Origin of the sequence: Parathalassolituus penaei (assembly GCF_026626885.1) — a bacterium.
Lineage (GTDB): Bacteria > Pseudomonadota > Gammaproteobacteria > Pseudomonadales > Oceanobacteraceae > Oceanobacter > Oceanobacter penaei.
Genome location: NZ_JAPNOA010000007.1, coordinates 373 through 58,043, shown reverse-complemented (window position 1 = coordinate 58,043; position 57,671 = coordinate 373). Strand labels below are relative to the sequence as shown.

Here is a 57,671-nt window from a genome sequence, read left to right as displayed (position 1 = left end):
ATACCAATGGCAATGTAATGCCCCACCTTCTGGCGGATGGCGTTCACTTCCAGACCGGCCAACCATGGGTGGTTCAGCGCAATATGCGACAAGGCCACCAGCCAGCGCTCCAGCGTTACCAGTTCACGCTCGATGTTTTCGGAACGCTCCTGCAACACCTGATAGAAGTGACTACGTTTGATGAGTTTTTCGGCCAGATTGGCATTCAGCGGTGGTAACGCCACCTGACGGTCTACCAGCGTATCGGCGGTCGTGCCACCACCACCAAAGAACAGATACGGACCAATCTCGACGTCACGGCCGATACCAAACGAGAACTGCAGGTTATCCAGCGCACGGTGCATGGTCTGCACCGTGTAACCCAGCACCGGACTGTCCGGGAAGGTATTGGCGATGGCTTTTTCCAGACCTTCCGCCGCCGGCAGAAGCTCTTCGAGAGAACGAATATCACGCACAACCGAACGCAGACGTTCACGTGGATTGCTGCCATAAGCAAATGGATACAGGTAATCACGGTGATGAACCCGCAGCACCCAGGGTTTGGGCACTTCCGGTGCCGCTTCCAGCAATTCCGCCAGCGAGCTGCGATAACGGTTATCAGCAAACGCAAAACCGTAGGCACGCAGCAGTTTCCAGGCGTAGTTCGGCAGCAGGTAATCACCCGGCTCGTGATGCTCCAGAATCTCGCGATCGACATCCATGTAACCCGAGGAAATCGGAATTTCGATACTTTCCGGGGTTTCACCCAACAGGTCCTGGGTCATCTGGTGACGAACCATGAACATGTAGGACTTGATGGCGTTATCCGGCGTTTCGAAGGTCGGAATACCCTGCTCGTCGAAGTACTCACGAGAAGACTCCACCGAGTACTCACCAATCCAGCTGGTTAACACACTCTTGTTGTAACTCTTCGCCACCTTGGTCAGTGCCTGGGCATTAGCCAGTGCGTCGGTACCAAGACCCGGAATAAAAATCACCAGCAGCGCATCCACCTGACGGTCTGCCAGCAAGGTATTGGCGACCGCCGCCAGCTGCTGAGGCTGCAACTCAGGATTCAGCAACAACGGGTTGTCGGACTTCACATAGTCAGGCAGCAGGCCGCGCAGGTGGGTACGGGTTTCATCGGAGAGTTCAGCCAGCACACCACCGTCCATCAGCAGACGATCAAGCGCCATAATGGCTGGGCCACGACCGTTGGCGACTACGGCCAGACGCGGACCAAATGACTCACGCTGACGACGCAGGGCGTCGACGCAGTCGAACATCTCGTCGGTGGCGGATACACGCAGAACACCTGCACGCGCCAGGGTTTCATCAATCAGGGCATCACGCGAACTCAGTCCACGGGGTGTGGCGATACGATTCAGCGGATTCTCCTGAAAACGGTTACTTTTCACCGCCAGCACCAGCTTGTGACGTGAAGCGGCGCGCAGAGAACGAATCAGGGTTTTGCCGGAGCCAATTTCATCCAGTTGGATCAGCAGGGTTTTGACATGCGGCTCCTGGACAATAAAGTCGATCAGGTCGGACAGCGTCACGTCCTGATTGCGTCCAAGGGTCAGAACATGGGAAAAACCGACGTTACGGCTGTACGCCCAGTCGAGCACACCGGATGCCAACGTACCGGATTGGCCCAGATAGGCGATATTGCCAGGGCGAACCGGGACGTGAAGCAAACTTGCATTAAGCTTGCGCCAGGGCACTACCAATCCGAGGCAATCGGGGCCCAGAATACGGATACGGGTTTGCTCGATGATGTGAGTCAGACGGTCAGAGGATGGCCGATACTGCCAGGATCGGGTTCGGGCCATCCCGCCGGTCAACAACAACGCAGCGCCCACACCCTTGCCGTGCAGCTGCTTGAGAATCTTGGGTACGGTTTCGGCAGGCGTACAGATCACCGCCAGATCCGGCGTTTCGGTCAGCTGACTGATACGACTGATCGCCGGCACGCCGTACACCTGATCGTACCCTCGGGTGTTGATCGGAATAATGGTCCCGGGAAATTCACTATTCAGCAGGTTACGGACAATCGCGCCCCCCAGGCTACCCTGACGTTCGGATGCACCGATAACCGCGATGCTTTTGGGTCGAAAGAACAGCTCCAGCGAGCGAGTACCCATTAAAAGTGATCCTTTAGTTGAGTTGGCCAGAGTTTAACGTCTGGTTACACTGAGAAAAACTACAGAAATATGTCTTTATGAGCACAGGTTATTACGCATTTCATCAGCATTTCGGACACGACACAGGCGAAGATCACCCTGAGCACGCTACGCGTATCCTGGCCATAGAGCAGATCCTGAAAAAAACCGGCGTCTGGGACCACCTGACGGTTCACGAAGGACGGTCTGCACATTTGCCGGACATTCTACGCGCTCACAGCAAGGCATATGTTGATCAGTTGCATCTGATTCAACCGGAACATGGATCCATCATGATTGATGAAGACACCACCATGACCGCAGGCACCCTTGAAGCCGCCTTGTATTCCGTTGGCACCAGCACCCAGGCACTCGACGACGTACTAAACGAAGTCCATCGCAATGCCTTTGTCGCCATCCGTCCGCCGGGTCACCATGCTGAGCACAACAAAACCATGGGGTTCTGCTTCTTTAACAACGTAGCCATTGCCGCGTTGCGGGCCGCCGACATCCACCATATGCAGCGGATTGCTGTACTCGACTTCGATGCCCATCAGGGCAACGGCACCATCGACATTCTCAAGAACGATCCACGATTCCTGCTGCTGTCGAGCTTTCAGCATCCGTTTTACCCGTACAGCCATTACGAGCAGAACAAGTACAGCAACCTGATCAACGTACCGCTGGAAGCTGGCACCACCGGCGAAGTGTTCCGCGAAAAAATCACCAGTGTCTGGGAGCCTGCCCTGCGCCGTTTTGCACCGGAACTGATCATCGTGTCAGCCGGTTTTGATGGCCACAAGGACGATCCAATGGCCGAGTTGGCGCTCGATGAAAACGACTTCGCCTGGATCAGCAGCTGGATCAACACCTACAGCAAACGCCGCAACACCCCGTGGCTTGCCATTCTTGAAGGCGGTTACGACCTCAACGCGCTGGCCAAATCCGCCACCTGGTTTATCAACGGCATGTTGCCCGCAGCCAAGAGCGAATCCGAAGCCCCCGCCAGCAACGGCTGATCATCATGCAGGCCGCTCAGGCCTGCGGATCAAATCCCTGCACACCGCCCGGCACACCGACATATCCCACACACGCCGGGCAGACACAGGACACACGTCGCTGTTCTTCCGGAATTTTGGCCAGCAACTCTGGCGGGAATTCAGCATCCCGACACCAGCATTCCACATCAAAACTGTTCTTTAATGCCGCCGCACACTGATTGTGCTGGCCACATAACGGGCAACTCGTATTGTTTAAAGGCTGCATAAGTTTTGACCTCATGAGTATCGGGGCGCGGAGTATACTCACCCAGAATGACTGAACAAGCGTTGTTACACATCAGAAGTCAGCCACGACAGGAAATTGCCGCACACCCAATGAGCCAGCAAAGTCGCCCAACCCGCAGAACCTGCGCTGCATCAATGGCGCTGCAATCTTCATCGGCCAGACTCGTGTTTTTTACGGTGAAAACGAATTCTATGGCCAGCGAACGTCCTGCTCCACGCATCGCCATGCAGCAACTGATTACCGAAGTCCGAGATACCCTGCCATTCCACTTGCCACCATCAGAACTCTGTCAGCATAGCTGCAGCGGCTGCCCGAAAAAGCTGATGGAGTTTATGGAAACCGAACTGAGCGAACAGGAAATGTTACTCGACGCCGGTGACGAACCCACATTGGGCGACATCAACCGCCTCGCCCGTACCAGTCGTAAGGTTTATAACGTCATGCAGAAAAACGGATTGGTACAAAACGCCATGGAAATCACCAGCAGCTCACACCCAAACCAGCAGAAAACTTCGGCATGAAACGCTTCAAAGCCCGAACCAGCATCAGTCACCCATTACAAATCGCTGAAGTCGCCACCAATGCGGGGCTGATCGGCATTACCTTCTGCCCCGGCAAACACAACCATTTTGCCGTGAACGGTGCCTGGGAGCGCGATCTGCATCTGGATCTGGATGTTATTCAGCACTGGGGCGCACAACTGGTTCTGACGCTGGTGGAACATCAGGAAATGAAAGAACTGGGGGTATCCCAACTGGGATTGGAAGTCGAACAACGTGACATCGACTGGGTACATCTGCCGATTGCCAATCACTCCACTCCGTCTGAGCGTTTTGAAGCTGATTGGCTGGAAGAGGGTTATCGCCTGCGCCAGCGTCTGCGTAATGGCGAACGGGTGCTGATTCATTGTAAAGGCGGCCGAGGCCGCGCCGGTATGATTGCTGCCCGCCTGCTGGTGGAGCTGGGGGCCAATCCGGATTGTGCAATCGAACAGGTGCGCAGCGCCCGTACCGGCGCGATTGAAACGCCATCACAACTGGCGTTGGTGCATCGTACCCGACCGATGATCGATACCATCAGCGCCTGATTTGGCTGAGTCGTTTGCCCTCTCCGGGGACTGTATCCCGAAGACGAGCAGAGTCGCCGCCAGGCCCAGTCGGACGTCGGACGTAACAGCATCGCGAATAAATTCGCTCCCACAACCACCAGCACCGACTTCTCCCAGCGCAGCTGGCTACCAAATGCCCATCTGGGCGAGCCGGGATTCACCGCAACGGCCGACCCGGCCGGGGCATGGATGCCCCGCAAGGCCCGTTGGCACAGGGATGTGCCATCGGGCCGGGGTCGAAAAGCCGTTGTCGGGGAATTTCGGAGATACGAGCCCAGCCGGGCTAAGCAGGGGGAGGCCTACCCGGCCGGGGGACAAGGTCCCCCAGGAGGGCTAGCGGCCTGGCCAATTAACAAGCCGATCAGATAACACCATCAGTTACGACGCTGAAACTCCGGATAGGCCTCCATACCACACTCGTGCACATCCATACCCTCCATTTCTTCCTCTTCGCTGACACGCAACCCCATCGCTACCTTGATTACCAGCAGCGTCAGCCAGGTAGTCACAAACATCCAGGCGAACACACATACAGTACCAATCAGCTGCCCCATAAAGGTCGCTTCGTCGTTGCTCAGCAGCACCGCAAAAATCCCCCAGATACCCGCCGCGCCGTGCACGGATACCGCACCAACCGGATCATCCAGACGCAGTTTGTCGAGCCCCAGCACAGAACACACCACCACAATGCCACCCACAGCGCCAATCAGGGTAGCCATACCAGCACCCGGCAGCAGCGGTTCGGCTGTAATGGCCACCAGTCCCGCCAGCGCACCGTTAATGGTCATGGTGAGGTCGGTTTTACCAAACAGGAAACGGGCAAACAGCGCCGCCGCGACCATACCACCGGCGGCAGCGGCGTTGGTGTTCACAAAAATCTTGGCCACCGCGTTGGCTTCGGCGACGTTGGCAATTTTCAGTTCAGAACCACCGTTAAAACCGAACCAGCCCATCCACAGGATAAACATCCCCAGCGTCGCCATCGGCAAGTTAGCCCCCGGAATTGGCAACACCTCGCCTTTGGGGCCGTATTTCCCTTTGCGAGCACCCACCAGAATCACCGCCGCCAGCGCCGCTGCCGCCCCGGCCATATGCACCACCACCGAACCGGCAAAGTCCTTGAAACCCATCTGATCAAGGAAACCGCCGCCCCATTTCCAGTAGCCCTCCACCGGATAAATCACCGACACCATCACCACCGAAAACAGCAGAAACGGCCACAAGCGCATACGCTCCGCCACCGCTCCCGACACAATCGACATGGTCGCCGCCGCAAACACGGCCTGGAAAATAAAGTCGGCCATGGATGAGTAATACGGCGCATCATCCCCACCCGCCAACACCGCAGCGGCATCGTGGTCATCACCCAACAAGAAAGACAGCCCCGGAATCCAGCTGTTCACCGGGTCAGACGGATACATGATGTTGTAACCCACCAGCAGATACACCACACAGGCGATGCCATACAACAGCGCATTCTTGTTCAGAATTTCAACGGTGTTTTTGGCCCGCACCAGACCGGATTCGAGCATGGCGAAACCCGCGCCCATCCACATCACCAGCACCGTACACATCAGAAAATAAAAGGTATCGAGCGCATACGACAACTCGAGCGGCAAGGTATCCATAGGGATATCAACTCCTGTTCAATTTAATTTAGAGAATTAATATTTACCTTTAGGAATATGAAAAGAACGTGCCAGTTTTAGCGAAACCAGCACAAATACAGACGCCATAAGGGCTGACGAACAATCCTTATCTCTTACTGATAATATTTTGAATTTTTTATGCACCACAGGAATACATATTTACCCAGCCCGCACCAAAAACTGGCTATTTATTCAGCGCAGTGACGGCGGCCGCGTCGGGCGTCGGGCGTCGGGCGTCGGGCACGATTTTTGTGGGCATAAATGCCCACACTACAACCGAGCAACTATTAACTCGGCCTCACCCAGAGCAGCTGGCTGCCGTTAACTGCCCATCTGGGCGAGCCGGGATTCACCGCAACGGCCGACCCGGCCGGGGCATGGATGCCCCGCAAGGCCCGTTGGCACAGGGATGTGCCATCGGGCCGGGGTCGAAAAGCCGTTGTCGGTGAATACCGGAAAAACGAGCCCAGTCGGGCAAAAGCAGGGGGAGGCCCGCCCGGCCGGGGGACAAGGTCCCCCAGGAGGGCAAGCAGCCTGGCCAATTAACAAGCCGCAAAGCGCCAGACGCCAGACGCCAGACGTCGGACAAGCTGCAGAAAAACCAAACGAAAAAAGCCCTGCCAGTCCTGCAACTGACAGAGCCGAACAACGGCCAGCGTGTTTGCCGTGGTTATCCCACTCACCAAAACCACGGCGGCTGACACGAATGAAAGGTGAGTCAAATCATGAGGCTGGATGCGGGGCCAACACCCATGAATGACTCAAAGACGCAGTATTACCGAATGATCCGCACCATCACTGGCGCTTATTTGTGATTATCGAAAGCATCGTTTTCGTGCTTGATAATGGTGTACATAAATCCGGCAAAGGCCGTCACCGACAGTGCCAGTAACACCGCAATCATGGTCGGGTTATCAGCAAAGGTGAAACAGGTGGCGACGCCTTCCCAGCTGGTAAATGGACTTGAGTTCATAACGTTCTCCTCGGGTTTGAGTCATCGCGACCAACGGCCGCGATCATGTACGGTTAACCAGGACTGAGCGATTCAGGCGCTGCGCGGGGTAAGGGTTGCAACGGTTGATCCAGCGTCGGCAGGGCGAGTGCCTTCCACAATGTCCCGCGCTGGAACACGCTCCGGATACGGAATCGCCGGAATTTCCACCAGATCCAGGCCCGATGCTTCCACTTTTGGCGGCACACGCAACATGCCCATTTTTTTCAAAGCCCAGGCCGCGATGTAACCCGGCACCAGACCAATCACTACCATAATCAGGGCACTGATCAGCTGACCGCTGAAGCTGATGGCAGGTGCACCTTCAGCCACATTTGGATAACCGGAGGCAAAAACGCCTACCAGCACCAGACTGAGGAAACCACACCAGCCGTGCACAGCCACCGCACCCACGGCATCATCGATACCCATTTTTTCCACCAGTTTGCCCACCAGCGGCATACTGGCACCACCACCAATAGCCAGCAGGAACGCCAGACCCGGGTAATACAGATCCAGACCGGCCGCGACGGTAATGATCCCGGCCAGACCACCCGACATGGTCATAAACGGTTCGCGGGAAGTCATGTAAGCGCCAATCACACCACCGGCAAAACCCATCATGACGTTAAAGGCAAAGGCCGACAGGTTGGTTGGAGTACCGTAGATGGTGGTCCAGCCAGTGGCACCGGCGTTATAAATGATGCAGCCACCGAGGAAACCGAAGAAGCCGACAATAATCATCATCAGACCAATCAGAGACATCGGCAGGTTGTGCGGCACAATGGCCATGGCCTTGCCGTTCACGAACTTGCCAATACGCGGCCCCAGGTTCAGCAACACACCCAGCGAGAAGAAACCGGCAACGGCGTGTACCACACCGGCAGCACCCACATCGTGATACCCCAGATCAAGCAGCAACCAGCCGGACGGATGCCAGCCCCACGCTCCTGCCAGCACCCACAGCACCGACCCCACCAGCACGGTCAGAATCAGGTAGGCACTCAGGCGAATACGTTCAATCACCGCCCCGGACATAATCGAACCGGTGGTAGCACTGAACATGGCAAAGGCTGCCCAGAAGATACCGGTAGCCATATCCTGCACGTCAGGCCCCATGGTTCCTGCCCACGGCAAGGCATAAGACGCATCGGTCGGAATCAGACCAGACGGGAAAGCGTTGTAGATCCACCAGCCAAAAAAGTAGAAAGTCGGAATCACCACCGACAACGTCAGGATGTTTTTCATTCCCGACGCCAGCGCGTTTTTAACGCGTGATGCACCAATTTCGTATGCCAGGAAACCGGCATGGATCATGAACATGATGGCAATACACCACCAGTAAAACGCCTCAGCATTCATCGACTGCTGCATTTCAAACGCCGCTTTCAGCGCATCCATCTCTTCAGAAGTCATAACAGGCCCTCTATCGATTGATTTTTCTGTCGCTCAGTCTGATTACGGGGCTCATCGCGGTATTGGCACCGACTCGCAAGCCCTCCGGGTGTTGCTGGAAAACTGCCTGTCCGGCAGAAATTATTCCCACGACGAATAAAGCATTCAAAATGCCAGCCCTGACCATTCGCTGACCTGTTTGCGACAGCTACAACAATTGCCCGCATAAGCCGATTGAGAAGGAGTAAAAAGAGGTAGTTGGAGGTACGTAAAACCTGGGCCGCAAAACCACGAAGGAGTAACCCGCAAGGCGCTGTTTGTCAGCGCAAAACCAGGCACCGGAGACAACTGCAAACCAACGCACTCTTGTGCAGCCGCATGGCGAAAACGTGATCAATACTGGTGCCAAAACAACAGTCGATTGGTGCAAAACACATTCGCTTTAGTGCATTAACGCTGTATCCATAAGCACTATGCGAACATCAGACCAACCAGCCCCAGCCGCTGTTGTAGAGTGGGCATTTATGCCCACAAGAACGAAGGCTGACAGTGCATTGGTGTGTATTGCGGATTGGATGCTGGGCACGCTGCGCTGTGCACCAGCCTACGATTCAGACCGCATACCGCCAGACAGACGCCCTGTTGTAGAGTGGGCTTTATGCCCACAAGAACGAAGGCTGACAGTGCATTGGTGTGTATTGCGGATTGGATGCTGGGCACGCTGCGCTGTGCACCAGCCTACGATTCAGACCGCATACCGCCAGACAGACGCCCTGTTGTAGAGTGGGCATTTATGCCCACAAGAACGAAGGCTGACAGTGCATTGGTGTGTATTGCGGATTGGATGCTGGGCACGCTGCGCTGTGCACCAGCCTACGATTCAGACCGCATACCGCCAGACAGACGCCCTGTTGTAGAGTGGGCATTTATGCCCACAAGAACGAAGGCTGACAGTGCATTGGTGTGTATTGCGGATTGGATGCTGGGCACGCTGCGCTGTGCACCAGCCTACGATTCAGACCGCATACCGCCAGACAGACGCCCTGTTGTAGAGTGGGCGTTTATGCCCACAAGAACGAAGGCTGACAGTGCATTGGTGTGTATTGCGGATTGGATGCTGGGCACGCTGCGCTGTGCACCAACCTACGGTTCAGACTCAAGCCCCAGACACCGGGCCCTGAAACGAAAAAACCCGCAACCGTAAACGGTTGCGGGTGGCCAGAGGATGGACTGTATTCGAAGACAGGAGGCTTCGAGGGGCGGCCTAAAAGTCAGAAGATCAGTTCAGATCAGCTCACCGCATCGGTAACGGTATCGAACTGGGCCAGCCACTCCACCACCGCCGGATGAAAACGACTGAGACCCTTGTATTCCACCAGCGGTGCAGGCAAGCCCTTCATCACCCGATGTAAACGCCGCGCCCATTCCGGGTTCTGGCAAATATCCTCAAAACTGGCCAGATAGGTACGAATGCTGAACATCAGCGCATTTGAACGTGGCATCCGGTCCATCACCTGCAACTCAACCCGCAAATGTACCTTCTGGCCAACGTTATTCAGATTCACCGACGCCCGATCCATGCCCCAGGACGGATAGGTTTCCGGCGAGGTATCCATGCGTGCATTCACCGTCAGGGTCCAGTTCAGACGCCGCACCGGCCGCCCGACCTGAATCGCACACAGGTATTTCAGAGCGCGGTCGAATATGCCCATTTCATGCGCCATCGGCACCGGCCCGTGCCATTCGCGAAAACTCATACCGGCATCAAACGCCAGCGACCAATCAGCCGGACAGGTGACAATACCGGCGTCCATAAACAGATCACCTTCGCGCTGATCCAGCAACGCAATATCGCCCTGCACCTGACGCCCCATGTATTCCATCGGCGGCATTGGCAAGGTTGAGGAATCGCCGAAGGTAAACTGGTCATCAATGCCGAGCAGATGGTTCTGCCAGTGCCATTGATCACCGTTGCGGGTCAGGGCAAACCAGTCCGGATAGTCCGCCGCCATACTGGTCATGGCGCGTTCGATAAAGTCCCAGCAGGCCAGATCCATATGCGGCATGGCCAGGCAGCGACGCGGATTTTCTTCCAACACCAGCGAGCGTTCGCGCACTTCCGACAGATAGTGCTCATCAATATCGAACAGGTGTTCGTTCACGCTACCGACCGGCCCCGGCAAGGTATGCGGCTCGATATTCACCGAATACAGGTAGTCGTCCTGCGGGAACGGAAACGGAAAACGCTGGATCGCAAATTCGCTGTTGCGATAGGTAAAGTCGTCCCGGAAGGACTCAATCTTGTGAGGGGTTGTACGCATGATTCACCTCAGGGAAAGTCATTGCCACCAGCAGTGGCGGGTTATCGTCACAGCCAGATGGGCTTACAGGTCGAGCACCAGATGTTTGCCTTTGGCACGCGATACACAAGGCATCATGCAGTGCTCACGTTCACCGGCATCGAGGAAGCTGTCGCGGTGCTCAACCTGACCTTCCACCACACGGGTAACACACTGCCCACAGACACCACCGCGGCACAGATTCGGCACCTCAATACCCTTCTCTTCCAGTGCTTCCAGCAGGCTTTGTTCGGCTTCTACCCGAATGGTCAGATCACGCTGATTCAGCGTTACGCTGAACACGTCACCAGGCTGCGGTGCTGCGAACTCCTCAAAATGCACCAGACTTTGCGGATACCCCAGCAAGGCTGCATGCTGACGCACACCATCCAGCAGCAATTGCGGACCACACACATACACATGGGTGCCGCGCGGCTGAGCTGCCAGTAATGCACCGAGATCACACCGCTCACCGGCATCCGCATCGAAACATTGCAAACGATCACCCAACGCCGCGACCAGCTGTTCGCGGTAAGCGCCGGTCTGTTTGCCACGGAAGCAGTACACCAGCTCGAAGTTGGCACCACGGCGTTGCAGCTCAGGCAGGTACGACATAAACGGCGTAATGCCCACGCCACCGGCAATCAGCAGCTGTTTGTGGCCACGCCATAACGGTGCAAACAGATTGGCGGGCGGCGTGATTTCCAGCACATCCCCCGGCTGCACTTGCTGATGCATAAATACCGAACCACCACGCGACTGTTCCTGCAGACGCACAGCTATGCGGTATTCCGATGGATCACGCGGATCACTCAGCAGTGAATAGGCGTTTTTCCATTGCCGGGCTTTGCCACTGGCATCCTGCCCTTTCATGGTCACCACCACATGGGAACCCGCTGAAAACGGCGGCAATTCGCCGTTAAGCGCCCGCAAGCTGAATTCGCGAATAGTCGGCGCGACGTTACGTACCCGCTCGACCCGAACAGCAATAGCCTTGCTCATGCGACGTCCTCCGCAGCGGGCACCTGGGTGCGATCTTCAGCATTGATACAAACCCCGACATAAGCGCCTGCCAAGCGACTGAAATGGTCGCGCACCAGCAGCAGTTCACCACAACCATCACAGCGATGCGGCGACTGGGTGACGTTATCCATCAGGGTGTAACAGTGGGTGCAAAACAGGCGGCGCTTATGACTGACAGGGGCCAGCAGCTGAATCTGGTCCGGCGCAAAATCGAGGGCCAGCAGCCAGTTGTGAACATCCCACATAAAGGCTTCGGTTCCTGCCAGGTAAATCGCCGTCGACAGCGGCATCTGGCCAAGGGCACTGGCCAGTTGGGCTTGTGCCTGAGTCTGTGCTTGTTCTTGTGACAGCCCCCCCTCAAGCGAATGATGATCAAGCGTCAGCCACAGGGTGCGTTCAGCACCGACGATTTCCATGCTGTCCTGGAACATCTGCTTCAGAACCGGGCTATTGTCCGATTCCGCTATAAAAACCTGTTGCTGTCGTCCGGTATGGAGGATCACCGGTGGATACTCCGGACGACTTTTGATGCGAGGATCAATGTGATCAGGCAACTTCATAACCAACCTCCGCGGTAATCTTGAACAGGGAATGCCGGAGCATTCCCGTTAATCCGCTGGACACGATCCCAGCGCAAAACAACTGGCGAACGCGAACTCAGCCCTCGCCTTCGCGGCGCTGGCCACAGAAGAAACCAATGCCGTAACTCGGCGAGTTGAAGGTAATGGTGCTGCCTTTTTCGAAGTAGAAAACGTCACCAACCTTGGCGTGAACCTCCTGACCGGTTTCGTCGCTGATGATCATTTCGCCTTCCACAATCACTTTCATTTCGTGGTAGTGGTAGTAATACACCAGCGGCACTTCGGACTTTTCCATTCGGAAAAAACCGCTGACGATGGGTTTGTCGTCGTCATGGGAGGCCGACACATCCCCCAGCCAGGCATTGGCGCCAGGGCGGTTCATGGAAGGCTGCTGAGTCTTGATGGCCTCGGCGTAGTGGATCATGGGCATGGCAAATTCCTCGTAGTGAACATTGAACTGGCGGAGTTAACTGCGAACGCGGGTGCGTTCCGGGTCATAAAACGGAAGACTGGTTACGGTAGCGGGCAGGCGTTTTTGCAAGCCGTCGAGCTGGCCGATTTCCAGTTCGGTGCCGACCACAGCGGCATCCGGGGTCAGGCGGCACAAGGCAATCTGCTGGCGTAATACCGGAGAGAACGTGGCGCTGGTCACCACGCCTACCGGGAAACGCCCCTGGAATACCTGATCGCCGTGCGCCACCGGCTGGGTACTGTTGATGATTAACCCCATCAGCTTCTGGCGGCTTTCAGGGTTCTGGCGAGCCAGTGCGGTGCGACCTATAAAGTCGTCTTCTTTGGTCTTCATCGGTACGGTGAAGCCGATTCCGGCTTCAAAAGGATTGGTTTCCGGGCAGAACTCGTGTCCGGCAAACACCAGCCCGGCTTCGATGCGCAGCATGTCGAGCGCCTTCAGGCCCATCGGTGCAATCTCGAAACGCTGCCCGGCCTTCCAGACCGCGTCCCACAGCTCGTTGGCGTGTTGCGGATGGCACCAGACTTCAAAGCCCAGCTCACCTGTGTAACCGGTACGCGACACCATCACCGGCTGCCCTTGCGGCCCACCGAGACGGCCAATGGTGAAGTGGAACCAGGCCAGCTGGTTTAAATCTGGCTGATGTTCCGGCGTCCACAGCAGCTCAGATAACAGTTCACGGCTTTGCGGCCCCTGTACGGCGAGGTTGCACAGCTGCGAACTGGACTCCAGCACCTGCACCACAAACCGGTTTTCGTCGGCCAGACGTTTCAGCCACTGACCGACCCAAGGATCACCCGTCACCAGTCGGAAGTTCTGAGCCCCCAGACGGAACAGGGTGCCGTCATCGATCATGCCGCCGCTGACATTACAGAGCGCGGTATAGATGATTTCTCCGACCGCCAGTCGCCGCACGTTTCGGGTCAGCGCCAGCTGCAACAGTTTTTCGGCGTCCGGTCCCAGCACCTCGAACTTGCGCAAGGCGGTCAGATCAATCATGGCCACCCGCTCACGGCAGGCCAGGTATTCGGCGGTTGCGCCCCAGCCGGTGAACTCATCGGCCATCCAGTAACCCTTGTATTCACTGAAGTGACTGGTCAGCGCCGCCGTGCGCTCGTGAAATGCGGTTTTCAGGGTCATACGGGGCAACTCCTCTGCACTGGTACGCCAGGCGATGGCACGTGGAAATGTGTGTTCAGCGCCGTAAACGTGCACATGGATATCCGTTGGAAACCAGCCATTGGCGGCATCAATGTCATCCGGACAAGCCGAGCTGACACACAACAGGTCGCGACTGGCACGCAGCAGCACAAAGTCACCGGGGCGCGACCAGGGCTCATCCCCGATCACGGCACCGCAGTCACTGACGCTGGTGTTAAAAAAGAAATTGATGGCTGGCCAACCGGCACGAGGCGGAACCCCCCAGGCAGCCAGTTGCTGATTAAAATTGGCGGTACAGCTGATATGGCCGAAATACCCGGCATCGTCGTAATAACGCGGGGTGCAAGCCATCAGAAAACTGTCGTGGCGGCCGACGGTGTCTTGCACCACTTCCAGCATCGACTGCATGTTCTGGTCATAAAAACGGGAATGCAGACCCGGCTGCGGCAGCGCCCGCCCCATGAGGGTGCGAGTCGCCGCGGCATCCAGCACCGGAATTTCATACGGATTGAGCTGCCCGGCACGAGCGGCTTCAACCGCCGCCAGATCAAAAGCGATAAAGTCCGAGCACTGCTTGCCCGCCACATCGAGAATCTGGATCCACTGCCCGGCTTTGACGGTGTAGGCACGGGCGCTACTCGCCGGTACACGAATGTCGGCGACGGTCTCGGCCAGCGGCTCAGGCAAATACTCACCACCCGCTGCCAGCTGCACCCGAATCTCCACCTCGCCAGACGCCTGTTGCTCATCCACCGGCATCACCTGCGCTGGCACCATCAGCAACACCCGGCTGTTGTGCGTAACGTCCAGCACCACACCGGCCTGTAATTGGGCGTTATCGAGGCAACGGGCCGATGCCATTTGCCCCCGCAGTTCAGGTGACAACCGCTCTTGTCCGAGCAAACGCCCGTCACGAATCCAGCTCTCCAGAAACGCAGCACGTGTCATCGGCACCGACGGCACTGACGAATCGGCAAATGGCCACTGCAGGGTTGGCATTGACGTTGGTGTTGGCGTCAGCGGCAACAACAGGCAACCATCACCATCCAGTCGAGCGAACAACCGCAGCTGGTCACCGGCCTGAAGGGTCAGAATCCTGAAGCTGCCGGGAACCAGCCGGTCGCGATGTTGGCCGTCGGCCAGGTGATCGGCCGGTAGCAAGCGTTGCAGCGCAAATACCATATCTAATCTCCGTCGGTGGTGAGCGTTGTGCATCCGCTTTGGTGCACATCCGTTTCACTTTGAACCGCTCTGGTGCATGTGGGTCAGGGTGCCTGGTGCATCAGAGCAGTGTTCTTCACCGCTCGGCATCAATTTCCCCCGATGCAAAAATATTTACCCGAGAGATTTATTCGCTCAATACTCCCAAAGGGATACCTATTGGAACGAAAACCGACAATGTGGAACATTTGAGCCATCAATTTGGCCCTGACTGGCATGGCAGCTGCAGCAGCAATGCCGCAGTGAAACGGGACATCCGGTCGCGGCCGCACAGGCACACCGACCGATGGCGTGAATCAACACCCGGTTAGCAAGGAGGTTGCGTGAACACATTCAACACCACCGGCAGCAAACGTCACTGGGTCGCCAGCTGGCTTCAGGAGTTGGGGCGGCGCACGGTATTACCGGCCGAACCACGGCGTCGTGGCATGGCATTACCGGCGTTTATTGATGAACTGGCCTGCGATATCGCCAGCTGTGATGCGCCAGAACGGGAACTGCCGGGGCTGCTGGTGCCGCTCAACCACTGGCTCGCGCAGCAACCCGACACCGCCAGCCTGGTGATCAGCGGCCTCTTGTGGCCACAACCGGAAAGCCAGCATTGGCAAGCCATTTCCCTGCACACTCGCGCTCCGGAAGACCTGCTGAGCCAACTGGCGGCGCTGTTGCCGGATCCCGCCCCCGAGTTTGGCCTGCAGTGGTCGTGTGAGTTTTTTGAACATATGCTGTTGCCGCTGCCGATAGGTCAACAACAGGCCTGGCTGGTGGTTTCCAGCCATCAACAAGATCAGGATGCCGAACAGGTACGCGCCCAGCTGCGGCCAGTGCTGCGACCGCTGACCCGAGGCCTTTGTGGCCTGCATCGCCATCAGCTATCGAGCCATCAGCGCCTGCAGGAAGAACGACGTTTTCAGGCCGCCGAACTACACGACGGCGTGGCGCAGGTGCTGGGGTATGTGCGCCTGCAAAGTGCCCGTCTGGCCGGAAATTGCCGCGACGGCCGCCACGACAACCTCGCCAGCGAACTGGAAGACCTGTCGCACCAGTGCCAATACGCCTACCGCCAGACCCGCGAACTGATCAGCAGTGGCCATATGAGCCTTCCCGGACACGGGCTGGCCGAAGGGGTACAGCTGGCCATTGAAGAATTTGAGCAACGCTCATCGGTGATTTTTGAACTGGACAACCGCCTCGGCCAGCTCCAACTCGACAGCACCACCCTGCACCAGATTCTGTTTGTTGTGCGCGAAGCGCTCTGCAATCTGGTGCGCCACTCCCACGCCACCCATGGCCGGGTCAGCCTGCAGCAACGCGACGGGCAACTGACCATTACCGTTGAAGACAATGGCCGCGGCATCCAGATCAGTGGCGACCGCCACGGCAGTTTTGGCCTGCGCATCATGCAGGAACGCGCCCAACGCATTGGCGCGCAACTGGAAATCCGCAACCGCCGCCCTGCCGGAACCCGCCTGTTCCTGAGTGTCGACATCGGGAGAACACATCGTGGATAAAACTGCAGCCTGCCGGGTTCTGCTGGTGGACGACCACCCGCTGTTTCGTCGGGGTCTGGCCCAGCTATTGGAAGACAGCCCACACTTTACCGTGGTGCAGGAACTGGAAAACGGCAACCACCTGCTCGACGCTCTCCACTCCCAACAGCCACAACTGCTGTTGCTCGACCTCAACATGCCACAACAAAGCGGGCTGGAATTATTACAGCTGGTGCGTGAGCGCCAGTTTCCGGTGCGAATTGTGGTGATTACCGCTTCGGAAGACGACGACGATCTGTTCCGGGCGCTGGCGATGGGAGCCGACGGGTTTCTGATGAAAGACACCGCCCCCGCTGAAATGCTGGAATCCCTGCAACGCGCCATGACCGGTAAAATCGCCCTCAACCCCGACAGTGTTGACCGGCTGGCACAGTCGTTACGCGAAACCGCCACCACTAATAGCCAGAACCCTGCACTGAGCAGCACGGGCAATCACCCGACAAGCGCCCTATCACCACAACCATACACACCCGACCTGACCGCTCGCGAACGCCAAACTCTGCTGTTAATCGCCCAGGGCCTCAACAACAAACTGATCGCCCGCAAACTCGGCATCAGTGATGGCACCGTCAAGGTGTATGTCAAAAGCCTGCTGCGCAAACTCGATCTGCACTCACGGCTGGAACTGGCCGCCTGGGTACACAAACACCCCGATGCCACCAGCCTCGAACTTTAGGAACTCGCCATGATTTCGCTGTTTCGCCGGGTCACACCGGCCCCGGACTGGAGCGGCCTGCTCGACAGCCTCAGTGATGTGGTGGCCATGTTTTCCGCCGGTGGCCGCATCGAGTACCTGAATCGGGCCTGGCAACAGACACTGGGCCACCCGCTGGCCAGCAGCCTCGGCGACCCGTTCCACCGCTACCTCCACCCGGAAGACAGCAGCCGCTGGCAACAGGCCCTGATGCAATATCAGTCCGACCCCGAAGCCCCACCCCAAACCCTGTGGTTAAGACTGATTCGCCACGATCAGGAAGTCTGCTGGTGTGAAATGCGCCTGCAAGCCATGCCCGGCGAAGCACGCCTGAGCGCCACCCTCTGCGACATCACCGGCCAGGTACACAACAACCGCCAGCGTGACGCCAGCCACCGCAGCCTCAACAGCCTTATCGAACGCCTGCCGGTGATGATCTACCGCTCCCGCAACGACCGCGACTGGACCATGGAATACTTAAGCCAGGGCTGCCTCGCCCTCACCGGCTACAGCGCCGAAGAAATCCTGCAACGCAACCAGCACGTCTACGGCCACATGATCCACCCCGCCGACAGCGACCGCGTCTGGCAGGAAGTGCAAGACGCCCTCAAAAAACACCACAGCTTCGAACTGCAATACCGCCTCTTCCACCAGGACGGCAGCCTCCGCACCGTCATCGACAAAGGCTGCGGCGTCTACACCAGCTCCGGCGCCATCCTCGCCGTCGAAGGCGTTATTTTCGCACTGGAAAATCGCTAAAAGCGGATGTCGGATGTCGGATGTCGGATGTCGGGCGTCGGGCGTCGGGCGTCGGGCGTCGGGCGCGATTTTTGTGGGCATAAATGCCCACCCTACAACCGAGCACCTATTAACACCGACTTCACCAAGCGCAGCTGGCTGCCGTTAATTGCCCATCTGGGCGAGCCGGGATTCACCGCAACGGCCGACCCCGCCGGGGCATGGATGTAATGGTCTATAGTGGTCAACTATTTCCGGACAGTTTCTTAAGTTGTTTTTCCTTCATTACCGGAGTCAGACCACCGTTGTGCTGATGAGGGCGTTGCTCGTTGTAATAGCTCATCAGGTAGTAGCTGATTTCCTTGATCGCCTCATCCAGATTGGTATAGCCGACTTCCGGTACCCATTCTGTTTTGAGGCTGCGGAACACGCGCTCCATCGGCGCATTGTCCCAGCAGTTACCTCGGCGGCTCATGCTTTGTTCGATCTGGTAGACCCACAGGCGTTGTCGGTACTTCAGGCTGCTATATTGGCAACCCTGATCCGAGTGGAACATCAGGCCTTTCGGCTTGCCTCGCAGCCGCCAGGCCATATCCAGAGCCTTGAGCGTTAAATCGGTATCGGATGACTCCGACATTGCCCAGCCAACCACTCTGCGCGCGTACAAGTCGATCACGACCGCCAGGTATGCCCACTGATCGCCTGTCCATATATACGTGATATCGCCACACCAGACCCGGTTCGGTGCATCTACATCAAATTGTCGGTTCAGCTTGTTCGGGACCAGATCATGTTCATATTACCCAACCGCGCCCCGCGCGAGGTGGTGGCAACGCATGTGCGTCGGCATCATGGAGCGCGAGGCTGAAGGTGTCTGGCGCGTGCCAGGTGATGTGGCTGAACGGAGCCGCAAGTACGACGCTCAACGCCTTGGTGGTGGAGCTGAAATCACACTTACCAATTGGGCGGCAGACCCGCCTCATCGGCGCTACATGGATGGATAAGCAGCTGATCGGCGGTGGCAAGGGGCTGGCCGAGCGACAAAGTCAACGCGTGATTCTGACGCGCAACCTGTTGGCGACGCTGCGCGGGCGCGAACTGGCACCGACCTCGAAGGACATTGCCACTGAAACAGGTTTTGAGCATCGGCCCGCGGCCGACAAGCAGCGCGTGACCGGCATCTACCGGCGTTCCGTCATGCTTGCCAGCGGACGCTACGCCATGCTGGACGACGGCATGGGGTTCAGTCTGGTGCCGTGGAAGCCGGTGATCGAGCAGCGATTGGGGCAGCAGAGCCGCGACGGTAAGTGAAGGTGGCGTACCCTGGGGCTTCGGGTGATAGCGGGGAATGGGCCTTTGATTGCATGCTTCACGCAACTGGTATCGCTGGCAGATAGCGGCGTCATTCACCGCCGTCGATTAATGATGCCTTGGGCGGGAACCGTCCCCGGTTCGGGAGCTTCATCGAAGCGCTGATGTGCTTCGGCAATGGCGAGTTGGTTGTCGTTTGCCCAATTCACAAGCGCCATCACAGGCCCTAATAGCGTCCGACCCAGTTCCGTTAGGTCGTAATCGACTCGCGGCGGGATGGTCGGATAGATCGTCCGGGTAATCAGTCCATCGCGCTCCATTCCGCGCAACGTCAGCGTCAACATGCGTTGGGAGATGCCGTCAATCCCGCGCTTCAATTCGTTGAAGCGCCGCGTTCCATTGGCCAGCGAGGCAATGATGTAGAGGCTCCATTTGTCGCCGACGCGATCCAGTATTTCGCGGGTGGCTCGACAGCCTCCCGTATTGGCATCCGGCAGTTCTTCGGGCAAATCTGTGTGACTCAGTGACATGGATGTGCCTTCTTGTGGAATGTAGGTAGGAATCTTACCATCCTTCGTATGGATAGGTAACTAAAATAAATTAGATTACCTAGTTCTGTTTTGATACCAAAAATGGAGCCTCTATGAGCAAAATCCTGCTGATCACATTGCTGACAGATAAGAAGGTTTATCTGGTCACCGCCGCTGGCGGTGTATTCTCGGAGGGAGCCTATGCGCCCTTCGATTTTCAGACCAATTATCTCTTGCACGTGCTCGGCTTTATTGGGCTGACTGACGTCGAACTGGTGCGCATCGAAGGCACCGTATTCGGTCCAGACGCAGCCCAAGCCGCCACAGAGAAGGCTGACGCGATGGTGAAGTCCTTGTTGGCGAAGGCGGCGTGAAATCATGACATTGAGCAAAACAACCGCACTCTTCGGTGTTGGCACCGGCATCCACATTCTGACCATGACGACAAAAAGACCGGGGGAAATGTAATGAAGCTTGCCTTGTTCGGAGCCACCGGATCGACGGGACTACACATCATCGAAGAAGCCTTGAAGCAAGGCTACGTCCTTTCCGTCTATACGCGCGATGCGAAGAAGCTCACCGCACTTGCCGGGAAAGTCGAAGTCGTGGTGGGTGATCTGCAAGACCGGGAAGCCATTGCGAAGTGCATTCAGGGCGCGGATGCAGTCATCAGTGCCTTGGGCCCCAATAGTCTGAAGGTGCAAGGTGATCGGCCTGTCATGCATGGCCTGTCCAACATCATGGCCACTATGCGGCAACTGGGCGTGCGGCGCCTTCTCCAAGTATCTACGGCGAGCTATCGCGATCCCCAGGATGGCTTTGTCCTCAGCTCGTATGCGGGAGTGCTTTTCTTCAAGGTGTTTGTTCGCAAGGCTTACGACGACATCCGCGCAACGGGCGAACTAATCGCCAATTCGGATCTGGACTGGACGTTGGTGCGTATTCCATTCCTGAAAGATGGCCCGGCGACCGGAAAAATCGATGTGGGCTGGTATGGAAGAACCAAGCTGGGTTCGAAACTTTCGCGGGGCAATCTCGCGCAATTTCTGGTTCAGCAGATCACCGATAAGAAGTTCGTGCGGGCCGCACCGGGCATCGCTGATGGTTGACGAAGGAGAGAACCAACATGCTGCAAATTGACCTCTATACCGAGATCACCTGCCCCTGGTGCCTCATTGGCCAGCACCGCCTCGATAAGGTTCTGAAGGAGCGCTTTCCGGACCTTGCGGTTGACATTCGTCACCATCCCGTCCTGCTAATGCCAGCTACTCCCGCCGAGGGGCTGTACATCCCTGACTTGCTTTTGAAGCGGTACGGCGTGACCAACCCTAAGGCCTCGTTTGCTCGGGCCGAAGGCGAAGCCCGTGCGTCGGGGCTTGACCTCGATCTTGGCCGTCAACTCTATGCCTATCCCACCCAAGCAGCACACGCGATCATCATTGCGGCGAGCGCGCGAGGCACACAACACCGACTCGCGGTCGCGATCACGCAAGCTTACTTCCTGCAAGCAAAGAATATTGGCAAGGCCGAAGTGTTGGCTGACATTGCTGTAGCGTATGGGTTTGAACGCGACGAAGCCCTCGCCATTGCGCGTGACCCGGCATGGCACGCGAGGGTAACGCAAGCGGCGGCTGACTCCGCTGCAGCCAGTATTCGGTCAGTTCCACACTTCGTTTTCGGTGCGAATTTCGCAATCAATGGATGCCGCAGCGAAGACGAGATCGCCACGGCAATTGCTCAAGCAATACACGGCATTACTCATAACCAGCAGGCCAATGGGTGATATACAGTACGTGCCCATAAATCATGCGTTTGCCTATGGGAATGGGATGTGAAACGGAGCTTCTCACTGGTGGCTGCGGAGGCTTGATGAAATACGCAGGTCTGGCGTGCACCATAGGAATTCGCTTGAATAGACTTACGTCATCGAAGCTGCTTCCTAACCGTCGCTGGAGAATTTCACTTTGCGCGAGCGGCAGAGAGACTGCATATTGAGCAGTCGCCGTTGTCGTGAGCCATCGGATCTAGGTCGAAAGCTGTGGTGAAGACCGGATAAACGAGCCCAGTCGGGCAAAAGCAGGGGGGAGGCCCGCCCGGCCGGGGGACAAGGTCCCCAGGAGGGCAAGCGGCCGGGCAAGTTAACAAGCGTCATCGCAGCGGCTACCACGCGGAGCGTGGGAGCCAGTAACATAGACGCCAGATCCAATCGCGGCCCGGCCAGACGCCCGCCGAAAATACCCGATTACCCCTTTTTACCCACGTATTTATTACCCACCCATTACCCACCCACTACCCTGATCAGGGAATGTGCCCGCTGCACCGATCAGCATAAATTTTTCCTGATGATAATTTTTATACACCAGGAGAAATGACATGACCCAGCGTATTGCCATCATCGGCGCGGGCCCAAGCGGGCTGGCCCAACTTCGTGCGTTCCAGTCAGCTCAGGCCAAAGGTGCCGAAATCCCCGAACTGGTCTGTTTTGAAAAACAGGGCGACTGGGGTGGTCAATGGAACTACACCTGGCGCACCGGTCTGGACGAAAATGGCGAACCGGTACATGGCTCCATGTATCGTTACCTGTGGTCCAACGGCCCCAAAGAAGCGCTGGAATTTGCCGACTACAGCTTTGATGAACACTTCGGCAAACCGATTGCGTCTTACCCACCCCGCGAAGTGCTGTGGGACTACATCAAAGGCCGTGTCGAAAAAGCCGGGGTACGCCAATACATCCGTTTTAACTCCCCGGTCCGAAATATCGAATTCAACGCCGACAGCAACAACTTCACCGTCACCGTACACGACCACAACAAGGACGAGGTGTACTCCGAAGTCTTCGACTTTGTTGTGGTCGCCAGCGGCCACTTTTCCACCCCGAACGTGCCGCAATATCCGGGCTTTGAACACTTCGGCGGACGTATTCTCCACGCCCATGACTTCCGCGACGCGCTGGAATTCAAAGGCAAGGACATCCTCGTCGTCGGCTCCAGCTACTCCGCCGAAGACATCGGCTCCCAGTGCTACAAATACGGCGCACGCTCCATCACCTCCTGCTATCGCAGCAAACCGATGGGCTACAAATGGCCACACAACTGGGAAGAAAAACCGGCCATGACCCACGTTGACGTCAACACCGTGTTCTTCGCCGACGGCACCAGCAAAAAAATCGACGCCATCATCCTCTGCACCGGTTACCTGCACCACTTCCCTTTCCTGCCAGAAGAACTGCGCCTGAAAACCAACAACCGCCTGTGGCCACTCAACCTCTACAAAGGTGTGGTCTGGGAAAACAACACCCGCCTGTTTTATCTGGGCATGCAAGACCAGTGGTACAGCTTCAACATGTTTGATGCCCAGGCCTGGTATGTACGTGATGTGATTATGGGCCGCATCGAATTGCCAGCCCTCGACGCCATGCGCGCCCACAGCGCCGAATGGCGTGAACGCGAGCTGCAACTGAGCAGCGACAAGGAAAGTTACGAATACCAGGGCTCCTACATTCAGGATCTGATCGACGCCACCGACTACCCGAACTTCGACATCCCGGCCGTAAACGAAACCTTCCTGAAATGGAAGAAGCACAAGAAGCAAGACATCATGACCTTCAGGGACTACTCCTTCCCATCCATCATGACCGGCACCGCGTCACCGGCGCACCACACCCCGTGGCTGTATGCCCTCGACGACTCACTCGAAGCCTATCTGAGTGACACCCCAAAGGCCGACGAAATCAAACGGGCTTCCGGCCAATAAGTGTCGGGCGGCGGCCACTTCCCCAGCCGTCGCCTGTCAACCCGGACACCAGGGACTCTCCCAATCGCTCTGTACAGCGCCATGCTCAGGTGTCCGTTCTACCCGATCCACCGTTACCCAAGGAACCCGTCATGACGTTTTTCAAAATCCCGGCCCCAACCGTTGAACCCATCACCAGCGACCTCGCTGGCTGGACCAAAATCGGTGGCGAACCCACCATGACCACCTGGATTGAGTACAGCTCGGCCGATGGCAAGGTTATCGCCGGTTGGTGGCACGCCACCCCCGGTACTTACTACGCCGAATACGCCGGTTGGGAATTTGTGCACCTGATCGAAGGCAAAGCGATCATCACCCCGAAAGACGGCAAACCCGTCGAGGTTGGCCCCGGTGATGCGTTTGTGTTTGAAGCGGATTTCAAAGGTGAATGGGAAATTGTCGAACCAGTGAAAAAACACTTCACGATCCGGTTTCCATAAACAGGCGTTACAACGCCCGGTACCAACGCATTTACGCTGGCCGGGCATTTGCTGTGGTCTCAAGGATGAGATCAGAAACGCTGCTGCCACTATTATCCCGACCCGATCTTCGTCAGACCTGGGCTTTATGTTGGCTTTAAGAGAGCTTTATGTGGGCTTTATGGATACCAGCAGCGTTTACCAACCCAGTTACCTACACAGTAAACTTGGCCAGTTCGCCATCCAGAGCATCACTACTACGACTTAACTGGCGCATGGAATCGCTGCTATGACGGGCATCCGTATTGGACTGCTGCGCCAGCGAGGCGATGGTCTGCACCTTCGACGAGACTTCCGTAATGGTCACTGTCTGTTCTTCGGTTGCCGTTGAAATCTGTGTGATCAACATCGACAGCTCAGACATTTGCTGACGAATTTCATCCAGCGCCTCGCGGGCACCGGCCGATTTGGTCATGCCGTCGCTAACTTCTCCGACACAGCTTTCCATCAGGGTAAAACACTGATTGGTCTGATTCTGGATCGTTCTGATCACGTCCGTAATTTCAGTAGTGGAATTTGCCGTACGTTGCGCCAGTGTGCGAACTTCATCGGCCACCACCGCAAACCCTCGGCCTTGTTCTCCCGCCCTGGCGGCTTCAATCGCGGCATTAAGCGCCAACAGGTTGGTCTGTTCAGAAATACCGGCAATCACCGACACAATTTCACCGATTTTACCTGTCTGTGCTTTTAACGAGGCGATTGACTCGGAACTGGCCGATACCCGCCCGGTGATTGCCTGCATGCTGCTGACGGTATCCTGCACGCGCTGTTCACCCAGCACAGCCAGTTTGCTGGCTCGTTCGGCGCTGTCAGCAGCACCCACACAATTGGTGGCAATTTCCCGCGACACCTGCGACAACTGCTCACTGGCAACCGCCACTTCTTCCGCCTGACAGGCCGTTTTTTCTGAGCTGCTGTTAATCACCTCTGCACTGCTACTGGTGCGAGTGACCAGATTCCGAATGGTAACGCCGTTATTTTTAATGCCCGAAATCATGGTTTGCAGCTGCCCAATAAACTGGTCGACATAGCGCGACAAATCACCTATTTCATCATTGCGGTCAAAGCCGGTTCGTTTGGTCAGGTCACCATCACCCATGGCGATATTACGGATGCGCTCGGTGATCGCGATTAACGGCGACATCACCATTTTTCTGGTCATAAAGGCGAGAAAACCGGCAATCAGAAGTCCGGCCATAAAAGCGGTCGTCATCAGTACATTGATGGAATGTACAGTACTTTCACTCATGCTGACTTGCTCGTGAACCTTGTCATCAGCAATGACTTCAATGTTTTCCAACAGCCGCTGCAAATTAGCGGTTGATGCCTGATAACTGGCGTTTGACTGAATATAGTTTTTGTAATTCTGTATGACTTGCGCCAGCAAATTTTTGAATTGATCAATCTGACGGGTTAGCGCCTGCTCCTGGGATTGTCCTGGCACCGTAGTCGAAGGACTGGTAAAAGCCCCGGTTTGTAACATGCCACTGATGGCGTTCTCCATAAATGTCGAAGCCTGCTTCAATTGGTTTTCCATCGACACAGGATCTTCACCTTTCAGCAACCGCTCAAGCAGATACAGTTGCTGTAAAAGCCCTATCGTTGTTTCCATGCCACCATCGGCCGCTTCCCATTTAACACTCAGGCCGCTATTCCAGCTGATCATCTCGTCCGGATTTTTTTCCAACACTTCCACGGCGCTATCGCCCTGCTCTTCAAGTTCCCCCAGCAAGGTCACCAAATCGGCAGTCACTTGCGCCAAGCCCTTTCGGGAGGTCGCAAACCGGTTGTAGTCAGTAATCAGGTTGTCTTCTCTGGTCGCCCTTTCAGTTTCAGCTTCCCGTAACGGTGCGAGTACATCCGCTGGTACAAGACCACTCCGTTCAAGTCGGCGGCTTGCCTCTACCAGAGTTTCTTTGCTTTGCTGATGCGCCGCAGTATCCAATGGCTTGCCTGCCAGCATCATTTCGATCTGGAGAATCTGCTTTTGCAATTCGATGGTCGTTTCCATTGCACCATCGGCCGAGTCCCAGGCAGGACCTACCACATAGCTCAGCGAGCCACTGATGCGATGAATGCCATAATAGCCAACAGCAGCAATCAGAATGATCGTGACCGCCATTAATCCAAGGCCCAATGATGCCTTGCCAGACAGTGTCATAGTGTAACTCCTTAAAAGGCACTCAATTCGATACGAAGCGTCAGCACCCACGCATCGCGTATCTCGTTCGACCCAGAGGGATGCTGAATAAACTGAACATCCGGCTGCAACATAAGCTGCTCATGCACAACATATTGCCAATAGGCTTCTACCACCGATTCCCAGCCTATCGTTTCACCGTCCTGGGCTCGCAAGCGCACCATGGTCAATCCGACGCCAGCACTTTGATCTTCATGACCATACAATTCCGAAAGCCGGATACCGGTGCCGGCATGAAAATCGATTTCGCTATATTGGTGGTTGGTGTAACCCAACTGAATAAAATGGTCCGCCGGGTTCCCATCTAACCAGCCAGGATTGCCCAGATTGGTATCGAGCGTGGAGTAAACACCATGGCTGCTATCCGCCACTGGCATACCGGTTTCATCAAAAAACGGCGTGGTATCCCGCCAGATACCCGCCTTGAGCAGATCCCCGACGACCATGGCATAACGTAATTCCGCAATATAAAACTGCTCATCAAAGCGGGTTGCCGAGCCGGACGAATAAACACCTCCGACCAACTCAAACTGCTCCGACAGATAAAGCCCACCGTGTACGGTAAGCGCAGGGCTCGGATAGGTAGGCAGAAACGCAACGGTTGGGCTAAACCCCATCGATGCGTTGATAAAGCCATCGCCCGACAGCGTGTTGGCGAACTCTTCATTGGCGTCATGCAGACCCGTGCGCACAAAACCCTGTAAAAAGTGATAGCCGTAATACAGCTGGTAAAGTTTTTCGAAGTCGGCTTCGTCAATGTTGGAGTAAGCCTGGGCATCGCCGGTTTTTTCAGACCCATCATCACCCCGCTGTACTTGCAGGTTGGCAAACACACGGTGCGGACCACGACTGAACTCAAAACCACTATCGACCAGAAAACGCGACGTAAACCCCCGCTCCACCCCGCCGCTGACAACCTGGGAGTTATCAACAACGATGGCGGCGAAGGGATCAAAACCGTCTTCGGAAGAGTCGCCAAAACAGGAGAATGCCAGGACGGATAACGATGCTGCATAACCCACACGCAACAGCAGAATCATAGAGAGGGCCTGAAAAAGTTGAGCTGATGCTTAACGGTAGACATGGCCAGAAGGCGGCGCAAACAACAACAACCGGACTAATTGTCATTCCTGCTGGTATTGATCCCAACACCTGCGAGCGGAGGCCGCGCTGTCCGGTTTAACGTTACTCAAGGAGCCCGTCAGAACGGTTTTCGCAACACCGCACCAAGCGTTAAACCAAAGGCAGCAAATTCGTCGAAGTTGGCCTTGGTCATACGTTTGCGTTGGTGTTGGTGTTGGTGCTGATATTTGAAGCGCATGTAAAAAGAGAATGGGAAATAGCCGAACGGGCTTAACCGATAAAGACGTCACAGCGCCCGGCAGAAATGCCGGGCACCACACGATTCAAAGGCATTAGAGCAGGCACGGGCTGTTAATTGAGCAATACATGGGTTCAGCCTGACAACCGAATCCAGACGAGAGCGAGCGAGGGGAACGGCTTTAAACCGTTTGTCCGGCATTTTTCCTACGCCAGTATTCAAATGCAACCAACTCAATTAATCCCAGAGCAAGTATGACTGGAGGGAAGATAATGTATACCCAAATGTACTCCCTGCAGTAAGAGGCCTCGAATACAGATAGAGCACAACCTGCCATGCTCGCTGGTAATACAATGAAATGCAGGGCAAGCATAGGTGTCGCCAGGGAGAGCCTCAATATCCAGCCTTTAGCTCTGATAAGGAAGTAGCTGCCGAGGATTATCAGTCCAAGGTTTGAAATGTAGAATGCAATTTCTGGCAGTGAATCAAATTCGTCCATGAACACCTCAAGGCTCTATGTAGTACATTGCCTAACGAGACTGTAGAAAAACTATTTTCGGAGCGGATATTTTCTTCATATCAAAAAGCCATTGAAACTCAGCAGCCATAGCTTCGCTCAAAAAAAACCGAAACAACCGAAAATGGATAATTTACGATACAACTGCATATTTGACCTCCATTTTCTGATATTCCCTTTAATCACCTGATCTGAGGTATCAGTTTCTCAATATTGTGTACCATGGCATACAACTGCCATTGGGTTTGCACCTTCTTTTTACCCCGCAGACTGAACCGCTTCAAGCCTTTATTGTGTTCCAGGTTCGCGAACACGGGTTCAACCGTCGACATCCGGTGACTGTAGATTCTCTTGCCCTCGTCGCTGTCGATTCTGGCCTTCATCCAATCGGTGTATGTCGGCGTCACGCTGTAAACCCGGAACGAGACCTGCCTGCCAGAGCCTTTTCTGTGGTCGGCTGATTCAGGGTTGACCATACATTGCTCTTTCCGGGAGCACGTCCGGCAATCCAGCAGTTTGCCGGTAAAGAACGCATTTCGATTACCCTGCTCATCTTCCCGGATTTTATTGAACGTCAGCGCATTACCTTCCGGACAGACGCAGGTATTTTTCGTTGGGTCAAAGTCAAATTCACTGGCCGGGATTTGTTTGTGGCGGGTGCTTTTTCGGTTCTCTTCGTGGCGGTGACCGTACTTGTCTTTCTGATCATCAAAGCGTTCGTCCCGACTGCGAAAGCGGTTGTCCGGAATGTAGGCATTGATCTTGTTGCTGTACAAGTATTCGTTGTTGGCGATGCTGGCAAAACCCGTATCGGCGGTGATGATTACGCCATCCTTCAGGATATTCTCCCGGATACGCAGTCGCTGAAAACGCTCCCGAACCTCCGCCAGAATGGGCTTCAGTGTATGCTGTTCCTGACCGTGACCAAAGGCCTGAGCATCCACAATAATCTGGTGTTTTTTATCGACGGTGGCAATGCCATTGAAGCCCTGGATCGTTCCTTTCGAGGTTTTCATCTTCGCCGACTCGTTGTCGGTAATGTTGCTTTTAACTTCAGAGCCCAGCTTGTTAACGCCCGTACGTGGGCTTTGCGTCTTCAGGAACTGGTTGATTTTATCAAAGGCACGATTCAGAGTACTGACCGTTTTTTCGATCCGTTCCTGACGACGGTTGTCGTCAGAATCCTTATCTGTTTTATCGTGTTCGGACATCCAGTAACGGATTTGACGCTGTATTTTCTCGCGCTTCTCAGCAAGCTCTTTGAAGGTGCCCGACCATTCTTTGGAAGCGTTTGAGGGTAACTTGCAGCCATCGATGGCAAAGAGTTCTTTTCCCAACAAACCTTCTTGATCGCAGACCAGTAGCACCTGTTCAAACAGGTGTTCGATCTCCAGCGGATAGCTGCTAACGAAGGCGGCAATGGTTGTGAAATGAGGAACTGAATCGCATGACAGGGCCTTGAAGATAATGTTGTGTTCGCAACACCACTGGATCTCGCGGCTTGACGTAATACCTTTGGAATAAGCGAACAGAATAATCTTCAAGAGAATCGCCGGATCATAAGCTGGACGCCCACCGGCCTTGCCATCATTGCAGTACAAATCGTCGAATGGGGTTAAATCCAGCCGATCCGAGATCAAATGATGCAAAGCATATTCAAACGTACCTGGCTGAATCTGCTCTTCGAAGTTGATCACCACCATCGACGTCTGGTTGTAATCGTAGTGCTTATACCGTGGCATATCGCTTCCTCGCTGCTGCCAGGAATTTTACCGCAGAAAGGCGGTTGAGAGAGGTTTTTCTACAGCTTCAACGCCGCACTAAAGGGCCGAAATAGCGAAGCTATTGAGGTCCCAGGGAGCGCAGCGACCGATTTTCAGTGCCTTGTTAGGCATTTTTATTATTTTTCTATTTTTTCCATGATGCACGCAAATGTCTATCACCGCCTTTTGATAGATTTTTCCTTGCGATAATCTGGCTTTCAAAAGAAAAATCCTCGTTGATCTTTACTATTAATAGCTTATTAAAGTTTCCAGCGCTCTTAACCCTTACTTCTTCTACACTTTTCTCTGGGGAAATGGTTTTTATTTCAATGAAGTCATTACCAAGCTTACCATCAGAACCCTTTGTATGTGGCTTGTGGCGCTTTATACCATAATTAATTTCGCCAAATAGTTCCCCTAATTCTCCCCATATTTGCAAATATCGATTCGTTAATGAGTGAAACAATTTCGCATTTTCAACCAAGTTTTCAAATACCAACAATAGTTCAGAATTAATAGGTGAGCGTTTATTTGATAATTCCGGCTCTTCTAGTTCTTCCCACTCATCAGCGCTAAAACCAAGCTCTTCGAAATAGAATGGCTCATACGGATTATAACCACAGGCTGCGGCATCAGCGATTTGATCGGGGCTATAACCTTCATTATGCATGTCATGTAAGAAATCCCAATCGCTCATATATTCTCCATTGTGCTATTCGTGAGTAAATGACTGCCTAACAGTTTATTCATGCGCATGCGCGTTTTTCTGGTGGCGTGATTTGTTGCAAGCGGATGGTAGGTTTTTGAATCGATTGATAATTTCCATTTTCATCAAACTCTTCTCCCTGGAAATACACGCATGCGTGTTTTTCTGGTTTAACGTGCGCATTAATTCTGCGCCAAAAACGAAAAACCTTTGAACTTCATGGAGATACGCTAACAGCATCCGGAAAAACGCGCAACCGCTCTGGAAATACGCGCATGGATCATTAACAGGGCTTGATTACGCTGTTGATCATCGTTTGTTCAGGGCCGATTGTTCAGCCCTGAACACTCCCCTGCTCTTGCAGCAATTTATCCCGAACCGCCATCAGTACAACGCCATAGGTGTTGTGTCCGCGTCCGTCGCGGCCGCAGCCCCAGTAGTAGTCATACATGGAGTTTTCGACGATCTTGTCGGTGCCGGTTTTCAGCAGTGCGGCAGCAACCTCGGGATGGGTACGGCATTTGATATAAATCGCCCGGGTCATCATCACTTTACGAACATCGTCCCAGTCTTTGCGAACCGCTTTTTTATTGGCCTTGGCCAGTTTGACGGCCTGGGCTGCGTTTTCTGCGATGCGAATTGCGTCGCGGATAGGGCCTTTTTCGAATTTCATGCCCTGATAATAGTGTTCAACCGTTGGCCATTCGGCATCGTCCAGTTCGAACCCGAAACGGGAGTAAGCCGACAACGGGTCATTGGCGTCGTCGCGAACCACATAGTGTTTATTGCCAGGCTCAGGGAAGAACATCGATATCTCCGGATAAAAGAGGATGAGTCAGTTTAAAGAGGCGCCACTGAGAAGCAACAGAGACGGACAATCTCGCATCGACATCAGAAACCAAAGCTGGACGCTGGACGCTGGACGCTGGAAAGCAGCATCCATTCCACCTCAAACGTCCAGCACAATATTCCACGCGGGAGCGTAGGAACGAGAAATCCACCAGCACACCAATTTTGCCCAGCGAAGCTGGCTGCCCAATGCCCATCTGGGCGAGCCGGGATTCACCGCAACGGCCGACCCGGCCGGGGGACAAGGTCCCCCAGGCAGGGCAAGCAGCTTTGCCAATTAACAAGCCGAATAGACGCCAGATCCGATCGCGGCCCGGCCGACGCCAGACGCCAGACACCGATCAAGTAAAAACCGCTGCATTCTCACGCGGAGCATGGGAACGAGAAATCCACCAGCACACCAATTTTGCCCAGCGAAGCTGGCTGCCCAATGCCCATCTGGGCGAGCCGGGATTCACCGCAACGGCCGACCCGGCCGGGGCATGGATGCCCCGCAAGGCCAGTTGGTACAGGGATGTACCATCTGGCCGGGGTCGAAAAGCCGTTGTCGGTGAATACCGGGAATACGAGCCCAGCAGGGCTAAGCAGGGGGACGGCCGCCCGGCCGGGGGACAAGGTCCCCCAGGCAGGGCAAGCAGCCTGGCCAATTAACAAGCCGAATAGACGCCAGATCCGATCACGGCCCGGCCGACGCCAGACGCCAGACGCCAGACGCCAGACGCCAGACGCCAGACGCCAGACGCCAGACGCCAGACGCCAGACGCCAGACGCCAGACGCCAGACGCCAGACGCCAGACGCCAGACGCCAGACGCCAGACGCCAGACGCAGCGAACATCAAACCAGCAAAAAACAAAACCCCGATGAGCTTGCGCCAATCGGGGTTTGTTTTTCTGTGCATCCCGGATGATCTGCATCCGGGATAACAGCGGTGCTTACTGCGCTGCTTTGAACTTCAGGCGGTAGGCGTGCAGCAGTGGTTCGGTGTAACCGCTTGGCTGCTCTTTACCTTTGAAGATCAGGTCAGAGGCAGCTTTGAAGGCGATGCCGTCGAAGCCTGGCGCCATGTTGATGTAGGCAGCGTCACCGGCGTTCTGGCCATCTACAATAGCAGCCATACGCTTGAGGCTGTCTTCAACCTGTTCGCGGGTGCACACACCGTGTTCCAGCCAGTTGGCAACGTGCTGGGAAGAAATACGCAGGGTCGCGCGGTCTTCCATCAGGCCGACGTTATTGATGTCTGGCACCTTGGAGCAACCAACACCCTGATCAACCCAACGCACAACGTAACCCAGGATGCCCTGGCAGTTGTTGTCGATTTCACGCTGGATCTGTTCCGGAGTCAGCGCGGCGCGCTGTTCGGCAGTCATCAGCGGGATAGTCAGGATGCCGTCGAGGTTAGCGAAGGCACGTTGTTTCAGCTCTTCCTGAACCGCAAATACGTCTACCTGGTGGTAGTGCAGTGCGTGCAGGGTGGCGGCAGTTGGAGACGGAACCCATGCGGTGTTGGCGCCGGATTTTGGATGGGCAATTTTCTGCTCCATCATCTGGCCCATTTCGTCAGGGATAGCCCACATGCCTTTACCAATCTGGGAGCGACCTTGCAGACCGTATTTCAGGCCAGTGTCGACGTTCCAGTTTTCGTAGGTGTTGATCCACAGCTGTTGCTTCATGATGGACTTCGGCACAAACGCACCGGCCAGCATGGAGGTGTGGATTTCGTCACCGGTGCGGTCCAGGAAGCCGGTGTTGATAAACACCACACGGTTCTTGGCGGCTTCGATGCAACGACCCAGGTTCACAGTGGTGCGACGCTCTTCGTCCATGATGCCCATCTTCATGGTGAAGCGTGGCAGACCGAGTGCGTCTTCTACGCGGCTGAAGACTTCGCTGGCGAATGCCACTTCTTCAGGTCCGTGCATTTTTGGCTTAACGATGTTCACAGAACCAGTGGTGCTGTTCTGGAATGGCGCGTTGCCTTTCAGGTCATGCATGGCGCACAGGGTGGTTACCATGGCGTCCATGATGCCTTCCGGTACTTCGTTGCCGTCTTTATCGAGCATTGCCGGGTTGGTCATCAGGTGGCCAACGTTACGCACGAACAGCATGGAGCGACCTTTCAGTTTCAGGGTCTCGCCGTTCAGGCCGGTGTATTCACGGTCAGCGTTCATGCGACGGGTAAAGGTCTTGCCACCTTTGGTAACAGACTCTTCCAGATCGCCACGCATCAGGCCCAGCCAGTTGCTGTAAGTCAGCACCTTGTCTTCGGCGTCAACGGCGGCTACGGAGTCTTCACAGTCCATGATGGTGGTCAGGGCCGCTTCCATCAGGATGTCCTTGATGCCCGCCGCGTCGGCTGCGCCGATCTGGGTGGAGGCATCAATCTGGACTTCGAAGTGCAGACCGTTGTTCTTGAACAGGATAGCGGTTGGAGCAGCAGCATCACCGACGTAACCCTGCAGTTTGGACTCATCGGCCAGACCGGTTACGGAACCGTCTTTCAGGCTCACTTCCAGCTTGCCAGCGACAACACGGTAGGCAGTGCTGTCGGCGTGGTCGCCGGTAGCCAGTGGAATGGCTTCGTTGAGGAAGTCTCGAGCGTAGGCGATTACACGCGCACCACGAGTCGGGTTGTATTCCTTGGTACGTTCAGCGCCGTTGTCTTCGGCCAGAGCGTTGGTGCCGTACAGGGCATCGTACAGGGAGCCCCAACGAGCATTGGCTGCGTTCAGTGCGAAACGGGCGTTCATAACTGGTACTACCAGCTGTGGACCTGCCATCTGGCCAATTTCCGGCTCGACGTTGGCAGTTTCAGCCTGGAAGTCGTCCGCTTGTGGCAGCAGGTAACCGATTTCCTGCAGGAACGCCTTGTATTCAGCGGCGTTGTGCGGCTGACCTTTGCGTTCGGTGTGGTACAGGTCGATTTTGGCCTGCAGATCATCACGCTTGGCCAGCAGCGCGCGGTTTTTTGGCGCCAGATCGTTTACCAGTGCATCAAACCCAGCCCAGAAGGCATCGACGTCGACGCCAGTACCTGGAATTGCCTTTTGATTTACGAAATCGTACAGCGCCTGGGCAACTTGAATGCCACCTTTCTGAACGTATCCAGTCATTGTTGGGCCTCTATGGGTTAGTGGTGCCCCCGCCTTTGGCGTTATTCGGGATTATGGGGCGTCATTAGCTACGGCAGTTTTGGGGATTCTGCCTTTATTCTGTGTCCGAAGTATAAACCTGCCACTGACAACCTGATAACCGTTATGGCTGGCATACTTGCCATTCACGAGAAAAATACTGGTAAAAACACGGAGTTAGCTCATCGCCGAAATCATGGATTGGCAGCCTCATAATGGAGTATCACCTTGACTTTGGCTGATTATTTTTTATACATAATGTGCAGGGTCTGTGTTCTCTGGAACGGAGGTTCATGTATGACACAGCATCACGAACCGTCGCACGACGAAGTACGACGCAAGCTGCAAGACGACATCGCTGCATTTTTGGCGCACGGTGGGCATATCGACCATGTTGATGATGGTGCCAGTTCCTGCCACGCCTGGCATTCGGCTAACGAGCCACACAAGATGCCCAAGCCGGTCAAACTGCACAACGATGTCTACGGGTAACGTTTCAAACCATAGCCAGGTTTCCGTCTGACGTTACCCTGATTGGCGGAGTGATTCATCTCTCCCGGGCCACTCCGCCCTTTTTTCACATCACCGGACCAGCTGTATCGTCCGGTGCACTCGACTTTTAATCACGACCTTCCATTTTTCAGCTTGCCCTTTCTCAGCCTGCCCTTTCTCAGCCTGCCCTTTCTCAGCCTGCCCTTTCTCAGCCTGCCCTTTCTCAGCCTGGTAAGAGCGTGCTCGCACTGATGCCTGACGGTGTTTTTGCATCAGTCTGTTGCTTGCGGCTTTCGCTTACGACCAAGGTCGCCGGTCGATTTACGCACGAGGATTCTGTTAGGCTCGCTGCCTTGAATATTTGTTCCGGAATTCCCGCATGGATCAGATCGCCGCCACTATATTGTCGTCCGGTCGCGCTGCCGTTGAGCTGGCGCTGTTTGTTTTATTACCCATCATGATTGTGATGCTGAGCATCATGCGCTGGCTGGAATCGGTGGGCTGGCTGAACCGGATTGTTAATGTGGTCACGCCGCTGCTGCGCCCTTTTGGCCTGAGCGGCCTGGGGGTATTCGCCCTGATTCAGGTGATGCTGGTGAGTTTTGCCGCTCCGCTGGCTACCCTCGCGGTGATGGCCCGCACCGGCTCTGCTCCGCGCCATATTGCTGCAACGCTGGCGATGGTGCTGGCACTCAGTCAGGCCAACGTGGTGTTTCCGATGGCCGCCGCCGGGCTGGATATTCCGGTAACCATGGGCATCGCCCTGATCGGTGGTTTGTTAGCGGCGTCTGTTACCTGGTACGGTTTCGCCCGCAACCTGAGTTCAGACGATAAACCCGCGGCCAACGATGCTCTGCCCGATGCCGCCCCACCCAAAGGCCTGATGGCGGTGATTCGCCGCGCGGGCACCGATGCCTGGGATATTGCGATTGGCGCCCTGCCCTTGCTGGTGGTTGCTCTGGTTGCGGTCAACCTGATTCGCCTGACCGGTGCTATTGGTGTGCTGGAAACCTCCTTGGCTCCGGCGTTTGAAGCAATTGGTTACCCGACCCAGACCCTGCTGCTGGGCATTACCAAATACATCGCTGGCGGCACCGCCATGATGGGGATTGCCATGGAGCAGTTCAGCCAGCATTTGCTGACCCCACGTGACATCAACCTGCTGGCTGGTTTGTTGTTATGTCCACTGGACGTGGCCGGGGTTGCCATTCTGCTGGCCGCAGGCAAGCCGGTGGCGGAAGTCGCCCGCCCGGCGATTATGGGGGCGTTTGTTGGTATCGCCTTCCGAATCGCCGCCCATAGCTGGTTGTATCTCTGAAATCTGGCTGCCAGTCCCACGGGGCTGGCAGCCGGAGTTAACACCAACGTTTAACGTTCGCCGCTGGCGATCATTTCCCGCAGTCGTTTCTTGTTGATCTTGCCAACACTGGTTTTCGGAATTTCAGAGACGATGTCGATCACTTCGGGAATCGCCCATTTATTGATGCGCCCCTGATCCACAAAGGTTTGCAGATGCGCCTTGAGGCCTTCCACCGTAAGGTCGGAGCCTTTGGCCAACACCACTCGCGCCAGCGGCCGTTCGTCCCAGCGTTTGTCGGGCACACCGACCACCGCCACTTCGCGGACATCCGGATGCAAACTGATCAGGCTTTCGATTTCCAGTGACGACACCCACTCACCACCGGTTTTGATCACATCCTTGATGCGATCCTTGATCTGCAGAACATTACGTTCATCAATAGAACCCACATCGCCAGTATGTAACCAACCACCCTGCCAGAGTTCAGCGCCTTTTTGCGGCTCCCGCAGGTAGCCCTGAGTCAACCACGGCGCACGCACAACCACCTCGCCCATGGTTTCACCATCGTGAGGCAACGGGTTGCCATCAAGATCCACTATTCGCAGTTCCACCAGCGGCGCGGCAATACCGGTCTTGATGCGCTGCGGCATTTGTTCATCCATCGGCAAGGCACGCACTTCGGCACTAAGGTAAGCAGCGGTAATAATCGGGCAGGTTTCCGACATACCGTAGGCGGTGTAGAAACTGACACCTCGTTTTGCCATTTCACGGGCCAGACCCAGAGTTGGCGCACTGCCGCCAGTCAGCATCTTCCAGCCAGACAGATCCGCAGTTTTAGCCGCTTCACAGTTGAGGATCATTTGCAGAACCGTCGGCACACCATGAGAGAACGTGACTTTTTCGCGAGCAAACAGCTTCACCAGATAATCAGGGTCATACCGGCCCGGATACACCTGTTTGGCTCCGATCAGGGTCGCTACATACGGCACACCCCAGGCATGGACATGGAACATCGGCGTCATCGGCATGTAGACGTCGTCCGACCGCAAAATACCCAGACCATCCAGCGCCCCCAGCGTTACTGAAGTGTTGAGCGTGTGCAGTACCAGCTGGCGATGGCTGTAGTAGACACCCTTGGGGTTACCCGTAGTGCCGGTAGTGTAGAAGGTGGTCGCAATCGAGTTTTCGTCAAAATCCGGGAAGTCATAATCCGCTGAACTGGCTGCCAGCAGTGCTTCGTATTCCCCAATAAAGGTCAGCGGGCAATCAATGGCGGTGTTGTTATCGCTGATCCGGATCACACCCTTGAGAGAACTGACCTGCGGCACCAGCTGCGCAGCCACTGGCAGAAAATCATCATGCACCAGCAGCAGGTCGTCTTCTGCGTGATTCATGGTGTAGGCAATCTGATCCGGACTGAGACGGATGTTTACGTGATGCAGCACGGCACCCATCATAGGCACCGCAAAATAGGCTTCCAGATAACGATGGCTATCCCAGTCCATCACGGCAACCGTATCACCGGGGCCAACTCCCGCCGCCGCCAGCGTATTGGCAAGACGGCCAATACGTTCAACCAGAGTGGCATAACCATAACGGACCTGGTCACGGTAAACGATTTCACGATTGGGTTCGTAGCGGGGAGCTGACAGCAACAGGCTCTTGATCAGCAATGGATAGGCATGAGCGCCGTCGGCAGACTCAATCAGACGCGTATTGGTAATGCGGGACATATTCCCTCCAGTGGCACTCCGTGCCGTTTTTATTGTTATAAGCACGCAAAGCCTCACCGCAGCGAGGCAAAGAGCGATCGTTCAGATACCACAGGGGTGGCGCGACAGCCCCACCCGGCTGGATGCAAACGCAGCCGTCTAGGCCGATACACCAGCGTTTACCGTAGTAACCTCCGGTTTAGACCATTCAGAATTCAAAAGCATCACGTGAAGCACCGAGAACACAGTGTTCACGTGATATTGGCGTGATTAGGAGGTTCGCCTTATCGGAACGAACAGGACGACGCCATCGGGTCGTATACCTGCACACCGGTGGAAATGGTTTCGATGGCGAAAATATCGTCCGGATTACGGCGTTCCGATGCCTTTTTGATGCGCACCTGATACATGTCGTGAATCATGCGTCCATCGGGGCGTAACCGTGCCCGCCGGGCAAAAAAGTCGGAGGGACGGTTTTTCTTCATGCTACTCATCACCACCGGAGTGTTGTCAGTGCCGGTTTCGGCAACGTTGCGCAGATAATGGCTAACCGCAGAGTACACACCGGCGTGCACCATCGACGGCATATCGCCGTGCCGCGCCTTGAAACGCGCCGACCATTGCCGGGTTGCCTCGTCCATATCCCAGTAGAAGCCGGTGGTCAGGCGCATGCCGGCCGCAATAGCTGGGTCCAACGCCCTAGCACTTTGCAGAAACACCAGCAACCCGACCACATCCATCCGCTCCATCACCCCCGCCTTGGCCGCGGCCTCCAGCGCGTGCACGAAATCATCACCGGCATTGGCGAGCGCCACCACGTCAGCACCGGAATCCAGCGCCTGACGCACATAAGGGGAAAAATCATGAGCCCCCAGCGGCACACGCACCGAACCGGTAACCGTTCCGCCGTTGGCGCTGATCACGTTGGAGGCAACCTCTTCGAGGGCATGACCAAAGGCATAATCAGCGGTGATAAAAAACCATTTACGCTTGCCGTCCTGCACCATGGGTTTGACAGTGCCATTGGCCAGCGCCACCACGTCGTAGGTCCAGTGCGCGATATTGGGAGAACAGGAAGAGGTCGAGAACGCATTGGAGCCAGCGCCGGAAATCAGCACCATACGCCCGGCCGCGTTGGTTTCTTCAATCACGGCGGCCGTAACCGACGACGACACCAGACCGGCAATCACATCAACGCCCTGATTGACGATCCACTGATGGGCAATAGCAGCCGCTTCATCCGGATTGTTTTTGTCGTCGGCACTGACGATTTCGATGGGTTTGCCAGCAACCTGGCCACCAAAGTCATCAACGGCCATTTGCGCCGCGGTGACACAGCCTTTGCCGCAGATGTCGGCGTACACCCCCGACATATCAGCCATTACACCGATACTGATTTTGTTATCCGAAATGCCCTCGGCCAGCACCGCCGAGGACAACAGCAAACCGCTAGCAACGACTGCCAGCATCCGAATTTTCATGAAATCCAGCCTCGTTTTTATTGTTATGTGTTGTATCGCCAGCCATGTGGCGACAAGCACAGGATGCCAAGCAAATTGCACAGGCTTTTTTCCCAATTCCAACGAATTGTTTCCGAGGGAATTTCGGTGATATTGGCCGATACCGATAAATAAAAAGGACAGGAGAACCGCGCAGAGCGAGCACAACAAAAGAGGGAGAATTGCAAAAACAGTCGAAGACGATATTTGCCAGGGTCAGTCTGGCGGGGGAATTGGGTGGCGCCGCCGCTGATCAGCAGCGGCCAATAGCGCGGTGAAACCACCAGCACGTTGGGCCACATCGCACCAACGGCTGGTCGTTCGCTGCAGTCATCGCAATGGTTGTCATTCCGATGACTGCAGCAATCATGTCGATCAGTACAGGGTTTCCCAGTTACCGTCGATGTAACGGATGATCCAGGTGCCGTTTTCTTTCTGGATACGGCCGTACACCACGTCACGGTAGTTCAGGTAGAACACCGAGTCGTCCAGCGAGAAGGTTTTGGTCCACTCGGCGGTGTTGGAGGTTACACAACGCTGGTAGTCGCCTTCATCGGTTACGTAGTAGCTGTATGGCAGCGGTGTTGCACCGGTGCTCTGGTTCAGATACGCGGTCAGGGTGCTATCCACACTTTCAGTGGTGCCGTCTTCCAGACTCAGGGACACACCGTCTTTGTATACAGACAGGCTGCCGGTGGTTTCGAAGTTCTGGTCGGTATTGTAGTTAAACACCATACGATCCAGATTTTTGCCGGTACCCAGGTACACGGTGCTGCTGGTAGTCGAGCTGTAGTCGTGTGACAGCGCCGCGGTGATGTTGTAGTCATCCTCGGTTGGCATGGTCAGGTAGACGTCCAGCAGAGTACGTGGCTCGTTGTACAGACGTACCATGGTAGTGAAGCGCAGTGCGTTCAGACCCAGCACATACGGGCTGTACAGCGTGCCAGACAGCGTGGTGCCGCTGATCAGCTCATCCAGAACCAGACAGCTGTGGCTGTCGGTGCTGTTGGCTGGCCATTCCACGAAGTAGATACCACGACCCGGAATCTCGATACGGGAGATCACACCGCTGGCCCAGATGTCGTTCACCATGTCGGTGAAGTTGGCTTCGCCGTAATAACGGGTCTTCGGATCACAGGTGTCGACGCTCCAGCCAGTGCTGGTAGAACCGGTCAGATCACAGACTTCAACGTCGTAGGTATTCACCATTTCGTCGGTGTCGTCATCGTGGTCCACGTCGGCGGTGTCCTGCTTCTCAGCAGTCGGGTACAGACGGTAACGCTTGGACTCACCCATCGGCACAATCACGTCCAGATACTGAACATCGTAACCGCTGGTGGTTTCTTCGCCGGTTTCGTAAGTCACCAGGTCGCTGACCACTGAGCCTTTTTCGAAACCAGAACTGCTGTTGCCGCTGAAGAAACCGTTAAAAGAGGCGAACTCGCGATCCGGGTAATAATCGCTGGCGTTTTCGGAAGTCGCAGCGATGTAGATGGTGCTGTAGTCCTTGTCCTTGTCGCCATCGTCATTGATGCGGTCGGACACACGGCTGTTCAGCACAACGGTATCAATGTTAAAGCGCAGATCGCTGGAAGAATCCTGCGGATCACGCACACCACGGTAGAACAGACGGAAGCTGCCAGTGAATTCCAGCTCGTCATCGGTGCCATCAGTGGCCGGGTTGTAAATCTGGAAGTCGGAGTAACGCAGTTCGTAACCGATTCGCTCGTTGCTGGACTCACTTTCCAGTGCCGATACTTCATTGGTGAAGTACACACGTACACCGGTAGAGGTTTCAATACCGTCGCGTTTGCGGTCGTTCTTGTAAACCTGGGCCACTTTGAAGGTCAGATCACCCACATTAAAGGTGCCGTCGATCAGGATATCGATAGCGTGAGAGCTGGTTGGCTCGTCGTCATCGTCAGTGGTGTTGGTGTCAGCAACCATCTGGCTGATGGTGATATCACCACCGTTCAGGGTCAGGGTTGCGGTGCTGCTGTCGTAGCTGTCGATGGAGGTCAACCAGGTCCAGCTGCTGTCAGCAGTCGGGCAGCTGCCAGCCAGATAACAGTCGTTGTACAGACGCGCTGCCTGAATAAAGGCTTCGTTGAAGTTGTTCAGGTCGTCTTCGTACTGGTTACCCACTTCCTTGACCATATCAACGTAACTGTCGATCTGCTCGCGGTAGTCATCTTCAAAGAAGGTATTGCCGTAGTCACGCATCACGTCCACAAACGCACGGGTACGCTTCAGGCCCAGCAGGTAGTCATCGTAGTCATCGGAACCCATCAGATTAGCCAGGGTTTCCGGAATCACTTCGGTCAGCTCGCCGTCTTGCAGCTCGGCAATTTCACCATCCAGCGCACTGATAACGGTTGCCACATAGGTCGCCGCTTTGGTGTTGGTGACGGTCAGACCCGCCAGGTTGTCACGCGCGGATTGCAGCAGTTGCGCCAGTGTCAGCACCTGGGTGCCGCCGGTTTGCATCAGCTGACCGTTATTGGTGAGCAGGTCAGCTTCAACCGCTTCTTCAAAGGTGTCGTAGGAACCGGTACCAGAAGACTCATAGGTTTCTTTCAGGTGGTTCCAGGCCGCAATCATGGCGCCGTAACGAATGCTGTTCAGGGAAGTTGCCTGACTGCCACCCCAGCTGTTGATCTCGGTAAGATCCGCCGGTTGTGAACTCTGGACATCGTCCACACCAATCAGACGCGACAGCTGGGAAACGGACTGCAGTACGGAGTTGGCAGAATAATAGGTAACGGATTCCCAGCTGCTGCTGGATTCCACGTACAGACGCTCGTAAGCCAGCGCTGCTGCCAGCTCGGTAAACGGAGTAATACGGACACGCTCGTTTTTGCTCAGGTCGTAAGCAACCGCGCGCCAAAGCGTACCAGACTGGATATAACGATCACCAAAGGCAACGTCAGCACCATCAACGGTACAGCCTTCTACCCACTGGCAACTGCGAGTAGTGCCGTCCATTTCGGTATCGGCATCGGCAATCTTGCCCACCAGCAGGAATTCCTGGATTTCCTGGGATGGAATATCAAACTTGGCTTCGCTGTCGTCTTCGGTCTGGTATTCGGTGTAGGACAGACGGCCGTCAGTATCCTTGGTGACCTGACCACCTTCAGTAATCGGGACCGACCAGATGTAGGCGTCCAGGAATTCTTCCTGGTTCAGATTCACTCGTACTGTGACTGTAGATGAGGACGAACTGCCACTGGAGCAGCCAGTGATGCCCGACACGAGAGCAGCACTGACGACAGCACCGCATACAAGCTTCTGCATAAACATGATTACCGTTGAGTCCAGCTTCCCGCCAGAAGAGCGGGAACCAAAATGGCGCTTATGATAACAGGCTTTGAACGGGCGGCCAGTGGCAGTGTTTGCCAAGCAGCCGTCGGATCGCCAGTTTGCGCCGGTTTTTGTCAAGTTCCGGGAACCCCCGGAGCGTATTAGCCACTAACGACCGGAATTTACGCGGCAAGTTTCCGCTGCGGTCATTTTTTGGCTAGAATGCGCGGCCGCTCAGAGGTACCAACATGCAGTTATTCGTCAACCAGCTCACCAACATCGACTTCAGTTATCTCGACCCCCATCGTGGCATGGTCGGAGAAACCTGGCTTGCCTCCGTGATGCTGGATGGCACCCTAGACGACCAGGGTATGGTCTGTGACTTCGGTATCGTCAAGAAAGTGATGCGTCACTGGCTCGATGACCAGATCGACCACCGCCTGTTGATTCCAGCCCGCCATCCGGCGCTGGTGATTCACAGCCAGACCGATGACACTATCGACATCAGCTGGACCTACGACGGCGGCGTGATTCGCATGCAAGCGCCAGCACAAGCGGTAACACTGGTCGATAGCACCAGCATCACCCTCGGCAGCATGGCCATCTGGTGCCAGAACCGTCTGCAGCCGATGTTTGATCCACGCCTGAAGCCACTCGATATTACCTTCGAGCCGGAATACATCCAGGGCGCGTTCTACCACTACAGCCACGGACTGAAAAAACACGACGGCAATTGCCAGCGCATTGCGCACGGCCACCGCTCGCGTATCCAGATCTGGCTGGATGGCGAACGTCATGCCGAACTGGAACAGGAATGGGCCCAACGCTGGCACGACATTTATCTGGGCACACAGGAAGATCTGGTCAGCGACCAGGACGGCCAGCTGGAATTTGCCTACCGTTCCGCCCAAGGCGACTTCCGCCTGAGCATTCCAGCCAGCCATTGCTACATGATGGATACCGATACCACGGTAGAGCTGATCGCCAGCCACCTGGCCCAGCGCATCCGCGAAGAGCACCCGGATCACACCGTACGTGTGCGGGCATTTGAAGGTCTGAACAAGGGCGCTCAGGTCAGCGCCTGAGCCCTGCCGACGAAGCGTCAGCCTCGCCTGCATCAGTCCGGGATAAACACCCGGACTGACTCAAAACTTTCCTGACTGATCAGCCAGCCGCCAATTCCGCCTCGGCACGCTTGCGCGCCCGACGCTGGCCAAACACAAACAGAAACACCGCCACCGGCAGTAACCACCACATCAGTTCATGCATTTCTTCGGCATACTGACGCCCCAGCCAGAACGCCGAGCCAAACAGCACTCCCGCCCAGGCCACAATCGAAACGATGTTCGCGAGAATAAAGGTCCAGCCCGGCACTTTGGCCAGACCACAGGCGATATATCCAAAGGTGCGCAGACCCGGCATACAACGAATCAACGCCAGCTGATGTACCGGCGCTTCCTGTAGCGGATCAATCTGCCGACGAATCATGTCGTGTTGGCACTTTTTCTTGAGCCAAGGCCATACCAGCGCCCAACGGCCGACGATATACAGCGCCGTATCACCAATAAACATACCGGTGCAGGTAGCCGCAAACGCCAGCACCGGGTCCATACGACCGGACGCCGCCAGCATGGCAGCACCAATAATCGCCAGATCTTCCAGCGTAAAGGTCGATACAATCACCACCAGTACCAGCCAGGCGGGTTTATCAGAGAACGACAGCAACGAATCCAGCATGGTTACATCTACATCCCGAACGGAAATAACAGGCACAAAAACCGCGGCATTCTAGCACTGGAAATCACAACTCTTCGATTCCGGATACCTGACTTACCGCCATCCGACCATGAATTTGCAGGTTTTTTCCTCATCCGCACCCGATTGCGCGAGTTTTTGCTGAGAACTTCTGCAATTTCCGCTAGAATTCCGCCCCTTTTTTGAACTAACCAGTCCAGCGGGAAACTTTCTATGGAACTGTCTGCACTCTCAGCCATTTCTCCTATCGACGGTCGCTACGGCAGCAAAACCACTGCCCTGCGCCCTGTATTTTCTGAATTCGGCCTGATCCGGGCCCGCGTCGAAGTGGAAATCCGCTGGTTGCAGCGTCTGGCCGCCCACGAAGCCATCACTGAAGTACCGGCATTCAGTGCCGAAGCCAACGCCCTGCTGGACAGCATCGTTGCCAACTTCAGCGAAGAAAACGCGCTGCGCATCAAGAAAATCGAAGCGACCACCAACCACGACGTAAAAGCGGTTGAGTACTTCATCAAGGAACAGATTGCTGGCAACGCCGAGCTGAACGCTGTTACCGAATTCGTACACTTCGCCTGTACTTCTGAAGACATCAACAACCTGTCCCACGCGCTGATGCTGAAAGCTGGCCGTGAACTGATCGTTGCTGAAATGCAGGCCATTGCCAACGCCATCCGCGCGCTGGCTCACGAACACGCTGCTGTTCCAATGCTGTCCCGTACCCACGGCCAGACTGCTTCCCCAACCACTCTGGGCAAGGAAATGGCTAACGTGGTGGCTCGTCTGGAGCGCCAGATCAAGCAACTGCTGGCCGTAGAACTGCTGGGCAAGATCAACGGTGCCGTTGGTAACTACAACGCCCACATGAGCGCCTACCCGGCGGTTGACTGGCAAGCCAACGCGGAAGCCTTCGTGACTTCCCTGGGCCTGACCTGGAACCCGTACACCACCCAGATCGAACCACACGATTACATCGCCGAACTGTTCGACAGCATGGCCCGCTTCAACACCATCCTGATCGACTTCGACCGTGACGTATGGGGTTACATCTCCCTGGGTTACTTCAAGCAGCGCACTATTGAAGGCGAAGTGGGTTCCTCCACCATGCCACACAAGGTGAACCCGATTGACTTCGAAAACTCCGAAGGCAACCTGGGCCTGGCCAACGCGGTATTCGGCCACCTGGCCGCCAAGCTGCCAATCTCCCGCTGGCAGCGTGACCTGACCGACTCCACTGTTCTGCGTAATATGGGTGTTGGTATGGGTTACAGCCTGATCGCCTACCAGGCCACCCTGAAAGGCATCAGCAAGCTGCAGATCAACGCCGCCCGTCTGGCCGACGATCTGAACAACGCATGGGAAGTTCTGGCCGAACCAATCCAGACCGTCATGCGTCGTTATGGCATCGAACAGCCATACGAAAAACTGAAAGCCTTCACTCGCGGCAAGGCCATCACCCAGGACGCCATGGGCGACTTTATCGCCAGTCTGGATCTGCCAGCCGAAGTAAAAGCCGAACTGAACGCCATGACTCCAGCCTCTTACATTGGTAACGCTGAAGCCCAGGCACGCGCGGTCTGATTGATCGTCAGCGCGTAACCGTTCTGCGGTCGTAAAAAATCCGGGCACTGCCCGGATTTTTTATACCTGCTCTCCAGCGAAACCCGGAGAATAACCGCCGACCAATGACCACAACTGTCCATTCATGACCCGCCGCAACAAATAGCACTCGCCATGCCCGGCCCACCGGCCACAATGCTTGCATCCATAGCACCAACCCGGAACAATAGCGCCCTTTCCCTTCCGACTAACCAGCGCCAGCGCTTTGCTTGCGCCTGACAGGTATTGCTATGCACGTTCTTGGTGAACTTTCCGTTGAAGAGTTTCTGCGCGACTACTGGCAGAAAAAGCCCGTTCTGATTCGTAACGCCTGGCCAGGTTTTCAACCACTGCTGGCGGCTGACGAACTGGCAGGCCTGAGCCTCGAAGAGGAAATCGAATCCCGTATCGTGATCGAAAATGGCGAAACCGGCCCATGGGAAATCCACAAAGGCCCGTTCCCGGAAGAATTTTTCCAGGACCTGCCAGAAAACAAATGGACCCTGCTGGTGCAGGCCGTTGACCACTGGATTCCGGAAGCCGCCGACCTGCTGGAAAACTTCCGTTTCCTGCCACGCTGGCGCATCGATGATCTGATGATCAGCTTCGCCGTTGACGGCGGCAGTGTTGGCCCACACTACGACCAGTACGACGTATTCCTGCTGCAGGCGGAAGGCCAGCGCGAATGGCGTATCGGCCAGATTTGTGGCGAAACCAGCCCGATTCTGGACGGCCCGAAAATCCGCATCCTGAAAGACTTCGAAGAAACCGATCGCTGGGTCCTGAATCCGGGCGACATGCTGTACCTGCCGCCACAAGTGGCGCACTGGGGTATCGCCCAGGGCAACTGCCAGACCTACTCCATCGGCTTCCGCGCCCCAAGTCAGGCCGAACTGGCACAGTCTGCACTGGACCAGATTCTGGCCACCAGCAACGAAGACATGCGTTACACCGATGCCGACCTGACCCCTCGCGCCTCCAGCGGTGAAATCACCGCCGAAGACACCAACCGTCTGCTGGCCCTGCTGAACAGCGCCATCCAGCAACCGGAACTGCTGGCTGACGTACTGGGCAAATTGATGACCGAAGCCAAGTATCCGGAGCATCAGGCCGAACGTCTGGAAGACGAAGAGTGGGACGAATGGCGCGCCGGCTTCCGTCGTCTGCCAGACCTGCGCAAGGCCGAACAGGCTCGCTTCGCCTATACCCGCACCCCGGCCGGTGTGCGTTTTTACGCCCTCGGCCAGCAATGGAACCTGCCCGAAGACGATCTGGCACTGGTCACCTACCTGTGTGACAACAACAGCTACCCACGCAAGGAACTGGCAGCAATCGACTGCTCCGAAGAAGGTTCAGGCCTGATTCGTGACCTGTGGCTGCAACAGCTGATCTATAGCGGCGACAACGACGAATAATTCGTTCAGAGCAGACAAGGAAGCAGTCTATGGAAATCCGGGTTGTCCACTGGCAACAACATCGCACCACCCTGCTCGACATTCGCCACAAGGTGTTTGTGCACGAACAGGGAGTGCCGCTGGAGCTGGAAGAAGACGACCAGGATGCCACCGCTACTCACTTGCTGGCGAGCATCGACGGCGAACCTGCCGGATGTGCACGCCTGCTGAGCGACGGCCATTTTGGCCGGGTGGCGGTATTGTCGCGTTATCGCAATCAGGGGACTGGTGCACATCTGCTGGAAGCGATCAGCGAGCAGGCGCGCCATCTGGGCATCACCAGCCTGCATGCGGGCATGCAATGTAATGCCGCCGGTTTTTACCTGCGCCACGGCTTTGTCGCCAGCCCCGGTATTTTTCTGGATGCGGGTATTCCGCATGTCCACATTCACCGCCAGCTGACCACCAGCACCCCCACCAACAGCCTGTATCGCCTGCGCGAAGACAAGGAACTGCATCATCTGGGTGAAGACTGGGGCGCGGCCGGCTTTCTGCAATTGCTGATGGCACAACGTCCCGGCAGCCTTGATCTGGCCATTGCCAATCCATCACACCCAATGTGGAGCGACCCGGCGACAGCCGCCGGTTTGCTGCTACTGATACGAGCCCAGCGTCGCCTGAATGTGCGCCTGCTGTTGAATCATGATCACCCGCAACTGCTGGCCCACCCGCTGGTACGCCTGGCGCAGCGCATGAGCAGCCGCATCAGCCTGCGCATCCAGCCGGCATTGCGTATGAATGCCGTTGTCGCAGCACCACACGCCTGGATCTGCGACCGCTCGGTGCGCAACCTCAACGGCCCGGAAAATCCACAATTTATCACCGCCAGCCTGAACAACCCCGCGGGCTACCAGAGCCTGCTGGAACACTTCAACACCCATTGGCTCGATGGCGAAAGCAGCCAGGAACTACAAAGCCTCGTCATGTGAGACGACGGACGTCGGGCGCCAGACGAACAGCATTCATCAACATCGCAAATAACCACCACGCCATCACAGCCAGCAGCAGTTCCTACAAAAAATACAGCTTTCCCCCAGCGTAGCTGGCCACCGTTCATTGCCCAACTGGGCGAGCCGGAATTCACCGCAACGGCCGACCCGGCCGGGGCATGGATGCCCCGCCAGACCCGTTGGCACAGGGACGTGCCATCGGGTCGGGGTCGACCAGCCGTTGCCGGTGAATACCGGATAAACGAGCCCAGCCGGGCTAAGCAGGGGGAGGCCCGCCCGGCCGGGGGACAAGGTCCCCCAAGAGGGCAAACGGCCTGGCCAATTAACAAACCGAGTAGCCGCCAGCAGCCGTCGGACGCCAGACGTCGGACGTAATTTATTCCGCCAAAGCTGGCCGACAAACCGACAATAAAAAAGGACGCACTGCGTCCTTTTTTATACAGGTCCGATTCAACACTACTGCCGAATCAAACGGAAGTTCGGCGCATCGAACTCCGCAAACGATGCCCGCAACGGGTTGATATCCAGCCCACCACGACGCACATAACGGGCGTACACCACCAGCTGTTCCGGTGCACAACGCTGCTGGATATCGGTAAACATCCGCTCAACACATTGCTCATGGAAGCCCTGATGCTGACGCATCGATACCACGTAAGCCAGCAGCGATGCTTCATCAATACGCGGGCCTTTGTACCAGATGTAAACACTGCCCCAGTCTGGCTGACTGGTCACAGGGCAGTTGGATTTCAACAAATGGCTGCACAACCAGCCTTCCCACGACTCAACACCCGCCTGCAGCAGACTGGCATCCGGTTGGTAGGCAGTAATCGCCACATCCAGATCGTCCACACACAAGGCCTGCGGCGCAGCCGGATAATCACGCTCCAGCCCCGTCAGCAGCAAAGTTACCGGTGCACCGGCAACTGCTGACAGATCACGCTCCACCACTTCCTGAACAGCTGCGAACGACTCAAATACCGTCTGATTCAGCGAGTTCAGATACAGCTTGAACGACTTGGATTCAATCAGGTTCGGGCTATTGGCCGGGATACGGAACTCACCCACCGCCACCACAGGTTTGCCAGATGGCGTAAGCCACGACAACTCCCAGGCATTCCAGATATCCACGCCTTCAAACGCTGCCATTCCGGCACGCTCACGCGGAATCGGAAACAATAGGGACGGCTGATACTGATCGACGTATTCGGTGCTTTTACCAAGCGGATTCATCTCGGATTCAATTGCTGCAACGGTTTCGTTTTTCACTGACGCATCCCCACACCACGCTTGAGCATCACCAGGCTATAGCCCGACAACAGAGTAATAAACAGCAGCATCATGGCAAATGACAGCCAGGCGCTAACATCCGACACACCAAGAATGCCGTAACGAAAGGTGTTCACCATGTACAGAATTGGGTTCAGACGCGACAACCCCTGCCAGAACTCCGGCAGCAGGCTCATGGAATAAAACACCCCACCCAGATAGGTCAGCGGGGTGATCACAAAGGTCGGGATAATGGAAATATCATCAAAGCTGCGGGCATGCATACCATTGATAAAACCACCCAGCGAAAACAGGATTGCCGACAGCAGAATAATCGACACCACCACACCCAGGTGATGAATCGACAGATTGGTGAAATACAGCGACAGCAGGGTCACGATCAGGCCAACCGATACCCCACGCGCGACACCACCCAGCACATAACCGAGCAGAATCGTGCCCGGATGCACCGGTGCCACCATCATTTCTTCGACACTGCGCTGGAACTTGTTACTGAAAAACGATGATGCCACGTTGCCATAAGCGTTGGTGATCACACTCATCATGATCAGACCCGGCACAATAAAGGACATGTAATCCACGCCACCCATGTCGCCGATACGAGGACCGATAAGGTTACCGAAAATCACGAAGTACAGGGTCATGGTGATGGCCGGTGGCAGCAGGGTTTGTTGCCAGATACGGGTAAAACGGCGGATTTCTTTCGCCACAATGGTCTGCAATGCCACCCATTGCACTGCCATCAGATTCGTTTCTTTCATGCGTTCGCCCCCCGCACCAGACTCACAAACAGCTCTTCCAGACGATTGGCTTTTGGACGCATGCTACGCACCATCACCCCGGCACCGGTCAGGCGTGTAAACACGTCGTTGATGCTCTGGCCACGCTCAACGGTAATTTCCAGACAGTCTGGCGACACCAGCTGGGCATGATAACCCTCCAGCTCTGGCGCCTTGTCAGCATTACCTTGCAGGTCAAACACAAAGGTCTCCGACGTCATCTGCGCCAGCAGCTGACGCACGCTGGTCAGCTGCACGATTTCGCCCTTGTTGATGATGGCGATATTGCGGCACAGCTGCTCTGCTTCTTCCAGATAATGAGTGGTCAGAATGATGGTAGTACCCGCCGCATTCAGTTCACGCAGGAACTCCCACATGGAGCGGCGCAGCTCGATATCCACACCGGCGGTTGGCTCATCCAGAATCAGCACTTTCGGGCCATGCACCAACGCACGAGCAATCATCAGGCGACGTTTCATACCGCCAGACAGCATACGGGAAGGCTGGTCGCGTTTTTCCCACAGATCGAGGGACTTCAGCAAACGCTCAGCTTCTGGCAGCGCCTGATCGCGGGTCATACCAAAATAACCAGCCTGGGTGACAACGATATCCAGCACTTTCTCGAACTGGTTAAAGTTGAACTCCTGTGGCACCACACCGAGATTCAAACGCGCACCAAAGGCCTGATCATTCACATCAAAGCCCATCACCGAAGCGCTGCCGGTGCTCTTTTGCACCAGACCAGACAAAATACCCAGCGTGGTGGATTTACCGGCCCCATTCGGGCCAAGCAGGGCAAAAAAGTCGCCTTGCTGTACTTCAAAACTGACACCTTTCAGCGCCTGAAAGCCATTGCCATACACTTTCGACAAATCGTGAACTGCTAACGCAGGGAGCATAGGGGTTTCCATCTGAATCTGCATAAATGCCTCAATAGCAGCGGCTATCGGGCAGAAAAGGGCGACATCTTACACCAGACGGGGTGTTTTATTGACCACGGATTGCGCAACAGTCCGGGACGACAGCGGGAACTTCGCATGCCATTATTGACGCCCCATTCATTCCCAAGCCACGGATGATCATGGCCAACGCCGCTGCCGACGAGATCGCAGAACCCCTGCCCAACCAGCCTGATAACAATCACCCGGATTGCAATCCCGCGGCGCTCTGGAAGTCTGGCGTGCGCGAACTGTGCGAATTTGCGGCCCGACGCGGCAGTATAAACGGCAGCTTTGCCCCCACCCCGACCGCACGTGAGGGCATTGCAGGCCACCAGTGGTTACAGGCCCGTTATAGCAACGAATTCCAGGCCGAATACACGCTGGGTGGCGTTATCAACGACGTCGAACTGCAAGGCCGCCTCGATCTGGTGCGCCTGCCCGATGCGACCAACAGCGTTCCACATATCATCGAAATCAAAACCTTCCATGGTCGTTATCAGCGTCTGAGCGAAGGCCAGAAGTTATTGCACCTCAGCCAGCTGCGACTTTACGGCGCGCTGTTATGCCAACGCCTGAACTGCAACAGCATCATTCTGGAAGTAGTTTACGTTGAACTGAACAGCCGCCAGACCTTCCCGGAATTACACACCGCCACTCGCGAGGAATTGCTGGCCGAGGCCGCTCAACTCTGTGACATCTGGAAACAATGGCAACGGCAGGAGCAGGCACATCGCCAGCAACGTAATGCCCTGCTGGCTGACCTGCCGTTTCTGGCCAGTGGCTTTCGCCCCGGCCAGCGCGACCTCAGCACCGATGTCTACAAGGCCATTTATCGGGGCCAGCGGCTGTTGCTGGAGGCCCCGACGGGCCTTGGCAAAACCCTGGGAGTACTGTATCCCGCCCTAAAATCCATGGGCATCAATAACAGTGATCGCCTGTTTTTCCTGACTGCCCGCAGCACCGGGCGACAGCTGGCACTGGATGGTCTGCAACGCTTGCTGACCAATACACCAGACGCCCCCGCACCACTGCGGGTGCTGGAACTGATCGCCAAGGAAAAAGCCTGCGAATATCCGGACAGCATTTGCCACGAAGATTTTTGCCCACTGGCGGCTGACTTTTATGAACGCCTGTCGGCGGCCCGCCTTCAGGCCGCCCACGAAGGCTTGCTGGATCAGGCCAACCTGCAACGAATTGCACGCACCCATCAGATTTGCCCTTGGTATCTGGGACGTGAAATGGCGGTGTGGTCAGATGTGGCTATTGGCGATGTGAACCACTATTTCGATGGCTCCGCCTTACTATTCTATCTGACCCAGGAACAACGATGGCAATCCGTTGTTGTCGTCGACGAGGCCCACAACCTGATTGATCGGGCCCGCGGCATGTACAGCACCACCCTTGAACAATCCGTTTTCGAGTTGTCGTTACGCGGCCGCAAACCCGGTTTCCGTGACGCCTTACAGGCCGTACAGCGCGCCTGGCAGACCATTGAAGAACGAGAGTTCGAACGCTCGGAAGCATCACAACGCTGGTTGGACTATATTCCCAATGGCATCGCGGATCCATTAAACAAACTGCAAGGCATCCTCACAGAAGAACTAGCGGAGGACCCGCAGAACCGCGAACTGCAACAAACCCTGTTTGCCTGCGTCGGCTTTCTGGAACTGGCCAAACATTTTGGCGACCATTCCATCGTTGAGTTGCAACGACAGCAACGGGATACCGGTGAATTATGGGAACGTAGCCACCTTATCCTCAGCATCCACAACCTGATTCCTGCCGACTTTCTGCAGCAACGTTTCCAGGTTGCCAAGGCAGCCGTACTCTTTTCGGCAACGCTGCACCCCGCCGATTATTACTGCAATCTGCTTGGGCTTCCTGAAGACACCCATTCCCGTCAAACGCCATCGCCGTTTCATTCCAGCCAGATCCATCTGGACATTATTGGTCTCGATACGCGCGCCCAGAAACGCAACCAGACCGCTCCTCGCCTGGCACAGGACATTCAGAATCACTACCAGCAACACCCGGGCAACCATCTGGTGTTTTTCAGCAGCTTTGATTACCTGCAACAAGTCGTGCACCAGCTTAAGCAGTTACCTGATGCCCCAACGGTTGTAACCCAGGCCAGCAACTTGTCGGAACGCCAGCAAAAAGCCTTCATCAACACCTTACGCAAACAACGGGGTGTGATGGCCTTTGCGGTATTGGGCGGCGTGTTCTCGGAGGGAATTGATTTACCGGGGGACGCCCTGATCAGCGTCAGTATCGTCACCCTCGGCCTGCCGCCGTTTGACCGTTATCACAAGTTGCTGAAGGAACGTCTCGACGAGCGTTTTGGCAGCGAATTTGGCTGGTCATACACCTGGCTTTATCCGGGCTTGCGACGGGTTGTACAGGCTGCCGGACGACTGATCCGCACACCGGAAGACCGCGGCCACATTCGCCTGTACGACCAGCGTTACCACAACCCCGAAGTGCAAGATCTGCTGCCAGACTGGTGGTTCAAATCGAACCCAAACACTCACACTCAATAGCAACAGTTTTAGTACTGGGACATTCTCTGCACAAATCTACGCAGCGCTATAGAGCGTGAGAGCAAGGCAGCAAAATGACGAGTCCATCGCCGATTTCTTTTCAAGTCAGGCCGGACAGGTTCGTCATTTCGCTGCGTTCCTCGCCTCGCTCAAACGTACTGCAGCACTCGCGCAGTGCTGTGCAGAGTTATTCAGAGAGTCCCTGGAATTTAGACAAAAGGACCATCAAACCGGCTTCGTTATTCGTAACCATCCAGAAGCCCAGAGCGGACACCGGATTAAATAGATGTCCCCTATAAGTAAGGAAGGCTTCAGATAAAAACCGATATTGGGATTTTAATCACCCGAATAGAGGAAGTTCGGAAATCTGATAAATGAAACATAGGGAGGGCAAATCAGTGGAATCAATCAGGGATTGGCTGACAACAGAGCTGGCCTTTTAACACTGAACTTCCCTCCCTTAACCAGACTCACCATTTGACCAGATGCATCTTTCATCCGAAATGGAATGGATTGTAAAACCAGCCCGGCGTTACGGCGCACAGCAAAATGTAAGTGCGGCCCGGTTGAATACCCAGAATTACCGGATGCAGCGATCAACTGACCTACAGCGACAACATCACCTGGTTTAACCTGAGAACTACCCGCTAGCAGGTGTGCATACACGCCAAAAGTTCCATCACTGTGAAGGATGGTAATGTAGTTCATCTGGCTTCTTAACCATTGCGTACCACCACCAGCCCCATATGCATCCACAACTTGCGATACAACTCCACCACGAGCTGCCACGATTGCAGTACCAACCGGCATAGGAATGTCAACCGCGTAACGATTGCCTGGGCGGTTATGAGAAAACGCACCATTAAAACCTTGAGATATACTATAAATACCATCCTTCAAAACAGGAGGTTGATAAATATAGTCATCTGATATCGCCCCAGGATCACCTATTTTCCATTGGTACTGATACTGGATTCCGGCTGGTAACTCCCGGACATATTGCTTGGACTTGGCTGGCACTACTCGTTTGAATGGCTGGCTCTGCCCGTCAAGGCTGACCTGCAGTTCAATTGGAGCGTAGAAAGGATTGGTCACAGACAGCCAGGAGCGGCCGTTAACTGCCTCAGTAGCCAATATAGGACCAGGTTCAGGACGGGGAATATTGGCGAATGCACGACTGGTAGATGAGCCATTCGAAGACTTCGGATTAGTGTTCTTTGCCGAATCGGATGCTCCATAAGACATTTGATAGTAACGCACCCCGGTTTTCGGTTTGCTGTCAGAGAACATCCAGCGACCAGAGGCGTCCTGATAACGGTATATAGTTACCTCTGCCGATACACTGGCCATACCGACAACGCTCAGCATTAACAAAATTAACTGCACTCCCCGGCCTAACTGCACAACAAACTCCAAATTCGTCAGGTTATCGCCCGCCATTCTAACGGGCGTCACCAGGAAACTGTATGGGAAAGCCACTAGAATGTGACCCGTTTGTCTCCCCTCACAGCTTGCAGTCTAGCATTGAAGATCAAGGTGTTGATTGGTATTTCTGCTCAAGATTACGCACCGTGCCATCGGCTTTCAACGCATCCAGTGATGCCTGCATCGCCGCCACGACATCCTTGGGAGTGTCGGGATTCAAGGCGAGAAATACGGGAGTGCTATCAATATCGAGAACTTTTTTCAACGATGAAAGATTACTATTACGAGAGGCTTTTAATGGCCCTGCAAGAGTGTCAGTCACCCATAGGTCCACCAAACCTTGCTGTAAACGTTTTGGGTTGCTGATGTCTTCAGGTACAACCGAAACATTCAAACCCTTTGATATCAGATACCCTGTCATCGCATCTCCTTTATAACCACCAATAGTGTACTTACCTGCATCAGAGAGGGATGAAATGGAAATCGTAGAATCAGGTTTTGCGAACAACGCCCAGTTCATGCTGGTCAATGGCCCAACCCAACTGAACTTGGGGAGTCGCTCCGGAGTCTGAACAGCACAAAAAATCCCCGTATTCGGGGTCTTTTGAACCCGATCCATTCCCAGACTCCAGTTTCGCAGCTTGATACGATATTCGTAATCAACCTGGGCCATCAGGGCTTTTACGATTTCAGTACACAAGCCACCAACATCCGCCGAGTTATGAGCAAACTCCTTGTCATTCGCAGTCATGTTATACGGTGGAAATTGTTCCGTATAAAAAACCAACTTCCCGGAGTCAGCGACACTCAGGAGTGGCAACCCCAGTCCCAACACACAGCATGCAATTTTTCTGGCAATCATCCGGACAACTCCCCATAACATAGTCACGACACGATTGAGATATCGACCCGCCGCAAGCAGGCAATTCGAGCTTATAGCCAGGCAAAAAGTCTTTTTTACTAAATTCAAAGAAAATTAAGCACATTCACCTATAAAATACCAAAAAAAAGCAAAGTGGACACAAAATCATGAAGATTTGATTTTGTTCACACTACCAGTTAAGAATTTTCTGAAAATCTCTGCATAGCTCTGCGCTCAAACCACCCCTCGCCAGTGCTTGATTATCAGGCACCAAGAGGGCGTCCAAAAGCAAAAAGCCGACTCATTTCTGAATCGGCTTTTTAGATTGGAGCGGCAAACGAGATTCGAGCCGGCTGGCGCTCCAGTCGCACCCTGGCCTACGGTTGGTTATCCAGTTTCGGACAACTGAAAAAGCAAAAAGCCGACTCATTTCTGAATCGGCTTTTTAGATTGGAGCGGCAAACGAGATTCGATCCGGCTGGCGCTCCAGTCGCACCCTGGCCTGCGGCTGGTTATCCAGCTTCGGGCGACTGAAAAAGCAAAAAGCCGACTCATTTCTGAATCGGCTTTTTAGATTGGAGCGGGAAACGAGATTCGAGCCGGCTGGCGCTCCAGTCGCACCCTGGCCTACGGTTGGTTATCCAGTTTCGGGCGGCTGAAAAAGCAAAAAGCCGACTCATTTCTGAATCGGCTTTTTAGATTGGAGCGGGAAACGAGATTCGATCCGGCTGGCGCCCCAGTCGCACCCTGGCCTACGGTTGGTTATCCAGTTTCGGGCAACTGAAAAAGCAAAAAGCCGACTCATTTCTGAATCGGCTTTTTAGATTGG

The 57,671-nt window shown here is 55.4% G+C and carries 49 protein-coding genes and 1 pseudogene (1 of these 50 running past the window's edge); 21 read left to right on the top strand and 29 right to left on the bottom strand.

What is annotated here, in order from left to right; genetic code table 11:
* On the bottom strand, window positions 1-2,123 hold the 5' portion of the coding sequence (locus tag OUO13_RS01930) for a bifunctional acetate--CoA ligase family protein/GNAT family N-acetyltransferase (protein ID WP_283172160.1). 592 nt of this gene lie to the left of the window's left edge; the window shows 2,123 of its 2,715 coding nt (coding positions 1-2,123); the start codon lies at window positions 2,121-2,123; the stop codon falls past the left edge of the window.
* Window positions 2,124-2,200: 77 nt separating this feature from the next.
* Here OUO13_RS01930 and OUO13_RS01925 point away from each other — a divergent pair, with 77 nt between their 5' ends.
* A complete protein-coding gene (locus OUO13_RS01925; protein ID WP_283172159.1) occupies window positions 2,201-3,160 on the top strand; it encodes a histone deacetylase family protein in 960 nt (319 codons plus the stop codon).
* A gap of 16 nt (window positions 3,161-3,176) precedes the next feature.
* On the opposite strand, the gene OUO13_RS01920 is transcribed toward OUO13_RS01925, so the two are convergent.
* The gene (locus OUO13_RS01920) at window positions 3,177-3,407 is read right to left on the bottom strand and encodes a cysteine-rich CWC family protein (protein WP_283172158.1); all 231 of its coding nucleotides are present in this window, start codon (window positions 3,405-3,407) and stop codon (window positions 3,177-3,179) included.
* A gap of 212 nt (window positions 3,408-3,619) precedes the next feature.
* On the opposite strand from OUO13_RS01920, the gene OUO13_RS01915 reads away from it, so the two are divergent.
* On the top strand, window positions 3,620-3,949 hold the full coding sequence (locus OUO13_RS01915; protein WP_283172157.1) for a hypothetical protein: 330 nt from the start codon (window positions 3,620-3,622) through the stop codon (window positions 3,947-3,949).
* Window positions 3,946-4,515, top strand: coding sequence for a cyclin-dependent kinase inhibitor 3 family protein (locus tag OUO13_RS01910; RefSeq protein WP_283172156.1), 570 nt, complete (start codon window positions 3,946-3,948; stop codon window positions 4,513-4,515). The genes OUO13_RS01915 and OUO13_RS01910 overlap by 4 nt, the downstream gene beginning before the upstream one ends.
* A 395-nt stretch (window positions 4,516-4,910) precedes the next feature.
* On the opposite strand, the gene OUO13_RS01905 is transcribed toward OUO13_RS01910, so the two are convergent.
* The 8 genes from OUO13_RS01905 to OUO13_RS01870 form a co-directional block, all read right to left on the bottom strand.
* A complete protein-coding gene (locus OUO13_RS01905; RefSeq protein WP_283172155.1) occupies window positions 4,911-6,164 on the bottom strand; it encodes an ammonium transporter in 1,254 nt (417 codons plus the stop codon).
* Window positions 6,165-6,990: 826 nt separating this feature from the next.
* Window positions 6,991-7,158, bottom strand: coding sequence for a hypothetical protein (locus tag OUO13_RS01900; RefSeq protein WP_283172154.1), 168 nt, complete (start codon window positions 7,156-7,158; stop codon window positions 6,991-6,993).
* Between the two features lie 72 nt (window positions 7,159-7,230).
* Entirely contained in the window at window positions 7,231-8,592 is a 1,362-nt protein-coding gene (locus OUO13_RS01895) for an ammonium transporter (RefSeq protein ID WP_283172153.1), read from the bottom strand.
* A gap of 1,268 nt (window positions 8,593-9,860) precedes the next feature.
* Window positions 9,861-10,892: a heme-dependent oxidative N-demethylase family protein gene (locus OUO13_RS01890; RefSeq protein WP_283172152.1), complete on the bottom strand. Its 1,032-nt coding sequence runs from the start codon at window positions 10,890-10,892 to the stop codon at window positions 9,861-9,863.
* A gap of 63 nt (window positions 10,893-10,955) precedes the next feature.
* The gene (locus OUO13_RS01885; protein ID WP_283172151.1) at window positions 10,956-11,912 is read right to left on the bottom strand and encodes a PDR/VanB family oxidoreductase; all 957 of its coding nucleotides are present in this window, start codon (window positions 11,910-11,912) and stop codon (window positions 10,956-10,958) included.
* Window positions 11,909-12,493 (bottom strand): dimethylamine monooxygenase subunit DmmA family protein, encoded by a 585-nt coding sequence (locus OUO13_RS01880; protein ID WP_283172150.1) that lies wholly within the window; start codon window positions 12,491-12,493, stop codon window positions 11,909-11,911. Before OUO13_RS01880 ends, OUO13_RS01885 begins: the two co-directional genes overlap by 4 nt.
* A gap of 97 nt (window positions 12,494-12,590) precedes the next feature.
* On the bottom strand, window positions 12,591-12,944 hold the full coding sequence (locus OUO13_RS01875; protein WP_283172149.1) for a cupin domain-containing protein: 354 nt from the start codon (window positions 12,942-12,944) through the stop codon (window positions 12,591-12,593).
* A 36-nt stretch (window positions 12,945-12,980) separates the two neighbouring features.
* A complete protein-coding gene (locus OUO13_RS01870) occupies window positions 12,981-15,329 on the bottom strand; it encodes a DUF1989 domain-containing protein (RefSeq protein WP_283172148.1) in 2,349 nt (782 codons plus the stop codon).
* A 362-nt stretch (window positions 15,330-15,691) separates the two neighbouring features.
* Between OUO13_RS01870 and OUO13_RS01865 the strand changes: the two genes are divergently transcribed.
* From OUO13_RS01865 to OUO13_RS01855, 3 genes are read left to right on the top strand one after another with little or no spacing between them, the layout of a single operon-like run.
* On the top strand, window positions 15,692-16,879 hold the full coding sequence (locus tag OUO13_RS01865) for a sensor histidine kinase (RefSeq protein WP_283172147.1): 1,188 nt from the start codon (window positions 15,692-15,694) through the stop codon (window positions 16,877-16,879).
* Window positions 16,872-17,594: a response regulator gene (locus OUO13_RS01860; RefSeq protein ID WP_283172146.1), complete on the top strand. Its 723-nt coding sequence runs from the start codon at window positions 16,872-16,874 to the stop codon at window positions 17,592-17,594. The genes OUO13_RS01865 and OUO13_RS01860 overlap by 8 nt, the downstream gene beginning before the upstream one ends.
* A 9-nt stretch (window positions 17,595-17,603) precedes the next feature.
* The gene (locus OUO13_RS01855; protein ID WP_283172145.1) at window positions 17,604-18,371 is read left to right on the top strand and encodes a PAS domain-containing protein; all 768 of its coding nucleotides are present in this window, start codon (window positions 17,604-17,606) and stop codon (window positions 18,369-18,371) included.
* 223 nt (window positions 18,372-18,594) lie between these two features.
* On the opposite strand, the pseudogene OUO13_RS01850 reads toward OUO13_RS01855, so the two are convergent.
* Window positions 18,595-19,146: pseudogene (locus tag OUO13_RS01850) on the bottom strand (IS3 family transposase); the annotation flags it as partial.
* Window positions 19,147-19,186: 40 nt separating this feature from the next.
* On the opposite strand from OUO13_RS01850, the gene OUO13_RS20015 reads away from it, so the two are divergent.
* Together OUO13_RS20015 and OUO13_RS20010 are read left to right on the top strand one after the other, a co-directional pair.
* Window positions 19,187-19,354: a DUF3363 domain-containing protein gene (locus OUO13_RS20015; protein WP_428982309.1), complete on the top strand. Its 168-nt coding sequence runs from the start codon at window positions 19,187-19,189 to the stop codon at window positions 19,352-19,354.
* A complete protein-coding gene (locus tag OUO13_RS20010; RefSeq protein WP_428982308.1) occupies window positions 19,347-19,661 on the top strand; it encodes a DUF3363 domain-containing protein in 315 nt (104 codons plus the stop codon). Before OUO13_RS20015 ends, OUO13_RS20010 begins: the two co-directional genes overlap by 8 nt.
* Before the next feature lie 95 nt (window positions 19,662-19,756).
* Here the strand turns inward: OUO13_RS20010 and OUO13_RS01840 are convergent, their stop codons facing one another.
* On the bottom strand, window positions 19,757-20,191 hold the full coding sequence (locus OUO13_RS01840; RefSeq protein ID WP_283172144.1) for a winged helix-turn-helix transcriptional regulator: 435 nt from the start codon (window positions 20,189-20,191) through the stop codon (window positions 19,757-19,759).
* Between the two features lie 113 nt (window positions 20,192-20,304).
* On the opposite strand from OUO13_RS01840, the gene OUO13_RS01835 reads away from it, so the two are divergent.
* The 6 genes from OUO13_RS01835 to OUO13_RS01810 all read left to right on the top strand — a co-directional run bounded on the left by OUO13_RS01835 (window position 20,305) and on the right by OUO13_RS01810 (window position 24,423).
* Window positions 20,305-20,565: an NAD(P)H-dependent oxidoreductase gene (locus OUO13_RS01835; protein WP_283172143.1), complete on the top strand. Its 261-nt coding sequence runs from the start codon at window positions 20,305-20,307 to the stop codon at window positions 20,563-20,565.
* A 93-nt stretch (window positions 20,566-20,658) separates the two neighbouring features.
* Window positions 20,659-21,300 (top strand): NAD(P)-dependent oxidoreductase, encoded by a 642-nt coding sequence (locus OUO13_RS01830; protein ID WP_283172142.1) that lies wholly within the window; start codon window positions 20,659-20,661, stop codon window positions 21,298-21,300.
* 17 nt (window positions 21,301-21,317) lie between these two features.
* Window positions 21,318-21,974 (top strand): DsbA family oxidoreductase, encoded by a 657-nt coding sequence (locus OUO13_RS01825; protein WP_283172141.1) that lies wholly within the window; start codon window positions 21,318-21,320, stop codon window positions 21,972-21,974.
* Window positions 21,975-22,103: 129 nt separating this feature from the next.
* Complete coding sequence (locus tag OUO13_RS01820) at window positions 22,104-22,205, top strand: LysR family transcriptional regulator (protein ID WP_428982310.1); 102 nt, start codon at window positions 22,104-22,106, stop codon at window positions 22,203-22,205.
* 359 nt (window positions 22,206-22,564) lie between these two features.
* Window positions 22,565-23,944 (top strand): NAD(P)-binding domain-containing protein, encoded by a 1,380-nt coding sequence (locus tag OUO13_RS01815; RefSeq protein ID WP_283172140.1) that lies wholly within the window; start codon window positions 22,565-22,567, stop codon window positions 23,942-23,944.
* Window positions 23,945-24,075: 131 nt separating this feature from the next.
* Window positions 24,076-24,423 (top strand): cupin domain-containing protein, encoded by a 348-nt coding sequence (locus OUO13_RS01810; protein WP_283172139.1) that lies wholly within the window; start codon window positions 24,076-24,078, stop codon window positions 24,421-24,423.
* Window positions 24,424-24,616: 193 nt separating this feature from the next.
* Here OUO13_RS01810 and OUO13_RS01805 read toward each other — a convergent pair whose 3' ends face one another.
* From OUO13_RS01805 to OUO13_RS01770, 8 genes are all read right to left on the bottom strand, one after another.
* Complete coding sequence (locus tag OUO13_RS01805) at window positions 24,617-26,623, bottom strand: methyl-accepting chemotaxis protein (RefSeq protein WP_283172138.1); 2,007 nt, start codon at window positions 26,621-26,623, stop codon at window positions 24,617-24,619.
* 11 nt (window positions 26,624-26,634) lie between these two features.
* Entirely contained in the window at window positions 26,635-27,702 is a 1,068-nt protein-coding gene (locus OUO13_RS01800; RefSeq protein WP_283172137.1) for a carbohydrate porin, read from the bottom strand.
* Window positions 27,703-28,164: 462 nt separating this feature from the next.
* Window positions 28,165-28,482 (bottom strand): hypothetical protein, encoded by a 318-nt coding sequence (locus tag OUO13_RS01795; RefSeq protein WP_283172136.1) that lies wholly within the window; start codon window positions 28,480-28,482, stop codon window positions 28,165-28,167.
* 200 nt (window positions 28,483-28,682) lie between these two features.
* A complete protein-coding gene (locus tag OUO13_RS01790; protein WP_283172135.1) occupies window positions 28,683-30,242 on the bottom strand; it encodes an IS1182 family transposase in 1,560 nt (519 codons plus the stop codon).
* A gap of 166 nt (window positions 30,243-30,408) precedes the next feature.
* On the bottom strand, window positions 30,409-30,960 hold the full coding sequence (locus OUO13_RS01785) for a hypothetical protein (RefSeq protein ID WP_283172134.1): 552 nt from the start codon (window positions 30,958-30,960) through the stop codon (window positions 30,409-30,411).
* 343 nt (window positions 30,961-31,303) lie between these two features.
* On the bottom strand, window positions 31,304-31,777 hold the full coding sequence (gene ybiA / locus OUO13_RS01780; RefSeq protein WP_283172133.1) for a riboflavin biosynthesis intermediates N-glycosidase: 474 nt from the start codon (window positions 31,775-31,777) through the stop codon (window positions 31,304-31,306).
* Window positions 31,778-32,465: 688 nt separating this feature from the next.
* The gene (locus OUO13_RS01775; RefSeq protein WP_283172132.1) at window positions 32,466-32,717 is read right to left on the bottom strand and encodes a hypothetical protein; all 252 of its coding nucleotides are present in this window, start codon (window positions 32,715-32,717) and stop codon (window positions 32,466-32,468) included.
* Window positions 32,718-32,751: 34 nt separating this feature from the next.
* Window positions 32,752-34,929, bottom strand: coding sequence for a malate synthase G (locus OUO13_RS01770; protein WP_283172131.1), 2,178 nt, complete (start codon window positions 34,927-34,929; stop codon window positions 32,752-32,754).
* Window positions 34,930-35,244: 315 nt separating this feature from the next.
* Between OUO13_RS01770 and OUO13_RS01765 the strand changes: the two genes are divergently transcribed.
* Together OUO13_RS01765 and OUO13_RS01760 are read left to right on the top strand one after the other, a co-directional pair.
* Window positions 35,245-35,439 (top strand): hypothetical protein, encoded by a 195-nt coding sequence (locus tag OUO13_RS01765; protein ID WP_283172130.1) that lies wholly within the window; start codon window positions 35,245-35,247, stop codon window positions 35,437-35,439.
* 379 nt (window positions 35,440-35,818) lie between these two features.
* Window positions 35,819-36,757, top strand: a complete 939-nt coding sequence (locus OUO13_RS01760) for a nucleoside recognition family protein (protein ID WP_283172129.1) — start codon at window positions 35,819-35,821, stop codon at window positions 36,755-36,757.
* Window positions 36,758-36,807: 50 nt separating this feature from the next.
* On the opposite strand, the gene OUO13_RS01755 is transcribed toward OUO13_RS01760, so the two are convergent.
* From OUO13_RS01755 to OUO13_RS01745, 3 genes are all read right to left on the bottom strand, one after another.
* Complete coding sequence (locus OUO13_RS01755; RefSeq protein WP_283172128.1) at window positions 36,808-38,472, bottom strand: fatty acid--CoA ligase; 1,665 nt, start codon at window positions 38,470-38,472, stop codon at window positions 36,808-36,810.
* Between the two features lie 263 nt (window positions 38,473-38,735).
* Window positions 38,736-39,932, bottom strand: a complete 1,197-nt coding sequence (locus OUO13_RS01750) for an ABC transporter substrate-binding protein (RefSeq protein ID WP_283172127.1) — start codon at window positions 39,930-39,932, stop codon at window positions 38,736-38,738.
* 393 nt (window positions 39,933-40,325) lie between these two features.
* A complete protein-coding gene (locus tag OUO13_RS01745; RefSeq protein WP_283172126.1) occupies window positions 40,326-43,244 on the bottom strand; it encodes a hypothetical protein in 2,919 nt (972 codons plus the stop codon).
* A 254-nt stretch (window positions 43,245-43,498) separates the two neighbouring features.
* On the opposite strand from OUO13_RS01745, the gene OUO13_RS01740 reads away from it, so the two are divergent.
* Entirely contained in the window at window positions 43,499-44,335 is an 837-nt protein-coding gene (locus OUO13_RS01740) for a 6-carboxytetrahydropterin synthase (RefSeq protein WP_283172125.1), read from the top strand.
* A 79-nt stretch (window positions 44,336-44,414) separates the two neighbouring features.
* Here the strand turns inward: OUO13_RS01740 and OUO13_RS01735 are convergent, their stop codons facing one another.
* Complete coding sequence (locus tag OUO13_RS01735; protein ID WP_283172124.1) at window positions 44,415-44,987, bottom strand: DedA family protein; 573 nt, start codon at window positions 44,985-44,987, stop codon at window positions 44,415-44,417.
* A gap of 231 nt (window positions 44,988-45,218) precedes the next feature.
* On the opposite strand from OUO13_RS01735, the gene purB reads away from it, so the two are divergent.
* The 3 genes from purB to OUO13_RS01720 all read left to right on the top strand — a co-directional run bounded on the left by purB (window position 45,219) and on the right by OUO13_RS01720 (window position 48,984).
* Complete coding sequence (purB, locus tag OUO13_RS01730) at window positions 45,219-46,583, top strand: adenylosuccinate lyase (protein ID WP_283172123.1); 1,365 nt, start codon at window positions 45,219-45,221, stop codon at window positions 46,581-46,583.
* A gap of 269 nt (window positions 46,584-46,852) precedes the next feature.
* Window positions 46,853-48,016: a JmjC domain-containing protein gene (locus OUO13_RS01725; RefSeq protein WP_283172122.1), complete on the top strand. Its 1,164-nt coding sequence runs from the start codon at window positions 46,853-46,855 to the stop codon at window positions 48,014-48,016.
* 29 nt (window positions 48,017-48,045) lie between these two features.
* On the top strand, window positions 48,046-48,984 hold the full coding sequence (locus OUO13_RS01720) for a GNAT family N-acetyltransferase (RefSeq protein ID WP_283172121.1): 939 nt from the start codon (window positions 48,046-48,048) through the stop codon (window positions 48,982-48,984).
* Window positions 48,985-49,461: 477 nt separating this feature from the next.
* Here OUO13_RS01720 and queF read toward each other — a convergent pair whose 3' ends face one another.
* From queF to OUO13_RS01705, 3 genes are read right to left on the bottom strand one after another with little or no spacing between them, the layout of a single operon-like run.
* Window positions 49,462-50,238 carry an NADPH-dependent 7-cyano-7-deazaguanine reductase QueF gene (queF, locus tag OUO13_RS01715; protein ID WP_283172207.1) on the bottom strand — a complete coding sequence of 259 codons (777 nt, stop codon included), beginning with the start codon at window positions 50,236-50,238 and terminating at the stop codon, window positions 49,462-49,464.
* A gap of 32 nt (window positions 50,239-50,270) precedes the next feature.
* Entirely contained in the window at window positions 50,271-51,056 is a 786-nt protein-coding gene (locus tag OUO13_RS01710; RefSeq protein WP_283172120.1) for an ABC transporter permease, read from the bottom strand.
* Window positions 51,053-51,973: an ABC transporter ATP-binding protein gene (locus OUO13_RS01705; protein ID WP_283172119.1), complete on the bottom strand. Its 921-nt coding sequence runs from the start codon at window positions 51,971-51,973 to the stop codon at window positions 51,053-51,055. The genes OUO13_RS01710 and OUO13_RS01705 overlap by 4 nt, the downstream gene beginning before the upstream one ends.
* Before the next feature lie 182 nt (window positions 51,974-52,155).
* Between OUO13_RS01705 and OUO13_RS01700 the strand changes: the two genes are divergently transcribed.
* The gene (locus tag OUO13_RS01700; protein ID WP_283172118.1) at window positions 52,156-54,555 is read left to right on the top strand and encodes an ATP-dependent DNA helicase; all 2,400 of its coding nucleotides are present in this window, start codon (window positions 52,156-52,158) and stop codon (window positions 54,553-54,555) included.
* A 408-nt stretch (window positions 54,556-54,963) separates the two neighbouring features.
* On the opposite strand, the gene OUO13_RS01695 is transcribed toward OUO13_RS01700, so the two are convergent.
* Entirely contained in the window at window positions 54,964-55,995 is a 1,032-nt protein-coding gene (locus OUO13_RS01695; RefSeq protein WP_283172117.1) for a M23 family metallopeptidase, read from the bottom strand.
* 91 nt (window positions 55,996-56,086) lie between these two features.
* Window positions 56,087-56,842: a substrate-binding periplasmic protein gene (locus OUO13_RS01690; protein WP_283172116.1), complete on the bottom strand. Its 756-nt coding sequence runs from the start codon at window positions 56,840-56,842 to the stop codon at window positions 56,087-56,089.
* Window positions 56,843-57,671: the final 829 nt, after the last annotated feature.

Bases quoted from the DNA above. Each gene is read 5' to 3' on its own strand.
- OUO13_RS01720 (WP_283172121.1), top strand. From the start codon at position 48,046: ATGGAAATCCGGGTTGTCCACTGGCAACAACATCGCACCACCCTGCTC.
- OUO13_RS01750 (WP_283172127.1), bottom strand. From the start codon at position 39,932: ATGAAAATTCGGATGCTGGCAGTCGTTGCTAGCGGTTTGCTGTTGTCC.
- ybiA (WP_283172133.1), bottom strand. From the start codon at position 31,777: ATGTTCTTCCCTGAGCCTGGCAATAAACACTATGTGGTTCGCGACGAC.
- purB (WP_283172123.1), top strand. From the start codon at position 45,219: ATGGAACTGTCTGCACTCTCAGCCATTTCTCCTATCGACGGTCGCTAC.
- OUO13_RS01800 (WP_283172137.1), bottom strand. From the start codon at position 27,702: ATGATTCTGCTGTTGCGTGTGGGTTATGCAGCATCGTTATCCGTCCTG.
- OUO13_RS01735 (WP_283172124.1), bottom strand. From the start codon at position 44,987: ATGCTGGATTCGTTGCTGTCGTTCTCTGATAAACCCGCCTGGCTGGTA.
- OUO13_RS01700 (WP_283172118.1), top strand. From the start codon at position 52,156: ATGGCCAACGCCGCTGCCGACGAGATCGCAGAACCCCTGCCCAACCAG.
- OUO13_RS20010 (WP_428982308.1), top strand. From the start codon at position 19,347: ATGGATAAGCAGCTGATCGGCGGTGGCAAGGGGCTGGCCGAGCGACAA.
- OUO13_RS01830 (WP_283172142.1), top strand. From the start codon at position 20,659: ATGAAGCTTGCCTTGTTCGGAGCCACCGGATCGACGGGACTACACATC.
- OUO13_RS01815 (WP_283172140.1), top strand. From the start codon at position 22,565: ATGACCCAGCGTATTGCCATCATCGGCGCGGGCCCAAGCGGGCTGGCC.
- OUO13_RS01785 (WP_283172134.1), bottom strand. From the start codon at position 30,960: ATGAGCGATTGGGATTTCTTACATGACATGCATAATGAAGGTTATAGC.
- OUO13_RS01770 (WP_283172131.1), bottom strand. From the start codon at position 34,929: ATGACTGGATACGTTCAGAAAGGTGGCATTCAAGTTGCCCAGGCGCTG.
- OUO13_RS01870 (WP_283172148.1), bottom strand. From the start codon at position 15,329: ATGGTATTTGCGCTGCAACGCTTGCTACCGGCCGATCACCTGGCCGAC.
- OUO13_RS01760 (WP_283172129.1), top strand. From the start codon at position 35,819: ATGGATCAGATCGCCGCCACTATATTGTCGTCCGGTCGCGCTGCCGTT.
- OUO13_RS01755 (WP_283172128.1), bottom strand. From the start codon at position 38,472: ATGTCCCGCATTACCAATACGCGTCTGATTGAGTCTGCCGACGGCGCT.
- OUO13_RS01745 (WP_283172126.1), bottom strand. From the start codon at position 43,244: ATGCAGAAGCTTGTATGCGGTGCTGTCGTCAGTGCTGCTCTCGTGTCG.
- OUO13_RS01825 (WP_283172141.1), top strand. From the start codon at position 21,318: ATGCTGCAAATTGACCTCTATACCGAGATCACCTGCCCCTGGTGCCTC.
- OUO13_RS01900 (WP_283172154.1), bottom strand. From the start codon at position 7,158: ATGAACTCAAGTCCATTTACCAGCTGGGAAGGCGTCGCCACCTGTTTC.
- OUO13_RS01920 (WP_283172158.1), bottom strand. From the start codon at position 3,407: ATGCAGCCTTTAAACAATACGAGTTGCCCGTTATGTGGCCAGCACAAT.
- OUO13_RS01775 (WP_283172132.1), bottom strand. From the start codon at position 32,717: ATGCACAGAAAAACAAACCCCGATTGGCGCAAGCTCATCGGGGTTTTG.
- OUO13_RS01805 (WP_283172138.1), bottom strand. From the start codon at position 26,623: ATGACACTGTCTGGCAAGGCATCATTGGGCCTTGGATTAATGGCGGTC.
- OUO13_RS01790 (WP_283172135.1), bottom strand. From the start codon at position 30,242: ATGCCACGGTATAAGCACTACGATTACAACCAGACGTCGATGGTGGTG.
- OUO13_RS01810 (WP_283172139.1), top strand. From the start codon at position 24,076: ATGACGTTTTTCAAAATCCCGGCCCCAACCGTTGAACCCATCACCAGC.
- OUO13_RS01795 (WP_283172136.1), bottom strand. From the start codon at position 28,482: ATGGACGAATTTGATTCACTGCCAGAAATTGCATTCTACATTTCAAAC.
- OUO13_RS01880 (WP_283172150.1), bottom strand. From the start codon at position 12,493: ATGAAGTTGCCTGATCACATTGATCCTCGCATCAAAAGTCGTCCGGAG.
- OUO13_RS01840 (WP_283172144.1), bottom strand. From the start codon at position 20,191: ATGTCACTGAGTCACACAGATTTGCCCGAAGAACTGCCGGATGCCAAT.
- OUO13_RS01690 (WP_283172116.1), bottom strand. From the start codon at position 56,842: ATGATTGCCAGAAAAATTGCATGCTGTGTGTTGGGACTGGGGTTGCCA.
- OUO13_RS01835 (WP_283172143.1), top strand. From the start codon at position 20,305: ATGAGCAAAATCCTGCTGATCACATTGCTGACAGATAAGAAGGTTTAT.
- queF (WP_283172207.1), bottom strand. From the start codon at position 50,238: ATGAATCCGCTTGGTAAAAGCACCGAATACGTCGATCAGTATCAGCCG.
- OUO13_RS20015 (WP_428982309.1), top strand. From the start codon at position 19,187: ATGTGCGTCGGCATCATGGAGCGCGAGGCTGAAGGTGTCTGGCGCGTG.
- OUO13_RS01725 (WP_283172122.1), top strand. From the start codon at position 46,853: ATGCACGTTCTTGGTGAACTTTCCGTTGAAGAGTTTCTGCGCGACTAC.
- OUO13_RS01890 (WP_283172152.1), bottom strand. From the start codon at position 10,892: ATGCGTACAACCCCTCACAAGATTGAGTCCTTCCGGGACGACTTTACC.
- OUO13_RS01910 (WP_283172156.1), top strand. From the start codon at position 3,946: ATGAAACGCTTCAAAGCCCGAACCAGCATCAGTCACCCATTACAAATC.
- OUO13_RS01695 (WP_283172117.1), bottom strand. From the start codon at position 55,995: ATGGCGGGCGATAACCTGACGAATTTGGAGTTTGTTGTGCAGTTAGGC.
- OUO13_RS01710 (WP_283172120.1), bottom strand. From the start codon at position 51,056: ATGAAAGAAACGAATCTGATGGCAGTGCAATGGGTGGCATTGCAGACC.
- OUO13_RS01705 (WP_283172119.1), bottom strand. From the start codon at position 51,973: ATGCTCCCTGCGTTAGCAGTTCACGATTTGTCGAAAGTGTATGGCAAT.
- OUO13_RS01915 (WP_283172157.1), top strand. From the start codon at position 3,620: ATGGCCAGCGAACGTCCTGCTCCACGCATCGCCATGCAGCAACTGATT.
- OUO13_RS01895 (WP_283172153.1), bottom strand. From the start codon at position 8,592: ATGACTTCTGAAGAGATGGATGCGCTGAAAGCGGCGTTTGAAATGCAG.
- OUO13_RS01765 (WP_283172130.1), top strand. From the start codon at position 35,245: ATGACACAGCATCACGAACCGTCGCACGACGAAGTACGACGCAAGCTG.
- OUO13_RS01855 (WP_283172145.1), top strand. From the start codon at position 17,604: ATGATTTCGCTGTTTCGCCGGGTCACACCGGCCCCGGACTGGAGCGGC.
- OUO13_RS01925 (WP_283172159.1), top strand. From the start codon at position 2,201: ATGAGCACAGGTTATTACGCATTTCATCAGCATTTCGGACACGACACA.
- OUO13_RS01740 (WP_283172125.1), top strand. From the start codon at position 43,499: ATGCAGTTATTCGTCAACCAGCTCACCAACATCGACTTCAGTTATCTC.
- OUO13_RS01875 (WP_283172149.1), bottom strand. From the start codon at position 12,944: ATGCCCATGATCCACTACGCCGAGGCCATCAAGACTCAGCAGCCTTCC.
- OUO13_RS01885 (WP_283172151.1), bottom strand. From the start codon at position 11,912: ATGAGCAAGGCTATTGCTGTTCGGGTCGAGCGGGTACGTAACGTCGCG.
- OUO13_RS01905 (WP_283172155.1), bottom strand. From the start codon at position 6,164: ATGGATACCTTGCCGCTCGAGTTGTCGTATGCGCTCGATACCTTTTAT.